This is a genomic window from Streptococcus oralis (assembly GCF_001075875.1).
Lineage (GTDB): Bacteria > Bacillota > Bacilli > Lactobacillales > Streptococcaceae > Streptococcus > Streptococcus oralis_I.
In genome coordinates, this window is sequence record NZ_JUOS01000029.1 from 1 (window position 1) to 50,820 (window position 50,820).

52 protein-coding genes and 4 pseudogenes are annotated in these 50,820 nt (G+C 39.7%); 7 read left to right on the plus strand and 49 right to left on the minus strand.

Features of this window, described 5'->3' with window-relative positions:
- Window positions 1–57: 57 nt before the first annotated feature.
- From ADM33_RS01760 to ADM33_RS01800, 9 genes are all read right to left on the minus strand, one after another.
- Window positions 58–246, minus strand: coding sequence for a DNA-directed RNA polymerase subunit beta (locus tag ADM33_RS01760; protein WP_049502949.1), 189 nt, complete (start codon window positions 244–246; stop codon window positions 58–60).
- Window positions 239–1,525 (minus strand): UDP-N-acetylglucosamine 1-carboxyvinyltransferase, encoded by a 1,287-nt coding sequence (gene murA / locus ADM33_RS01765; protein ID WP_049502922.1) that lies wholly within the window; start codon window positions 1,523–1,525, stop codon window positions 239–241. The genes ADM33_RS01760 and murA overlap by 8 nt, the downstream gene beginning before the upstream one ends.
- A 25-nt stretch (window positions 1,526–1,550) precedes the next feature.
- Window positions 1,551–1,781 carry a DUF1146 family protein gene (locus ADM33_RS01770; protein ID WP_000615324.1) on the minus strand — a complete coding sequence of 77 codons (231 nt, stop codon included), beginning with the start codon at window positions 1,779–1,781 and terminating at the stop codon, window positions 1,551–1,553.
- Window positions 1,782–1,837: 56 nt separating this feature from the next.
- Window positions 1,838–2,875: a SepM family pheromone-processing serine protease gene (locus tag ADM33_RS01775; RefSeq protein ID WP_049502923.1), complete on the minus strand. Its 1,038-nt coding sequence runs from the start codon at window positions 2,873–2,875 to the stop codon at window positions 1,838–1,840.
- Window positions 2,859–3,347 carry a pantetheine-phosphate adenylyltransferase gene (gene coaD, locus ADM33_RS01780; protein WP_049502924.1) on the minus strand — a complete coding sequence of 163 codons (489 nt, stop codon included), beginning with the start codon at window positions 3,345–3,347 and terminating at the stop codon, window positions 2,859–2,861. The genes ADM33_RS01775 and coaD overlap by 17 nt, the downstream gene beginning before the upstream one ends.
- Window positions 3,337–3,876 carry a 16S rRNA (guanine(966)-N(2))-methyltransferase RsmD gene (gene rsmD, locus ADM33_RS01785; protein ID WP_049502925.1) on the minus strand — a complete coding sequence of 180 codons (540 nt, stop codon included), beginning with the start codon at window positions 3,874–3,876 and terminating at the stop codon, window positions 3,337–3,339. The genes coaD and rsmD overlap by 11 nt, the downstream gene beginning before the upstream one ends.
- Window positions 3,877–3,936: 60 nt before the next feature.
- A complete protein-coding gene (gene asnA, locus ADM33_RS01790) occupies window positions 3,937–4,929 on the minus strand; it encodes an aspartate--ammonia ligase (protein WP_000747986.1) in 993 nt (330 codons plus the stop codon).
- Window positions 4,930–5,025: 96 nt separating this feature from the next.
- The gene (locus ADM33_RS01795) at window positions 5,026–5,709 is read right to left on the minus strand and encodes a Bax inhibitor-1/YccA family protein (protein ID WP_049502926.1); all 684 of its coding nucleotides are present in this window, start codon (window positions 5,707–5,709) and stop codon (window positions 5,026–5,028) included.
- A gap of 53 nt (window positions 5,710–5,762) precedes the next feature.
- Entirely contained in the window at window positions 5,763–6,503 is a 741-nt protein-coding gene (locus tag ADM33_RS01800) for a TrmH family RNA methyltransferase (protein WP_049502927.1), read from the minus strand.
- 33 nt (window positions 6,504–6,536) lie between these two features.
- Between ADM33_RS01800 and ADM33_RS01805 the strand changes: the two genes are divergently transcribed.
- Complete coding sequence (locus tag ADM33_RS01805; protein WP_049502928.1) at window positions 6,537–6,815, plus strand: acylphosphatase; 279 nt, start codon at window positions 6,537–6,539, stop codon at window positions 6,813–6,815.
- 77 nt (window positions 6,816–6,892) lie between these two features.
- On the plus strand, window positions 6,893–7,819 hold the full coding sequence (gene yidC / locus ADM33_RS01810) for a membrane protein insertase YidC (RefSeq protein WP_049502929.1): 927 nt from the start codon (window positions 6,893–6,895) through the stop codon (window positions 7,817–7,819).
- 84 nt (window positions 7,820–7,903) lie between these two features.
- Here the strand turns inward: yidC and pflA are convergent, their stop codons facing one another.
- The 14 genes from pflA to ADM33_RS01880 all read right to left on the minus strand — a co-directional run bounded on the left by pflA (window position 7,904) and on the right by ADM33_RS01880 (window position 20,482).
- On the minus strand, window positions 7,904–8,698 hold the full coding sequence (gene pflA / locus ADM33_RS01815) for a pyruvate formate-lyase-activating protein (RefSeq protein WP_049502930.1): 795 nt from the start codon (window positions 8,696–8,698) through the stop codon (window positions 7,904–7,906).
- A gap of 133 nt (window positions 8,699–8,831) precedes the next feature.
- A complete protein-coding gene (locus ADM33_RS01820; protein WP_049502931.1) occupies window positions 8,832–10,085 on the minus strand; it encodes a diaminopimelate decarboxylase in 1,254 nt (417 codons plus the stop codon).
- Between the two features lie 72 nt (window positions 10,086–10,157).
- The gene (gene purR / locus ADM33_RS01825; RefSeq protein ID WP_006146682.1) at window positions 10,158–10,982 is read right to left on the minus strand and encodes a pur operon repressor; all 825 of its coding nucleotides are present in this window, start codon (window positions 10,980–10,982) and stop codon (window positions 10,158–10,160) included.
- A gap of 102 nt (window positions 10,983–11,084) precedes the next feature.
- Complete coding sequence (locus ADM33_RS01830; RefSeq protein ID WP_049502932.1) at window positions 11,085–12,026, minus strand: 3'-5' exoribonuclease YhaM family protein; 942 nt, start codon at window positions 12,024–12,026, stop codon at window positions 11,085–11,087.
- Window positions 12,016–13,272, minus strand: coding sequence for a DNA recombination protein RmuC (gene rmuC, locus ADM33_RS01835; RefSeq protein WP_049502933.1), 1,257 nt, complete (start codon window positions 13,270–13,272; stop codon window positions 12,016–12,018). Before rmuC ends, ADM33_RS01830 begins: the two co-directional genes overlap by 11 nt.
- Window position 13,273: 1 nt before the next feature.
- Window positions 13,274–13,936, minus strand: a complete 663-nt coding sequence (locus ADM33_RS01840) for a thiamine diphosphokinase (RefSeq protein WP_049502934.1) — start codon at window positions 13,934–13,936, stop codon at window positions 13,274–13,276.
- Window positions 13,899–14,555, minus strand: coding sequence for a ribulose-phosphate 3-epimerase (rpe, locus tag ADM33_RS01845; protein WP_049502935.1), 657 nt, complete (start codon window positions 14,553–14,555; stop codon window positions 13,899–13,901). The genes ADM33_RS01840 and rpe overlap by 38 nt, the downstream gene beginning before the upstream one ends.
- Window positions 14,556–14,565: 10 nt before the next feature.
- A complete protein-coding gene (rsgA, locus tag ADM33_RS01850) occupies window positions 14,566–15,444 on the minus strand; it encodes a ribosome small subunit-dependent GTPase A (protein ID WP_049502936.1) in 879 nt (292 codons plus the stop codon).
- A gap of 1 nt (window position 15,445) precedes the next feature.
- A complete protein-coding gene (rsmA, locus tag ADM33_RS01855) occupies window positions 15,446–16,318 on the minus strand; it encodes a 16S rRNA (adenine(1518)-N(6)/adenine(1519)-N(6))-dimethyltransferase RsmA (protein ID WP_049502937.1) in 873 nt (290 codons plus the stop codon).
- A 19-nt stretch (window positions 16,319–16,337) separates the two neighbouring features.
- On the minus strand, window positions 16,338–17,051 hold the full coding sequence (locus tag ADM33_RS01860) for a hypothetical protein (RefSeq protein WP_049502938.1): 714 nt from the start codon (window positions 17,049–17,051) through the stop codon (window positions 16,338–16,340).
- Between the two features lie 191 nt (window positions 17,052–17,242).
- On the minus strand, window positions 17,243–17,578 hold the full coding sequence (locus ADM33_RS01865; RefSeq protein ID WP_049502939.1) for a hypothetical protein: 336 nt from the start codon (window positions 17,576–17,578) through the stop codon (window positions 17,243–17,245).
- Window positions 17,579–17,585: 7 nt separating this feature from the next.
- On the minus strand, window positions 17,586–19,013 hold the full coding sequence (locus tag ADM33_RS01870) for an SseB family protein (RefSeq protein ID WP_049502940.1): 1,428 nt from the start codon (window positions 19,011–19,013) through the stop codon (window positions 17,586–17,588).
- A 132-nt stretch (window positions 19,014–19,145) separates the two neighbouring features.
- On the minus strand, window positions 19,146–19,709 hold the full coding sequence (gene rnmV, locus ADM33_RS01875) for a ribonuclease M5 (RefSeq protein WP_049502941.1): 564 nt from the start codon (window positions 19,707–19,709) through the stop codon (window positions 19,146–19,148).
- Window positions 19,706–20,482 (minus strand): TatD family hydrolase, encoded by a 777-nt coding sequence (locus tag ADM33_RS01880; protein ID WP_049502942.1) that lies wholly within the window; start codon window positions 20,480–20,482, stop codon window positions 19,706–19,708. Before ADM33_RS01880 ends, rnmV begins: the two co-directional genes overlap by 4 nt.
- A gap of 156 nt (window positions 20,483–20,638) precedes the next feature.
- Here ADM33_RS01880 and ADM33_RS01885 point away from each other — a divergent pair, with 156 nt between their 5' ends.
- Both ADM33_RS01885 and ADM33_RS11680 read left to right on the plus strand, forming a co-directional pair.
- Window positions 20,639–22,483: an APC family permease gene (locus tag ADM33_RS01885; protein WP_049502943.1), complete on the plus strand. Its 1,845-nt coding sequence runs from the start codon at window positions 20,639–20,641 to the stop codon at window positions 22,481–22,483.
- Between the two features lie 81 nt (window positions 22,484–22,564).
- The gene (locus ADM33_RS11680; RefSeq protein WP_049502944.1) at window positions 22,565–22,756 is read left to right on the plus strand and encodes a hypothetical protein; all 192 of its coding nucleotides are present in this window, start codon (window positions 22,565–22,567) and stop codon (window positions 22,754–22,756) included.
- 21 nt (window positions 22,757–22,777) lie between these two features.
- Here ADM33_RS11680 and ADM33_RS01895 read toward each other — a convergent pair whose 3' ends face one another.
- From ADM33_RS01895 to ADM33_RS01925, 7 genes are all read right to left on the minus strand, one after another.
- A complete protein-coding gene (locus tag ADM33_RS01895; RefSeq protein WP_049502945.1) occupies window positions 22,778–24,742 on the minus strand; it encodes a peptide ABC transporter substrate-binding protein in 1,965 nt (654 codons plus the stop codon).
- Window positions 24,743–24,885: 143 nt separating this feature from the next.
- Entirely contained in the window at window positions 24,886–25,020 is a 135-nt protein-coding gene (gene rpmH, locus ADM33_RS01900) for a 50S ribosomal protein L34 (RefSeq protein WP_000831905.1), read from the minus strand.
- A gap of 144 nt (window positions 25,021–25,164) precedes the next feature.
- A complete protein-coding gene (locus ADM33_RS01905) occupies window positions 25,165–26,379 on the minus strand; it encodes a pyridoxal phosphate-dependent aminotransferase (protein ID WP_049502946.1) in 1,215 nt (404 codons plus the stop codon).
- Window positions 26,380–26,958: 579 nt separating this feature from the next.
- Window positions 26,959–28,419 (minus strand): glutamate--tRNA ligase, encoded by a 1,461-nt coding sequence (gene gltX, locus ADM33_RS01910; protein WP_049502947.1) that lies wholly within the window; start codon window positions 28,417–28,419, stop codon window positions 26,959–26,961.
- Between the two features lie 130 nt (window positions 28,420–28,549).
- Window positions 28,550–29,899 carry a glucose-6-phosphate isomerase gene (locus tag ADM33_RS01915; RefSeq protein WP_049502948.1) on the minus strand — a complete coding sequence of 450 codons (1,350 nt, stop codon included), beginning with the start codon at window positions 29,897–29,899 and terminating at the stop codon, window positions 28,550–28,552.
- Window positions 29,900–30,142: 243 nt separating this feature from the next.
- Complete coding sequence (locus ADM33_RS01920; RefSeq protein WP_001291561.1) at window positions 30,143–31,360, minus strand: tyrosine-type recombinase/integrase; 1,218 nt, start codon at window positions 31,358–31,360, stop codon at window positions 30,143–30,145.
- 81 nt (window positions 31,361–31,441) lie between these two features.
- Window positions 31,442–31,645, minus strand: coding sequence for an excisionase (locus tag ADM33_RS01925; protein WP_000814511.1), 204 nt, complete (start codon window positions 31,643–31,645; stop codon window positions 31,442–31,444).
- Between ADM33_RS01925 and ADM33_RS11685 the strand changes: the two genes are divergently transcribed.
- Complete coding sequence (locus ADM33_RS11685; protein WP_001845478.1) at window positions 31,629–31,880, plus strand: hypothetical protein; 252 nt, start codon at window positions 31,629–31,631, stop codon at window positions 31,878–31,880. The genes ADM33_RS01925 and ADM33_RS11685 overlap by 17 nt on opposite strands.
- A 225-nt stretch (window positions 31,881–32,105) precedes the next feature.
- On the opposite strand, the gene ADM33_RS01930 is transcribed toward ADM33_RS11685, so the two are convergent.
- A complete protein-coding gene (locus ADM33_RS01930) occupies window positions 32,106–32,336 on the minus strand; it encodes a helix-turn-helix domain-containing protein (protein WP_000857133.1) in 231 nt (76 codons plus the stop codon).
- Window positions 32,333–32,755, minus strand: a complete 423-nt coding sequence (locus tag ADM33_RS01935; RefSeq protein ID WP_000804885.1) for a sigma-70 family RNA polymerase sigma factor — start codon at window positions 32,753–32,755, stop codon at window positions 32,333–32,335. Before ADM33_RS01935 ends, ADM33_RS01930 begins: the two co-directional genes overlap by 4 nt.
- A gap of 504 nt (window positions 32,756–33,259) precedes the next feature.
- Between ADM33_RS01935 and ADM33_RS01940 the strand changes: the two are divergent.
- Window positions 33,260–33,481: pseudogene (locus tag ADM33_RS01940) on the plus strand (helix-turn-helix domain-containing protein); the annotation flags it as partial.
- A 73-nt stretch (window positions 33,482–33,554) separates the two neighbouring features.
- Here ADM33_RS01940 and ADM33_RS01945 read toward each other — a convergent pair.
- The 5 genes and pseudogenes from ADM33_RS01945 to ADM33_RS11825 all read right to left on the minus strand — a co-directional run.
- Window positions 33,555–36,473, minus strand: coding sequence for a Tn3 family transposase (locus ADM33_RS01945; protein WP_001240982.1), 2,919 nt, complete (start codon window positions 36,471–36,473; stop codon window positions 33,555–33,557).
- Between the two features lie 3 nt (window positions 36,474–36,476).
- The gene (locus ADM33_RS01950; RefSeq protein ID WP_000576156.1) at window positions 36,477–37,031 is read right to left on the minus strand and encodes a recombinase family protein; all 555 of its coding nucleotides are present in this window, start codon (window positions 37,029–37,031) and stop codon (window positions 36,477–36,479) included.
- 354 nt (window positions 37,032–37,385) lie between these two features.
- Window positions 37,386–38,123 carry a 23S rRNA (adenine(2058)-N(6))-methyltransferase Erm(B) gene (erm(B), locus tag ADM33_RS01955; protein ID WP_001038790.1) on the minus strand — a complete coding sequence of 246 codons (738 nt, stop codon included), beginning with the start codon at window positions 38,121–38,123 and terminating at the stop codon, window positions 37,386–37,388.
- Between the two features lie 124 nt (window positions 38,124–38,247).
- The gene (locus tag ADM33_RS01960; RefSeq protein ID WP_001814874.1) at window positions 38,248–38,331 is read right to left on the minus strand and encodes a 23S rRNA methyltransferase attenuation leader peptide; all 84 of its coding nucleotides are present in this window, start codon (window positions 38,329–38,331) and stop codon (window positions 38,248–38,250) included.
- Between the two features lie 48 nt (window positions 38,332–38,379).
- A pseudogene (locus ADM33_RS11825) lies at window positions 38,380–38,463 on the minus strand (MLS leader peptide); the annotation flags it as partial.
- A 283-nt stretch (window positions 38,464–38,746) separates the two neighbouring features.
- Here ADM33_RS11825 and ADM33_RS01965 point away from each other — a divergent pair.
- Window positions 38,747–38,884 (plus strand): annotated as a pseudogene (locus tag ADM33_RS01965) (XRE family transcriptional regulator); the annotation flags it as partial.
- Between the two features lie 59 nt (window positions 38,885–38,943).
- On the opposite strand, the gene ADM33_RS10750 reads toward ADM33_RS01965, so the two are convergent.
- From ADM33_RS10750 to ADM33_RS10760, 12 genes and pseudogenes are all read right to left on the minus strand, one after another.
- On the minus strand, window positions 38,944–39,111 hold the full coding sequence (locus ADM33_RS10750; protein ID WP_000336323.1) for a cysteine-rich KTR domain-containing protein: 168 nt from the start codon (window positions 39,109–39,111) through the stop codon (window positions 38,944–38,946).
- Window positions 39,112–39,229: 118 nt separating this feature from the next.
- Complete coding sequence (gene tet(M) / locus ADM33_RS01970; RefSeq protein ID WP_002414694.1) at window positions 39,230–41,149, minus strand: tetracycline resistance ribosomal protection protein Tet(M); 1,920 nt, start codon at window positions 41,147–41,149, stop codon at window positions 39,230–39,232.
- A 15-nt stretch (window positions 41,150–41,164) separates the two neighbouring features.
- Window positions 41,165–41,212, minus strand: a pseudogene (locus tag ADM33_RS11880) (hypothetical protein); the annotation flags it as partial.
- 313 nt (window positions 41,213–41,525) lie between these two features.
- A complete protein-coding gene (locus tag ADM33_RS01975) occupies window positions 41,526–42,461 on the minus strand; it encodes a conjugal transfer protein (RefSeq protein ID WP_001224320.1) in 936 nt (311 codons plus the stop codon).
- Complete coding sequence (locus ADM33_RS01980; protein ID WP_000769868.1) at window positions 42,458–43,459, minus strand: lysozyme family protein; 1,002 nt, start codon at window positions 43,457–43,459, stop codon at window positions 42,458–42,460. Before ADM33_RS01980 ends, ADM33_RS01975 begins: the two co-directional genes overlap by 4 nt.
- On the minus strand, window positions 43,456–45,633 hold the full coding sequence (locus ADM33_RS01985) for a CD3337/EF1877 family mobilome membrane protein (RefSeq protein ID WP_000804748.1): 2,178 nt from the start codon (window positions 45,631–45,633) through the stop codon (window positions 43,456–43,458). The genes ADM33_RS01980 and ADM33_RS01985 overlap by 4 nt, the downstream gene beginning before the upstream one ends.
- Window positions 45,634–45,635: 2 nt before the next feature.
- A complete protein-coding gene (locus tag ADM33_RS01990) occupies window positions 45,636–48,083 on the minus strand; it encodes an ATP-binding protein (protein ID WP_000331160.1) in 2,448 nt (815 codons plus the stop codon).
- Entirely contained in the window at window positions 48,067–48,459 is a 393-nt protein-coding gene (locus tag ADM33_RS01995; RefSeq protein ID WP_000723888.1) for a conjugal transfer protein, read from the minus strand. The genes ADM33_RS01990 and ADM33_RS01995 overlap by 17 nt, the downstream gene beginning before the upstream one ends.
- Before the next feature lie 88 nt (window positions 48,460–48,547).
- Window positions 48,548–49,045, minus strand: a complete 498-nt coding sequence (locus ADM33_RS02000; protein WP_000342539.1) for an antirestriction protein ArdA — start codon at window positions 49,043–49,045, stop codon at window positions 48,548–48,550.
- Between the two features lie 116 nt (window positions 49,046–49,161).
- The gene (locus tag ADM33_RS02005) at window positions 49,162–49,383 is read right to left on the minus strand and encodes a hypothetical protein (RefSeq protein ID WP_001009056.1); all 222 of its coding nucleotides are present in this window, start codon (window positions 49,381–49,383) and stop codon (window positions 49,162–49,164) included.
- 42 nt (window positions 49,384–49,425) lie between these two features.
- Window positions 49,426–50,631: a MobT family relaxase gene (gene mobT, locus ADM33_RS02010; protein WP_000398284.1), complete on the minus strand. Its 1,206-nt coding sequence runs from the start codon at window positions 50,629–50,631 to the stop codon at window positions 49,426–49,428.
- A gap of 22 nt (window positions 50,632–50,653) precedes the next feature.
- Entirely contained in the window at window positions 50,654–50,773 is a 120-nt protein-coding gene (locus ADM33_RS10760) for a conjugal transfer protein (protein ID WP_080982676.1), read from the minus strand.
- Window positions 50,774–50,820 lie beyond the last annotated feature (47 nt).

A 50,820-nucleotide genomic window follows, 5' to 3' on the forward strand; every position in this document is an offset into this window, starting at 1 on the left:
GCGGAGGTGGGACGACGAAATCGAATTCTAACGAATTACCGATTTCTGTCCCACTCTCTATTTTCCTGTAAATTTTGCGATGAGTTCTTGCCATTTTGCTGGTGCTAAAATAGCCCAAGGATCTTGACCTTTTCCTAGAATACCATAGCCAATCATCAAACCAATAGCAAGAGCTAAGACTCCTAGTAGTAATACTACAATTACTAAGATTAAGCGACGTAAGACATATTTGGATTGTTTATTCATCTTCATCAGCTTCTACACTTACCCGTTCAATCTTAGCTCCTAACTGGGCTAATTTTTCATGAAAACGGTAGTAACCTCTATCTAAATGGACAAGCTTTCCTACAACTGTTTCGCCTTCAGCTACCAAGCCTGTCAAAATCAAGGCTGCACTGGCACGTAAGTCTGTCGATAGAACTTCTGCACCTTGGAGAGGCTGTCCTCCGACGATACGGGCTGTATCACGGATGATTTCAGAGTGCAAGCCCATACGACGCATTTCCTCTAAATGTTGAAAACGATTCTCAAATACAGTTTCTACCATAGTTGACTCACCTTGAGCAACGGTCATTAGAGCAGTGAACTGCGCTTGCATATCCGTCGGAAATCCTGGATGTGGAAGTGTCTTAACGTGAACAGCCTTTAATTTTTCACGTTGAGAACGAATACGAATTCCTTCGTCCTCATCGATGACTTCAACACCCATTTCCTGTAATTTAGCAATCAAGGGGCGATTATGTTCCCAGATAGCATCCAGAATCAAGACATCTCCACCTGTAATGGCAGCTGCTACCATGAAGGTCCCTGCTTCAATACGGTCTTGCACAACATTGTGGGTTGCACCGTGTAGTTGCTCAACACCAGTAATGGTAATAGTTTCTGTTCCTGCCCCCTTAACTTTGGCACCCATTTTATTTAGGAGAACAGCCAAGTCGACAATCTCAGGTTCACGCGCAGCATTTTCAATGACTGTAACGCCGTTAGCAAGAGTTGCTGCCATCATCAAGTTTTGAGTAGCACCTACACTTGGAAAGTCCATGTAGATATGTGCACCGTGCAAGCGTTCCGCCTTAGCTTCAATATAACCTGCCGTCTGAGTAATCTCAGCCCCCATTGCTTCGAGTCCTTTAAGGTGGAGGTCTATCGGACGACTACCGATCGTACAACCACCTGGCATCGAAACTTTAGCGTGACCAACCCTAGCCAGGATTGGACCCAAGACTACAATAGAAGCACGCATCTTGCTGACATACTTATAGGGAGCTTCTTCTGTGATATCATCTGTCGCATCCACTTCAACAATGTTTGCATCTTGATCAAAATTAACTTTCGCATTTAATCCACGAACTACTTGGTTCATGGTAAAGACATCCGATAGGATAGGAACATTTTTTAAAACTGTTTTTCCTTCGCTTGCTAAAATAGTTGCTGCAAGCAGTGGTAAAACTGCATTTTTTGCGCCCTCGATGGTAACACTTCCAACCAAACGATTATCGCCACCTTGAACTACAATTTTTTCCATAGAGTATTTTCCTTCACTTACAATTTTAGAATAGCGTTCTAACTGCTTCTTGCCAGAGTTGGTAGAGATTCAAGAAAAAGGAACTAATCAGATATCCTAAACCGATACTACACAATACTACCAAGAGTCGAACCTTCTTCGCATTATCCTTTGTCACCTTCAAAATTTGATCCCATCTGACCAAATCTTTCAAGAGCTGAAAGACTAGGTAGACAAAAAACATATGACTACTAAGGGTAAAAAACAATTGAATCATTTGCCTATTATACCATCTTCTTTTTTTCTAAGCTAGTTTAGGGATTCGCCTACTGTTTAGGGATTGTTTTTCAAATAGTCAATCGCATCTTGAAGCGTTTTGACTGGAACGATTTTCATGTCTGTTTTAATCATTTGAGCTGCTTCTTGAGCTGTGTCATAATTACTCTTGGCATTTGGATTTGCTTTTTTAGCTTCTTCAGTTACTGGATTGTTAGGAGCAAAGAATACAGTTGCTCCTTTCTTAGCTGCGGCCACAACCTTTTTATCAATTCCACCAATATCACCAACATTCCCATCTCTGTCGATACTTCCTGTACCAGCAATGATGCGTCCATTTCGAAGAGTGGGATCTGCAATTTGCGTATAGATGGATAGACTAAACATCATCCCAGCACTAGGACCACCAATGCCTGCAGTTGAAAACTTGATTGGCACATCACTAGATACTTCTGTTCGGTCAATCAAGCCGATTCCGATACCATTTTTCCCATTTTCCAGAGTAATGATTTTTCCTTCGGCAGTCTTGACTTTTCCATCCTCCTCATAGGTAACCTTAACCTGATCACCTAGAGTTTGAGAATTAACGTAGTCAACCATCTCCTTGGAGCTCTCAAAAGTCTTGTCATTCACAGCGGTTACGGTGTCAGCAATATTAAGAACTCCCTTGAAAGTCGAGTTATCTGTTACAGTCAAAACATAGACACCCAGATATTTGAGTTCAATTTCCTTACCCGCCGTCTTCAGGCCTTGATATTTGGCCATATTTTGCGAAGTTTCCATGTAAAACTGGTTGATTCGCATAAATTCTGTATCTGACGAACCACCCGTCATCTCTTTGGCACTATGTATATCCGTAAAAGGTGTTAGCCAGGCATAAAACAAGTCAACCATTCTGGCGTGCTTAACTCCAACCGTCACAAATTGGTAGGAACCTTCCTCTTGGTCAGGTTGGTTATTAACTTGTAAAACCTTTCGAATATCTTCAGAAGTTCCTGGCACCTCGATATAATAAGGCAGGGGCACCGTAAAAGCTATAAAAGTGACAATGAGCCCAATAATGAGATATAAGGGCCATCTAGTTTTTTTCTTCATTGTTTAACTCCTCTAGGACAGCATTTGGTACATACTCACTGATATCTTGACCAAATTTTAATAGTTCTCTCACAGCTGAAGAGCTGATGTGAACATGCTCCGGTCGACTGTGGAGATAGATTGTCTCCATTTCTCCCGCTAATTTATGGTTGTAAAAATCAAAACTAGCTTCATACTGAAGATCCGTAGCATTGCGTAAACCACGCACTAAGATCTCTGCACCTAATCTTCTAGCAACATCAACGACTAATTCATCGTGAGAAGCTATGACTTTGACATTTTTGAGATGTGCTACTGCTTTTTCAACAGTTTTCTTTCGGCTCTCTATCGGTAAAAAGCCCGTTTTGTGTGGATTATAAAAAATTCCTACATACAATTGATCAAAGAGCTTACTTGCACGCTCAATGAGATCCAAATGTCCATTGGTCATCGGATCAAAAGAACCTGTAAATAGCCCAATCTTATCTGACATAAACCGTCACCTTACTAATCCCATATATTTTTTCCTTCCAGATGCCCAAACAAGCGATTTCTTCTGGAAGTTCTACTGATTTATCGGTCTCACATACCACCATGACATCCTCTGAAAAAAGATTTCTCTCTGCCATTTTTTCAATATCTGACACGATTTGTTCTTTTGCATAGGGAGGGTCCAAAAAAACAAGATCAAAGACACCATCCACTTGCTCCAATGCGCGACTGGATTCCATTTTCAATAATTGAAATTTAGAGGTTTCCTTGGTCATCCGAATATTTTCTGCGACTATATTCTGGGCTCGGCGATCCTTCTCAACTAGGACAGCGCTAGACATCCCTCTTGAAACTGCTTCAATGGATAACCCCCCGCTACCAGCATAGAGATCTAGCACACGCCCGCCTTCAAAGTAAGGGCCAATCATATTGAAAATAGCGCCCCTAACCTTGTCTGATGTTGGCCTTGTCGTTTTACCGTCCAGCGTCTTTAAAGGACGCCCACCGTAGATTCCTGATACGATTTTCATAACGTCTATTATACCAAATTCTTATCAAAAAAAGAAAATCGAACCTTACGGCTCGATTGATTAAAGAATATTTTCGTAAGTATCTCTCACTTCTTGCGGCCAAACACTGGTTTGGACTTCACCGATGTGCTTCTTACGAAGCAGGAACATAGCCATACGAGATTGGCCAATTCCTCCACCGATTGTCAATGGGAAGAGTCCATTTAGAAGAGCCTTATGCCATTCTAAGGTTAAACGGTCTTCGTCTCCTGTGATAGCTACTTGACGACGGAGAGTGTCTTCATCGACACGAATGCCCATTGAAGACAATTCAAAGGCTGCACCCAAATTATCATTCCAAACAAGGATGTCCCCATTCAAGCCATGATAGCCATTTTCAGACTCAGTTGTCCAGTCATCATAGTCTGGTGCACGTCCGTCATGAGGTTTTCCATCTGACAATTCTCCACCGATACCAATTAGGAAGACCGCTCCAAATTCCTTACAAATGGCATTCTCACGTTCTTTTGGAGTCAAATCTGGATAACGTTCAACCAACTCTTCTGTATGGATAAAGGTAATCTGTTTTGGCAAGATAGACTCAATATCGTAGCGTGCTTCGACCGCTAACTCTGTCAAACGGATGGCCTTATAAATCTTTTCTACTGTTTCTTTAAGATAGGCTAGATTGCGTTGTCCGTTTGGAATAACTTTTTCCCAGTCCCACTGATCTACATAGACTGAGTGAGTCGCATCTAGCGAATCTTCGTCTGGACGAAGGGCCTTCATGTGAACAAAGAGGCCTTCACCCTCGCCAAAACCAAAACGGGCCAAGGTATGGCGTTTCCACTTAGCAAGGGAATGCACCACTTCATAGGTTTCATCTGGGATTTGCAAAACCTTAACAGAAACTGGATGTTCAATCCCTGAAAGGTTATCCTGCATCCCATCCCCAACCTTACTCAAGATTGGTCCTTGCACTTCTACAACTTCTAATTTATCTTTCAAATACTGGGTAAAGGTATTTTTTACAAAGGAAATTTCTTCCTGTTGATGGATAAAACTTTTCTTCATACATCTCTCCTTTTGAATAATAAGATGATTATACCCTTTTGCCAGTAAAAATAAAAGTAAAAATTAAAAAAAGAGCTCATTTGAGCTCTAAAAGTATTAATCGTCACTTCCAAAGATACGCAAGAAGCTGAGGAAGAGGTTAATAAAGTCAAGATAGAGGCTAAGCGCCAATGAAATTGCCCAACCTGTAGCGACTTGACCATTTGATTCTTCATAAACATAGCGAATCTTTTGGTTATCCCAAGCAATCAAACCTGCAAAAACAAGAACCATGACAATACTGATAATGTAATCGAATAGACCACTGTTTAAGAATACATTAACAATCATAGCCAAGATGAGACCTACCAAGGCTCCAATCAAAGCACGTCCGATACCACTCAAGTCCTTTTTAATCACAACTCCAATAATAGCCATGACAAAGAAGAGAGCTGCACTGGAAATAAAGGCCGTTAGAACCGTTCCTGGTAGATAGAGCGACACGATGAAACTCAGTGAAAAACCGTTCACTACTGAATAGATGAGAAACATCGGAAGAGCTGCTGGGCTATTTTTATAAGCCATATTACTGGCTGCAATGACAAGAGCAACTTCAACTACTCCTGTTACGATTAGCCATATGCGGGCGTTAAACATCAACTGAACAAGAAGGTCTTGGAAGGTTGTTAACATTAAGGCTGAAACAAGTGCAGATAAGGCGATCCCAATCCCTACAAAAGCATAGACTTTTGCATAAAATTGATTCAAGCCAGAACGTTCTTGAATAATTGTTTGATTCATATCTTTTTCTCCTTATGAAATCTTTTTACTGATTATAACAAAAATAAACTATTTTAACTCAAATAAAACATGAGTATGCCTGCAGCAATGGCAACGTTGAGACTTTCCGCTTGCCCTTTCATGCTGATGTGGACCAATTGATCTGCCTGGTCTGTCATGAATTGACTAATGCCTTGACCTTCATTCCCCATGACCAAGGCAAAATCTTCTAGCTGAACAAGCTCACGATAATCTTTAGATTTTTGGGACAAAGTAGTTGCTAGAATTGGTAAATTGCCCTTTTTAGCCTCTTCAACGAATGTTTCAACAGACATGCGATAAATCGGCAAATGAAAATGGCTGCCCTGCATGGATCGGAGAGTCTTCAAGCTATAAATATCTGCTGACTTGCTTGAAACAATGACTCCTGAAAAACCTGCCGCATCTGCCGTCCGAATCATGGTCCCCACATTTCCAGGATCCTGCACATCTTCTAAAAAGAGATACTTCCCTTGGCTCAAATCTGGCAACTGGTCCTCTTCCTTTTGAACAATAGCAACGATACCCTGAGGCGTTTGGGAATCTGCTAAATCAAGCAGAATTTCTTCGGTTACAAAAACAGTTTGAGGATAGTCTACCAGTTTATCTCCATACTCTGCAAGGGCAAAAATTTTCTCAATCTTTGCACCAGCTTGAACAGCTTCTTCAAACAAGTGCCAGCCCTCAATCAAGTAAGAGGTTTTCCGATATTTTTTTTGATGTAATTTTTTGGCATTTTTCACCACAGAATTGGCTTTAGAGGTTATAATAGTCATAGAAATATTATAACACAATCAAGGAGGTTTGGTATGCAAAAGGTTAAAATGATCGCCCAAGGTCGCGTCCAAGGAGTGGGCTTCCGCTGGGGTGTCTATACCCTAGCTCTAGAACTAGGTGGCATTACGGGTCGTGTCTGGAATAACGATGACGGAACCGTTGAGATTCTGGCCCAGGCAGAGTCTTCTGCCATTATGGCCAAGTTTATCCAAGAAATCCGAAAAGGCCCTACCCCATTCTCTAAAGTAACCTACCTAGATGTGCAAATGAGTAACTTTCCATCTTATTCAGACTTCAAAGTCGCAAATTAGGTCTCTAGAACTATTGTATATTTCCCAAAAAAACAGTAGAATAGAAAGGTATAATTTTTAAAGAAGGAATAAAAACAGTGAAATCAATTAAACGAATCGCTCTCTCGGCTATGGGATTGGCTATGCTATTAGTCTTAACAGGTTGTGTCCAGGTTGATAAATCAACAGGACTCCCAATTGGTCCCGTTTGGGATTTCTTGGGTGCTCCAATGGGAGAAGCTATCAAATACTTCGCCAATGATCAAGGCCTCGGTTTCGGTGTTGGGATCATCATCGTAACCATTATCGTTCGCTTGATTATCCTCCCACTTGGTATCTACCAATCATGGAAGGCAACGCTTCACTCTGAAAAGATGAATGCTCTCAAGCACGTCCTTGAACCACATCAGACTCGCCTGAAAGAAGCAACAACTCAAGAAGAAAAACTAGAAGCGCAACAAGCTCTCTTTGCTGCCCAAAAAGAGCACGGCATCAGCATGTTTGGAGGCGTGGGATGTTTCCCTATCCTCATTCAAATGCCTTTCTTCTCTGCTATCTACTTTGCTGCCCAACATACTGAAGGAGTCGCCCAAGCAAGCTACCTAGGAATTCCTCTAGGCTCACCTAGTATGATTTTGGTTGCCTTTGCTGGTATCCTTTACTATCTTCAATCACTCCTTTCTCTTCATGGAGTTGAGGATGAAACTCAAAGAGAACAAATCAAGAAGATGCTCTATATGAGTCCTCTCATGATTGTCGTGTTCTCTGTCTTCTCACCAGCCAGCGTTACACTTTACTGGGTTGTCGGTGGTTTCATGATGATCCTTCAACAATTCATCATCAACTACATGGTTCGTCCACATCTTCGTAAAAAAGTACGCGAAGAATTTGCTAAGAACCCACCAAAAGCAAGTAAAACTTCAGCTACTCGTAAAGATGTAACCCCTGAACCAGTCTCTGCTATCACAACTTCTAACAAGAAGAAAAACAAAAAACGCAATTCTGGCAAACAACATTCTAGATAAAAAATAAAAGGCTTAGCTTAAATGCTGAGCCTTTTCTATAGTCGAAAAGAGGCTGAGAAAAAATTCCCAACCTCTTCTTTCATTTTATCCATGTACACGTTTCATGTAATCTTGATAGCTTTCTGTATCCATTAGTTCCTTAGCATTCTTGACGCGATCTGCTGTTGGAGGTTTAACTCCTTCAAGGGAATATGGAATCCCAAGTTCACGCCATTTGAACTCACCCATAGTGTGATAAGGCAAGATTTCAAACTTATCAACATTTTTGAGAGTTTTTACAAACTTACCAAGTTCAATCAAATCTTCATCGCGGTCTGTCAAACCAGGTACGAGAACATGACGAATCCAAACTGGTTTACCGATTTCTGACAAGTATTGAGCACATGCCAAGATATTTTTGTTGGTTTGACTAGTCACAATCTTGTGTTGTGCTTCGTTGATTTCCTTGATATCAAGGAGTACCAAGTCTGTAACAGCCATCAATTTGTTGAATTTTTCTAGATAGCGTGGTTTATTACGGAATGGAAGAGCACAAGTATCCAAGGTACAGTGGATACCTTTTTCTTTTGCCTTAGTAAAGAGGGCAATCAAAAAGTCAATCTGAAGTAGCGCTTCTCCACCACTGACTGTAATACCACCTTTTGTCCCCCAGAAGCCACGATAACGGAGAGCTTCTTCTAGAACATCGTCCACTGTTCGTACACGAGATTTATTTGTTTCCATAGCCCAAGTATCTGGGTTATGGCAATATTGGCAACGCATCTGACAGCCTTGCAAAAAGACAATAAAACGAATCCCAGGGCCATCTACCGCCCCAAAACTCTCTGTCGAATGCACCATTCCTGTCACTTGTCCATAGTCAATTATTTCCTCAGACATATCGTTACCTTCCTTGAAAACGTTTTATAGTCTTTATTATACCATGACTGAAAAGAAAAACCACAGATTTTGCCTATTTTTTAGAAAACAATCTGTTTTTCACTTTCAACTTTCATGATTTTCAAAATATTTATTAATCCTTGTCAAAATCAAAGCCATAGAGAGTCGCAAAATAGTCCTCTGGTCGCTCTGCTCGGCGGATCAAGCGTGCTCCACCATCCTCTGTGTAGAGAATTTCTGCCGAACGAAGCTTGGCATTGTACTGGTAACCCATAGAGAAGCCATGCGCACCTGTATCATGAATGACTAACAAATCACCAATTTCTGTTTGAGGTAGTTCACGATTAACTGCAAACTTGTCGTTGTTTTCACAAAGAGAACCAACAACATCAACCACTTCAGTCTGACCATCAGGATGCATCATATTAGTAATGTGGTGATAAGCACCATACATAGCTGGTCTCATCAGATTGACAGCTGAGGCATCTACTCCTAGATATGTACGGTAGGTTTTCTTTTTATGAGTTACTTTTGTGACTAAAATTCCATGAGGTGCCAACATAAAGCGCCCTAGTTCTGTAAAGATCTTAACCTGACCAAGTCCTGCTGGTGTGAGGACTTCTTCATAAACCTGACGAACTCCCTCACCAATCAAGGCGATATCATTAGGTTCTTGATCTGGGCGATAGTTAACTCCGATACCTCCAGAAAGATTGATAAAGTCCAGTGAAATACCTAACTTTTCCTTGATTTCTACTGCCAATTCAAAAAGCTGACGTGCTAATTCTGGATAGTAGAGATGGGTCACTGTATTGGAAGCTAGGAAGGAATGAATCCCAAAAGTTTTAGCTCCCTTTTCTTTCAAGATGGCAAAGGCTTCAAAAAGCTGTTCCTTAATCATCCCAAACTTAGCTTCACCAGGATTATCCATAATGTCCGTACCCAGTTCAAATACTCCACCAGGATTGTAACGGCAAGAGATGATTTCGGGAATACCTGCTGCACGTTCCAAATGCTCGATATCTTCAAAGGCATCTAAATTAATCGTCGCACCTAATTCACGAGCATAGGCATATTCTCTATCTGGGGTGTTATTAGATGAGAACATCATATCGGAGCCGGCAAATCCTAGTTTATGACTCATTAAGAGTTCGACATAACTAGAACAATCCACTCCACATCCTTCTTCTTGTAAGATTTTCAAGATGGCTGGAGTTGGCGTTGCCTTAACTGCGAAGTATTCTTTAAAGCCCTTATTCCAAGAAAAGGCTTTGTTTACTGCTCGTGCTTTCTCGCGAATCCCTTTTTCATCGTAGAGGTGAAAAGGGGTTGGAAACTCCCCAACAATCTTTTCTAAGGCTTCACGTTTAATAAATGGTGTTTTCATAGGACTCCTTCATATTCATTATCAAAGAAAGGCTGGGACGAAAGTTCCAACCTTTGTATTTCAAGTCAATTCTTATTTTTCTGTATCGAAGATATTTCCAACTTCAACAGCAATTTGTTGGTTCTTCACATCAATGTTCGTGACTCTCAAGAGTGACTTGTAGTCGAACTGTTGTTCACGGTCTTCCTGTGCATTATCAGCAAAGACGGCTACTCCAGCCAACTCTGAATCAAACTCAGACAAGAGGCTAATCATCCCGTTAATGGTTCCTCCACCCTTCAAGAAGTCATCGACGATCAAGACACGGCTTCCTGCTTTGAGGCTACGTTTTGAAAGGAACATCTTTTCGATACGGTCACTAGAACCTGAAACATAGTTGACACTAACAGTTGAACCTTCAGTGATTTTCAAGTCGCGACGGACAATGACAAATGGAACATTGAGAACATTTGCTACCGCGTTCGCAAGCGGAACCCCTTTGGTCGCAACAGTCATAACGGCATCAATCTTCTGATCCATAAAGCTCTTAGCAATAATGCGACCGATATTTTTCAAAATAGCTGGAGTGCTCAATAGGTCAGACAAATAAATGTAGCCACCTGGAAGAATGCGGTCACTCTCTGAAAGTTTATCACGAAGCTCTTCGATAATCGTTTTAGACTCAAGGGGAGAGATCGATGGTGTAAAAATAACACCACCACCAGCACCTGTCACCGTTTGAATATGCCCGATTTCAATTTCTTCGAAGGCCCGTTTAATGATGACGATGTCTTCAGAAATAGACGATTTGGCAGATTCATACTTTTCCGCAAAAGTGTTGAGACTGGTTAATTTGTATGGATTGTTAATCAAGTAATTGGAAATGACAACCATCCGATCACTTCTTCTTAATTTCATTATATTTTTACCATTCTTTTTTATTTAGTCTTTTTCTCATTATATCACACTAAAGCAAAAAAACGAACTTTATTGCCTAAATAAAGTTCATTTTTTTAGTTTCTAGTCTAATTTCGGCTTGTAGAAGGAACGATTGTCCATAGCAAAGACTTTATTGGTCATTTCTCCCTCATCAACAAGGGCCAGAGCTGTTGTCATCATCATCATGCTGGCATCCAAATTATCAATCATATGAATAATTTCTGCTTCCATCACTCGAGGACGAACTGGACTACCATACTCAAGGAGACCATGATGACTGAGAATGACATGGCGAAGAAGTACAACCTCTTCTCTGGTGTCATCAATGCCAAGTTCCATTACTGCTTTGGTAATCTCACTATCAATCAGAGCAATATGACCGATAAGATTTCCTCTTACTGTGTACTCTGTCTGGTCAGGACCTGTCAACTCAATAACCTTGGCCAGGTCGTGCAGCATAATCCCCGCGTAGAGCAAGCTCTTATTGAGTTGAGGATAAACATCTGCAATTGCTTCTGCCAAACGAACCATAGTGGCAGTATGATAAGCAAGCCCTGTTTCAAAGGCATGATGGTTGGTCTTAGCAGCTGGATAAGAGTAGAATTCCTTGTCATACTTGGTGTAGAGATTTCGAACAATTCGCTGCCAAATTGGATTTTCAATTTTAAAAATCATCTGCGCCATATACTCACGAATCTCTTTGGCATCTACTGGAGATTTAACCTTGAAGTCCGCTGGGTCATTTGGTTCGCCAGGTTGTGGTAAGCGAAGGGTGATTTGATTAACCTGAGGCGTATTGTTGTACACTTCACGACGACCTTGCATATGAACTACTTTCCCTGCTGTAAAGGTTTCAACATTGTGGGGTTGAGCATCCCAGAGTTTCCCTTCGATTTCTCCACTATCATCTTGGAAGGTGAAGGCTAGGTAGTTTTTCCCAGCACGTGTCTGTCTCAGGTCAGCTGACTTGATCAGGTAAAAGCCTTCAAAAAGCTCATCTTTCTTCATGTGACTAATCTTCATATTCTTCCTCATCTTCTTGGAATTGGAGCAAATCAAGCGCAGGCTCACCTTCTGATAACTCAATGTGACGAAGCGTTCGCTCGATAGCTGTAGTACGACGGTTTAATAAATCATCAATATTGCCAGAGGCATGTTGGAGATGTTTTTGTGCCTTGACCAGAATCCCTCCAAACTTGCCAAATTCTGTTTTGACACTAGCTAGGGTTTTACTGATATGGTCAGCACTCTTTTGGATATTGAGAGTCTTGAAGCCAACCGATAGGGAGTTAAGAAGAGCCGACAAGGTACTTGGACCTGCAACGATAATTTGCTCCTCCCGTCTCAAATCATCAAAGAAAATCGGATTTCGAACAATTTCCGAATAGAGTCCTTCTGTCGGAACAAACAAGACTCCAAAATTGGTTGTCCGAGGTGGCGCCAGGTACTTACTCTTAATATCCTTAGCAAAACGCTTGACGCTTGCTAGGAGAGACTTACGACAGCGCTCAATCTCGTCCTTGTCACCTGCTTCATAGGCTTCTTCCAGACGGTAATAATCTGCCAGTGGAAACTTAGAATCAATCGGTAGATAGACATATTCCTGATCACCTTGTCCAGGTAACTTGATGGCGTATTCCACACGTTCACTAGAGTTTTCAACTGTTGCAAATTCTCGTTCATACTGGGCAGGTGTCATGATATCTTCAATGATCTGTCCTAGTTGTAGTTCTCCTAGAATTCCTCGCGTTTTAGTTCCAGAAAGAACTTTATTTAGCGCACCAACATCACGCGCCACCGTCTGCATTTCGCCAAGGCCACGATTGACAGATTCCAGTTGCTTGGAAACTGTCTCAAAAGAGGCCTGAAGGCGTGTCTGCAAGGTCTTTTCTAGCTTTTCCTCAACCGTTTGGCGCATCTGTTCCAAGCGTTGCTCATTGGATTCCTGCAAGGCTTGGAGGCGTTGGTCAGTCTTATCTCTTGTTTGGAGAAGATTCTCATTCATCTCCTGCCTAAGTTGAGTCAAGCCTTGGTGCAACTCAATTCGCACCTCCTGCAAACGGTCGCTAACAGCCACTTCTAGATTTTTTTGGTCAAGCTGACTAGCTTGTCTGGCCTGTTCAAAGCGGTAATCCAACTGGTCTGACAAATGATCTGCCTGATCCTCCAAACTCTTGGTCAGATATTTCTCCTGCTTGTCCTGCCTTTGCCAAATAAGAAAGAGGCCGGCTAGATTAGCAACTAATAAAACAACAAGTAAACTTTCCATCCTACCTCCTGTCTTTGCTATGCAAGACAACCACATAGCCATCTGGGCAAGTCACCAAAACTTCCCTATCTATATATTCGTTAGAAGCATAAACTTTCTTAAAGAAAAAATTTTCCTCTGTCAACTCATACTTGGCACCAAGAATGGTCAACTGACTATCCCGAACCGGCATAAAGGCCAGATAATCATAGTTCGAACGTGGTTCAAGTTGACTGGTCCCTTCTGGACAATAAGTAATCAAGTTTTGCCCATCCTCAATCTCTATTTGACGCATATAGGGCGCCAATTTAAGATTGCTAGGCAGAAAGACATTGGCCAGCATATGGTCGATGCGACCACCTAGGGCGCCAAAAATGGTCACCTGAGCCTGAGGATTTTTTTCAAAAATCGTTAACAGTGCTAGTTCCAGATCGGTATCATCCTTCTCTGGCTGAGCTTGGACAAAATGCTGGGCATGTTCTTGAATCAACTGACGTTCTTCTACAGTCACAGAATCAAAATCTCCAACTGCTAAAGCAAGAGGAAGTTCTTCTTCCAATACCCAGAGTGAGCCTCGATCCACACCGACAAAACAGTCAAAATCTGTCCGGTAGTGACCGCGATCTCCCCCTGCAAAAACTGCAACTTTAGTCCAGTTGTTTTCGGAGAGCTTGCACTCGTTCATTGACATCTCCCTTAAAGACATAAGATCCCGCTACAAAAACTGTAGCGCCAGCTTCTTTGGCTTGAGCAATGGTTTGGTCATCAATACCACCATCGACTTCGATTTCAAAGTTCAAGCCTTTTTCTTCGCGAAGGGCAACCAACTCACGAACCTTATCCATGGTTTCAGGCAAAAAAGCTTGCCCGCCAAATCCAGGATTAACCGTCATGACCAAAACTTGATCAACTAAGTGAAGGACATGTTTAATCGCCTCAACAGGAGTACCAGGGTTAATGACAACCGAAGGTTTAACACCGAGAGAACGAATCTTTTGAAGAGCGCCATGGATATGAGGTGTTGCCTCGACATGGATGCTGATGATATCTGCCCCTGCACGCGCGAAATCCTCTAAATGATGTTCTGGGTTAGAGACCATCAAGTGACAGTCAAAGACCATCTTACTATGAGGTCGAAGACTTTCGACTACACCTGCACCAAAGCTGATTTGAGGTACAAAGTGACCATCCATGATATCGATATGGGCGTATTCTGCCCCAGTTGCTTCTAGGCGTTTAATTTCACGTTCAAAGTTGGCATAATCTGCTGCCAGAATTGACGGAGCAATCTTGTATTGAGACATAGGTTTCTCCTTATTTTGGAATTTTTTTGCTGACTTTTTTATAGGTTTCTCTGCGATTTTCAATCTCACTGAGGAATTGCAGATAGTTGTCGAAACGGAAGTTTGCAATGATGCCCTCTTCTACTGCTGGTTTCACTGCACAAGATGGCTCATGAGTATGCGTACAAGTACGGAACTTACAGTCGCGACTGACACTAGCAATCTCTGGAAAAGCCTGGTTCAGCTCTTCAGCACTTGATACTTCATAATCTAGCGACGAAAAACCTGGTGTATCTGCTATTTTGCCTCCATTGAGGTTGTAAAAACTAACAGCTCGAGTAGTATGGCGACCACGACCCAGACTGTCTGAGATTTCTCCTGTTTCGAGATTGAGGTCAGGTGCAATTTTATTAAGAAGGGTTGACTTACCAACACCCGTCTGCCCCATAAAGACTGTCACTTTGTCTGTCAACAAGGGCAAGAGTTCCTCCTTACTAGTCACAAAGTCGTAACCAATAGCACGATAGATTTTCTCGTAAAAATCCAGTTCTTCACTATCCTCTAGTAAGTCCATTTTGGAAATATAGACGATAGGATGAATGCCCTTGTGTTCTAAGAGAACCAAGAAGCGATCCAACAAGTTGCTATTAAAGTCAGGTTCTTTAACGGACATAATGACAACGGCTTGGTCAATATTGACAATGGGTGGACGAACCAGACTATTTTTTCGTTCATGAATTTCCAATATATAGCCTTCTGAGTTCTCCTCTGCAGAAAATTCTACCCAATCTCCAACATAGGGTGTATGGCCTTTTTTACGAAAATTCCCACGCGCGCGCGTTTGATAAACTTGACCATCACTTTCCACATAGTAGAAACCGGCCAATGCTTTAATGATTTGTCCCTGCATCTTAAAGTCCTTGTCCTTTAAGTGCATCTGCTAAACTAGCAAATTCTTCTAAGCCAAGAGCTTCACCACGTACACTTGGTGACAAGCCTGCCTGGTCCAAAGCCTTGGTCAGCTTATCCTTGATTTCCTCAGTTTTCCCAAAGTAACCAGTCAAGTTGTTCCACAAGGTCTTGCGACGATGAGTGAAACTAGCCTTGGAAACCTTAAAGAAGAAGTTCTCATCTTCGACCGCAACCGCCGGTTCTGGACGACGCACCATTTTCAGGATAGCTGAGTCCACGTTGGGCGCTGGCACAAAGACCGTACGAGGCACGATAAAGGCAACCTTGGCCGTCATATAATACTGAACTGCAATTGACAAGCTACCATAAGCCTTGGTATTTGGTTGTGCAGAGATACGATCTGCTACTTCTTTCTGCATCATGACGACAAACTCACTAAAAGGAATCCCACTTTCAATCAAGTGCATGAGAATAGGGGTCGTGATGTAGTAAGGTAAGTTGGCTACTACCTTTATGGGTAGATCAGGATTTTTGAAATTCTGAATATGCTGGACCAAATCAACCTTGAGAATGTCCTCGTTGACTACAGTAACATTGTCAAAATCACGTAGGGTATCTGCCAAAATCGGTACCAAACGGTGGTCAATCTCAAAGGCCATGACTTCAGCTGCACGCTCAGCCAAAAATTCAGTCAAAGCACCAATCCCTGGACCAATTTCAATAACATTGACCTGATCATCAATCTCAGCCGTATCCACAATTTTTTGAAGGATATTAGTATCCGTCAAAAAATTTTGCCCAAAGGACTTTTTAAAGGTAAAACCGTGACGCTCCAGCACTGCCTTGGTCACGCTATAATCTGCAATTCTCATTTATTCTCTTTTCTATTTATTAGCTAAAAATAATATATAAAACCCACATCATTCCTAGTGCCAACAAAATCCAAAACACTAAAAGAACACGAGGCTTGTTCCCTTTTGAATCAGATCCAGTCATATCAAGCACTTTCTTATCTTCTTGGGGATTCATTTTCTTCAGTTCATCCTGATAGGCATCCGAATCTAGAATATTGTCTTCTGGCAATAATTCTGAAGCATAATAATCAGGAAAGCCCATAGCAAGGCCTATTAAGTTCTTATCCGTTAGAGAAAAATCCAAATCTTTTGGCTGGTTTTCCTGAACAGCTCGGATATTTTTTAACAGTTTAGCAGCGGCTACAGATACTTGGTCCATAAAAACTACATCCAAAACATCAAATCCAAGCACATCACCATCTTTTACGTTTACAAGAATATAACGAACAAAGGCATCATAGAGTTGCAAGGCCTGCGGGGCATTCTCTTCTAAAAAAGACCGATTTTGGAGGGCGTTTTGCTGGAATTTTTCAATAGGAAGTAAGATATCTACATTCTGCTCTTGGTAAAACTTTTCTGCTTGCTCTTCATCTTCTTCGAGTTTTTCTGCTATTTCCCAGAGTGAAATAGGAGCTTTTAAATCTTCTTCATCCCAAAACAATTGCCAAAAATAGGGTATTGTGTAAATTCCCTCTGTTAAAATACGGGCTTCATCTCCGTTTTTTAAGTAAATATAACTTCTATTTGCCATATCATTTCCTTTCAAAATTTTTGAAAAAGGTTAGTGGTTCAAGTAGGATGTAGATAAAACTATAAAGTTTCCAATTTTTCATGCCCAATCAAAACTTAGACTTCATTTAAAAAAGATGTTTCATAAAAGCACCAAGGGACGATAACACTACCTGACCAGTTTAACCTTGGTCAGGTCATCATCTGCAATTCTCATTTATTCTCTTTACTAATGTAGTATGCTTCTGGGGTGTAATGATAGAGCAAAACAAATAAGGGAGTCTCAGTAATTCCTTCTAACATTTCTTTTAATACCTCATCTTGATGGATAATCTCTCCTGTTTTAGTGAAATAAACACCTTGTTCCCCATTTCGATTTCGAAGTTCCCAGGCCACATTATTTCCTTGGATAGACGGCAAATAACGTTCCTTTTCTAAAAAATCAAAAAAGTCTTTCACCGCCATATCTTCAGGAACATCAAATTCCATCTCATGAGACAGGACATCATCCCCCATACAGACAGAATCTCTATCAACTCGTATTTTCATTCTTTGTTTAACCGTCAGCTCTGCCTTCTAGTTCCTCACTGAGCTTTTGCATGTCTTTAAAAGCTGTTAGACTAACATAAGCACCCGCTTCATAGTATTCCGTTGGATTAATGGCATAATCAAAAACTTCAATCATGCCTCCTGCTTCTTCAATCATGCCATTCCATTTTTCATCAAAGACCATTCGCAGACGTTTCCAATCAGTAAATACTGGAACAGAGTTTCGCCCATCTTTTCCTTCTTTAACTGGTATGTTGAAACTAGAATCTTTTTCCAAGACAAAGGAGCTTCCTTCCTGACTCGCGTCCTTAAATTCCGAAGCAGCATCTAAAGGAATTAGGAACTTTGCTTTTGGCATAGCTTCTGAAAAGAACTTATAATAGAGCTTATAAATTACTTCTTCATCTTCTGTCGTCGGGCTATCCAATTGTCCCATCAACAACATCCATCTTACCAGGTCAGGATTCATGACAGGCACTTGTATTTCTGGCAAATTAGAATAATCTGGTTTTTGAACCAAAGCCGAGGCACTGATGCTGACTTCCTTGGAATTAAAGATTGCTCCCAAGGCACCATTTAAGTAAAAGGCTGCCCCAAGAAAATTCTCAATCCCTTTTTTATCTTCCGTATTTTCAATCAGTTTCACGACTGAGTTTGGTCGGCTGTCAATGGTTTCCTTGAATTGGCGATACCAAGATGGCGTCAAAAGCATGATCATGGGATCTGTACACAGATAGCCCTCTTCTCCTCTGTCATAGGTCGTTGAGAAAAGATAGGGTTCGCCTGTTTTTTCCGAATACACTGCATAAACTGAATCTGCTGCTAACAACTTGTCCTTGACGATTTCCGCGAGACGTTCCAACTTACGAGTGTTGGATTGATAGCTTTCTTCACTTTCAGTTTCCTGATTTTGACGGCATTTCCATAAAAAGAGACGTAAAATCTCTACGCTGTCATCAAGGCTAGCTGCCAAATAGTCTTCATTTGTTAACTGACCCTCTTGAATGGCTACAAAAGCACGATAAAGAGCATCTGAGTAGCTAGATAATTTTTGCTCTTCCTCAACACCTGAACTAAAGAGCACACTTCCTTTTTTCAATTTATCCAAAGAAGGAAGCCTATCAACCACTAGATGCGCGAGAACTTCATCAGTAAGACTATCGGCATCTTTGTTTTGACTGCTGAGCTTTTTAACCTCTACAGAGCCGAGAGCTTCCATTCCTTGGTCAGGATTGCAAAATTGCAACTGTTCGCCAACCTTGAGACTACCTTCTAAACTCCCAACAATCAATAATTGATTCGTTTCCTTCATTGGGAACAAATCTAAAACTCCAATACATGCATTGTTTTTAGATTCTTCTCTTTCATTCTGTGCTTCAGTTATTTCAGTTGCCTCTGCAGTTTCCGTCTTTTTTAAAAAATCAAAGATTCCCATAACTTTTCCTCATTAACTCCACACAAGCCTAATCCCGTGGAGCACTTTTCTAATGCTTGCTATCAAGCCTGATTAAACCGTATATGATTACTTCTATTGTATCATATTCCCCCTACATTTTGGGACGGTTTCTCAATTCTCATACGATTTCATGGCATCTTCGACTTCAGCTAGACTGATTCCAAATAATTCTAAACGCTTGAGAAGTTGTTTACCATTGGAATAACCGATACGAAGATTCTCTCCTAGATATTCTCTGCGTTTTCGGCTATCTGCGCCTGCTAGAAAACCAAGGCGAATCAAGTCACTACGGCTAATATCAAAGTCACTTTCTACTTCAAATTGCTCTGTTACTTGAGTCAGTGCAGTTTTCAAGTCTTCATAACTAGCATGTTCGATTCCTAGGGAACGTCCCTTGGTCTTGGACTTGGGAACAGCTTCATCACGTTTGAGAAAAGCGTGTTGAACTGTCGGAATAGCTGTCATAATCATCCGACGAATCCGCTCTCCATTAAAATCAGGGTCTGTAAAGACAATCACCCCATGACGTTCATGTAAACGTTGGATTCGTTCAAGATCTTCTTCATTGATAGCCGATCCACGAGTCTCATAGGTCTCAACATCAAAATAACGTTTAAGATTGGCCGTATCATCGCGTCCTTCGACTACGATGACTTGGGAAATTTTCTCTTTCATGATTTACGTTCCAATCCAAAGATTCGTTCTGCATTAGCACTTGTCGCAACAGCTAATTCTTCTGTTGTCATGCCACGCAAGTCTGCAATAAAGTCTACTACATAGCGCGTGTAAGCTGTCTTGTTTTCACGACCACGCTTGGGTACTGGGGCTAAATAAGGCGCATCCGTTTCTACCAAAATCTTATCCAAAGGCAACTCTTTGGCTACTTCCTGAATATCTGTCGCCTTCTTGAAGGTCACCACTCCAGAAAAGGAAATTGTCATACCAAGATCTACAAACTTCTCCGCCCAATTCAAAGAACCTGAGAAGGAGTGCATAATCCCACCACGAGGACCAACTCCCTCGCTCTTGATAATCTCATAGGTGTCTTCTAGCGCATCACGGGTGTGAACTACAAAAGGTAAGTCCAGTTCCTTAGATAGCTGAATCTGACGACGGAAAACTTGTTCCTGCACTTCTTTAGGGGCTGTCATCCAGTGGTAGTCCAGTCCAATCTCACCCAAGGCAATCACTTTGGGGTGTTTTAGTTTTTCTAGCAAGTAAGACTCCACTTCCTCTGTATAGGTTCCTGCTTCCGTTGGATGCCAGCCAATCGTCGCATAGAGTTGGTCATACTTGTCCACTAGTTCAAGAGCACGCTCAATAGTCGGTTTGTCAAAACCAACAATATTCATCCGAGTTACACCCATTTCAGCCGCTAAGGCAAGTTCTTCTTCTTCGCGTCCCAAAAATTCTTCCACATTCAAGTGGGTATGAGTATCAAAAATCATTTATATTTCCTCGTTTTTTCTACCTTCTATTATACCAAAAAAACTAGTCTCATCCTTATAGGAAAAAATATTTTGAAATCACTCATTTTTTCTTGACGACTTTTTTTCATAGCAGTATAATAACTCTTGTTGAAATTTTTCAGAAAAGGAAAGAAAATGTTTACAAAACTTAAATATACCTTTATTGGCCGTCCCCTTAGGTCCTTAACTGAAGGCGAGGGAGGACTACTTGGAAAAACGCAGGCACTCGCAATGCTATCAAGCGATGCTCTATCATCTATTGCGTACGGGCCTGAGCAGGTCGTCCTCGTCTTGGCCAGTCTTTCTCCCCTTGCTATCTGGTGGAGTCTTCCTATCGGCATTTTTGTCCTCTTACTATTAGCTAGCCTGACCATTTCTTATAGACAAATCATTCACGCCTACCCTCAAGGTGGAGGTGCCTATATGGTAACTCGAGAAAATCTATCTCCTGAGCTAGGTTTGATTGCTGGAGGAAGCCTGCTTGTTGACTATATGCTAACAGTTGCCGTATCCGTGGCTGCAGGAGCTGATGCTATCACAGCAGCACTGCCTACCCTCCACCCCTATAACCTCCACATCTCCATTTTTCTAGTATGTTTGCTCATGCTTTTAAATCTGCGAGGACTAAAGGAATCCGCAAGCTCTCTGATGATCCCTGTCTATCTCTTTATCTTTAGTACGGTCTTCCTCTTATTGTTTGGTATCTTCCAGCTATTAACAGGTTCTCTCAGCTATCATGCAACTTCTGCAATTGGTCAAACTGTCCCAAGTCTCTCAATTGTCCTAATTTTAAGAGCCTTTACCAGCGGTTCGGCCTCACTAACAGGGGTTGAAGCCATCTCAAATGCTGTCCCATTTTTCAAGACTCCTAAAGAGAAAAACGCAGCCCAGACGCTTACTATCATGTCTCTAATTCTTGGATTTCTATTTGCAGGGATTACCTTCTTAAATTACTGGATGGGAATTACACCTCAACACGGAGAAACAATCCTCTCACAAATGGCTAAAGGAATTTTAGGGGATTCAGTTCTCGGTCAGACTGTTTATTATCTCTTCCAATTCTCAACAGCCCTAATCCTAGCCGTTGCTGCAAATACTGGTTTTTCTGCCTTTCCGATGTTGGCTTACAATATGGCTAAAAACAAATACATGCCCCATCTCTTTATGGAAAAGGGAGATCGCCTGGGTTATTCAAACGGTATTCTAACCTTGGCCTTTGGTGCTATAATCCTTCTGCTCATTTTCAACGGAAATACAGAACGTTTGATTCCTCTTTATACTATCGGAGTTTTCGTCCCCTTTGCACTTTCTCAAACAGGTATGATTCGCCACTGGAAAAAAGAAAAAGGCTCTCATTTCTTAAAATCTGCCTTTGCTAACATCCTCGGCGCTATCATTTGTTACGCTATCGTCCTTATTCTACTCCTCTTCAGGCTTGGAGATATCTGGCCATTCTTCCCAATTATCCTGGTCCTAACCTTCCTATTTTTGTCCATCCACAGTCATTACCAAAAAGTGGCCAAACAACTTCGACTTTATGAAGGAATTCAAAAGAAAACCTACGACGGCAATGTCGTCCTTGTCTTAGTGGGAAATGTTACTCGAGTCAGCGTTGGTGCTATTAACTACGCTCAAAGCATTGGAGATGAAGTTTTGGCCATGCACATTTCCACCAAGGAAACTGAGGAAAAAGACCAAGAAATCCTCCAAGAATTTGCCGATTACTTCCCAAATATTACTCTTAAAAACATTAATACCAGCTATCGCGATATTATCACACCTACAGTTCGATATGTTCGAAAAATCTCTCAAGAAGCCAAGAAAAAGAACTATACGGTTACAGTTCTAGTACCCCAATTTATCCCTAACAAACCTTGGCAAAATATCCTCCACAATCAAATGAGCCTCAAATTAAAATACGCTCTCAGATGGCACGAAGATGTCGTCGTTGCTAGCTACTCTTATCATTTGAAAGAATAAAGAAAAGGCATTACCAGAACCAATAAGCACCTGGTAATGCCTTTTTTCTGAATCTAGTCCCTAAAATTAGACTTATACTCAATGAAAATCAAAGAGCAAACTAGGAAACTAGCCGCAGGCTGCTCAAAACACTGCTTTGAGGTTGTAGATGAAACTGACGAAGTCAACTCAAAACACTGTTTTGAGGTTGTGGATAGAACTGACGAAGTCAGTAACCATACCTACGGCAAGGCGACGTTGACGCAGTTTGAAGAGATTTTCGAAGAGTATTAAAATTTTATTGATAACCTTCTTCTATCGAACGTGGTTAGCCAAATCTTCTTGGGCTTTTTTATTTGACTCAGCTTTTTCTTTTTGCCATTTTTCATAAAGTTCTTGGTACTGTTTAGCCGTCACAGGTTCCTTTTGCAATTCAACATATTTGTAGTTGTCTGCATCTCCTTTGTGTCCAACAAATGAGAAGGCCGCTGTAAATGGAACAGTCTTACGGAAGATAGGATTAGCTCCTCCACTTTGAACTGGTAGGAAGAGAGCACTATCTGTCAACCAAGCTTGAACTTCGGCAAATTTTTCATAACGTGTTTGCGTATTTTCATTCTCTTTATCTGCTGCATCCAACAACTCCTTGTAGGTAGCTAGACCAAGTTTTTCTTTGACTTCATTGTCTTTTCCTGGAGTCAAGCCAAGATTTTTCAACTGAGAACCAGAGTCTGGATCCAAAAGGTCAAGATAGGTTTTCGGATCTGAAAAATCTCCGCTCCATCCTGAGATATCGATGTCATAGTCCTTTTGATCGGCGGTATCCGCAAAGAAGGTGGCATTGTCTTTCTCATCTGGTGACAATTGAATGATATCAATAACCACATTATCTGAACCAAGCGTTGCTTCAACGGTCTGTTTGAAGGAGCTTGCCTGCTGAACGTCCAACTTAGCAGTTTGGTCTACCAACATATCCAAGTGGATAGGGAAGGTCACGCCTTCTGCTTGCAAACTATCTTTAGCCTTGGCAAATTCAGCCTTGGCTTTTTCAGGATCCAAGAAAGCAGCTTGAGCATCGTTCAGATTGATATTAGACCACTCTGTACCATAGTTGACCATCTTTTCATTGACCGCATCTCCAAAGTTTTTTCCACCGATTTGAACAAAGTTACTTGGTGTGACTGTATTTCGAAGGATTCGATCAGCCCCATCTTCTCCATTTGTCTGGGCAGCATAGGCATGACGGTCAAAGGCAAAGTTAATAGCCTGACGGAAATCTTTATTTTGCATAGCTAGACGAGAATCCGTCTTTTCTTTGTCCGTCTGTTTCATGGTTTGCTTGTAGCTTTGACGATTGACATTGAAGAGGTAGTAGAAGGTTATAGCGTTTTGAGGGGTATAGGTAATCTTATCTTCATTCCCTTTTTTCAACTGATCAAACACAGAGCTTGTTGGGAAGATACGCCCGTCTGTATAGTTGCCTTCCAAGAATCCTCTAGCCAAACTATCTTGGTCTGAACCGTCATAGAAGGAAAGTTTTACTTTCTCAATCTTCACATTGTCCTTGTCCCAATAATTAGGATTTTTTTCAAACTCAATTAAAGATTTTGAAGTGAATGATTTGAACAAGTAAGGCCCATTTGACAGGATACTAGATGGAGTTACACTTCCAAATTCGTCCCCCTTAGATTTCAAAAAGGCTTCATTGACTGGACTCAAAATTCCACCTGTTGTCTTAGAATTCCAGTAGGACTCTGGCTTGTTTAAGGTATATTGGAGAGTATAGTCATCGACTGCCTTGATACCAACAGCCTCAAAGTCTGATGATTGCCCCTCAACATAGTCCGCCAAACCTTTGATAGAGTCTTGCACCAAGTACAAGTTTTCTGCCTTTTTATCCGCAGCATACTTGAGGCCTGTCACAAAGTCGTGAGCTGTTACTTCAGCATATTCTTCTCCTTCAGAGGTATACCACTTAACACCTTGGCGAATTTTGTAAGTATAAGTCAAGCCATCTTTTGATACTGTCCATGATTCAGCCATGGAAGGAACCAGATTGCCATACTTATCATTTTCCAACAGTCCATCAATCAAGTTTGTTGTAATGCTGGATGTCGAGCCACGTGTCGAAGTAATGTAGTCTAGTGTATCTGGATTGCTAGCAAATACATAAGAATAGGTTTTATCAGATGCATTTGACTGTGTCGAGCTACAAGCTACCATCAAGAAGCTAGCGCTCAAAATTCCAGCCCCTAGTAAGAGAGCTTTTAATTTTTTCATAAATATTCTCCATTTATATAGTATATGAAATATTATACACTATTATAGAAAAAATAGAAAGCTTATACAAACTATTATTTTAGAGCAAAACAAAAGCCAGTAGACTCGAGTTCCTACTGACTTCTTTGTTGAATTCGTTTGGATTATGCAGCCAAAACTTTGCGTCCTTTACGACGACGAGCTGCCAATACGCGACGACCGTTTTTAGTTGACATACGGTTACGGAATCCGTGTTTACGCGCACGACGTAGTTTACTTGGTTGATAAGTACGTTTCACGATGAATACCTCCTCATAGATTTTGTATTCGTTTAGCCGGCTATAAAGTGATCAGTTACTAAACATACTTTACTATTCTATCTGATTCTTTTGCATTTGTCAATAGCTCTGACAAATGTTTCCAGCTTTTTTGCTATGAAAGCCTTATCTACGATACTGTTTCAAGAAACGGGTCATCTTTTCTTGGATTTGGGCTAACTCATCTACACGTGGTAGATAAACGATACGGAAGTGATCTGGTTCTCTCCAGTTAAATCCTCGTCCATGAACCAAAAGCACCTTTTCTTGCTTCAAGAAATCAAGGACAAACTGCTCATCATCATCGATACGGTACATATTGCGGTCAATTTTAGGGAAGATATAGAGACCCGCTTTAGGTTTAACCGCGGACAAACCTGGAATATCTTGAATGGCATTATAAATAAAGTTTCTTTGTTCATAGATACGACCACCCGGCAAGAGTAATTCGTCGACCGACTGGTGACCACCTAGTGAAGTTTGAACAACCTGTTGAGCCAAGACGTTGGAACAAAGGCGCATGTTTGAAAGCATGTTGAGACCTTCAATATAGCCCTTTACATGATGTTTAGGCCCAGACAAGACCATCCAACCTACACGGAAACCAGCGATACGGTGAGATTTAGACAGACCATTCATGCTGACACAGAAAAGGTCTGGAGCCAAACTTGCTACTGGCGTGTGGACATTGCCGTCCATAACCATACGGTCGTAAATTTCATCCGCAAAGATAATTAAGTCATTTTGACGAGCAATCTCAATAATATCTAACAAGAGTTCCTTAGGATAGAGGGCTCCTGTTGGATTATTTGGATTGATTAAAACGATAGCCTTAGTATTTGAACTAATCTTAGACTTAATGTCATCTAGGTCTGGATACCATTCAGCTTCTTCATCACAGACGTAGTGAACGGCATTTCCTCCAGCCAAGCTAACTGCAGCTGTCCAGAGAGGATAGTCAGGCATAGGAACCAAGACTTCATCGCCATTGTCCAAGAGACCTTGCATGGACATAACGATTAGCTCACTAACCCCATTTCCAAGATAGATATCATCGATACCTACATTTGGGAAGTTTTTCAGTTGGCAATATTGCATAATTGCTTTACGGGCTGAAAAGATACCTTTTGAGTCCGAGTAACCTTCACTATCACGCGCATTCATAATCAAATCATGGATGACCTCATCTGGTGCTGTAAAGCCAAACTCAGCTGGGTTTCCTGTATTCAAGCGAAGGATTTTTTCTCCATTTGCTCGCATACGCATGGCCTCCTCAAGAACTGGTCCACGGATGTCATAAGCCACATGCTCTAATTTGATTGATTTGTTAAATTCTTTCATTTGAGTTCCTCAATTCATCAGGATAGTTAATATTATACCACTTGATAGAAAAATCGTAAATCGCCCAGTACTATTCCACAAAAAACCTTGCTTAACGCAAGGTAAACAGAGCAAGGTCGATTTCTTTCTATTTTTGGGAGAAGAAAGAGAAAAATATGCACCTCTAGTAAGATATACATCTAAATCTAAAGTCTCGCATATAAACTTCGAATCGAAAACGAAGGCATCGTTATGGATGATAGTTGCATGAACTCATGAATTTCTTCCTGTGTCCAGCAAAACGCAAAGAAAAAATAAGTCGACTCAACAAACAACATAGACGATGTCTGGGCTAATTCGAGTCTGTTTGTAAAGAATTTTACCATATCACTGACTTCTTTCCCTGCCCTGTCACTTAGTATTATACACTAAAACTTTTGCATTTTCAAATAAGTACATGTAAAAAGAACTCTTTTTAAAGCGCCACCTAAACATTTAATTGAACATGATTCTACTTTGGCAACAAAAAAGAGAGAACCTTGTGATTCTCTCTGAACTAAGTCCTACAATTACTATAATTAAAAGTAGTCGAAACTTAGCTTATTTTGCAATCTCTGCCAACATTTTTTCAATATGTTGGATTGATTTTTCGCGGCCAAGCAAGTAGATGGTTTCTGGTAGTTCTGGCCCATGCATCTCACCTGAAACAGCGATACGGATTGGCATGAAGAGGTTCTTCCCTTTGATACCTGTTTCTTTTTGAACTGCTTTGATTTGCGGGAAGATGTTTTCCACCACAAACTCGTCGTCTGACATAGACTCAAGTTTTGCCTTAAAGGCCTCAAGTACAGTCGGAACAGTTTCACCAGCCATCACTTCTCGTTCAGCTTCTGTCAATTCTGGGAAGTCTGAGAAGAAAAGGTCTGTCAATGGAACGATTTCGTCAACTGACTTCATTTGTGGTTTGTAGAGTTCCACCAATTTTTTAGCCTTGTCTGTCAAACGTCCTGCTTCTTCAAGGAATGGTTTTGCCATTTCAAAAATAGTCTCGAGGTCTGCATTCTTGATATAGTCATTGCTCATCCAATCAAGTTTCTTCTGGTCGAAGGCTGCTGGAGACTTACTAAGACGGTTTTCATCAAAGAGCTTGATGAGTTCTTGACGAGAGAAGATTTCATCTTCCCCGCCAGGGTTCCAGCCAAGAAGAGCGATAAAGTTAAAGACTGCTTCTGGAAGGTAGCCCTTTTTACGGTAATCTTCGATGAACTGAAGGGTGTTGGTGTCACGTTTAGATAACTTCTTACCAGTTTCAGAGTTGATAATCAAAGTCATGTGACCGAACTCTGGAGCTTCCCAACCAAGTGCTTCATAAACCATAAGCTGTTTTGGTGTATTAGCAATATGGTCATCTCCACGGATAACGTGAGAGATTTGCATATCGTGGTCATCAATGACAACAGCAAAGTTGTATGTTGGGTAACCATCTTTCTTTTGGATAACCCAGTCCCCACCGATATTACCACCTTCAAACTCGATATCACCTTTGACCATATCATGCCACTTATAGATACCAGACTCATTCACTGCTAAACGCACAGTTGGGATAACACCTGCGGCTTCACGTTCTGCAACATAAGCTGCTTTTTCTTCCTCGCTCATGCCAAGGTATTCGTTAATGTAACGAGGTGTTTCACCTGCGGCTTCTTGGCGTTCGCGTTCAGCTGCCAACTCTTCTTCTGTAACGTAAGATTTGTAGGCTTTCCCTTCAGCCAAGAGTTGGTCGATGTATTTTTGATAAAGTTCCAAACGCTCAGACTGGCGGTAGTTTTCATGAGTTTCCGGACTTTCATCCCAATCCATACCCAACCAACGAAGGTTTTCAAGCTGTGAACGTTCTCCATCTTCGACATGGCGCTTACGGTCAGTATCTTCGATACGGATAATAAAAGTTCCACCATGATGACGTGCGTAAAGGTAGTTAAACAATGCTGTACGGGCATTTCCGATGTGTAGTAGTCCTGTTGGACTTGGTGCGTAACGTACGCGGATATCTTTTGACATAGCTTCTCCTATAAAGTCTCTAGGCGTCTGCCTTTTTCCTCTCTATATTATATCACAAGTCTTGCCAGAGTCCAATTTCTCTTTTCTAGAAAAAGCAAAAAGAGTGGTAAAACCACTCTTTTCAGCTCTATTATAGACGAGCATTAAGTTCTTTGCTCAATTCTTCAAATCCTGGTTTACCAAGAAGGGCAAACATGTTGCGTTTGTAAGCTTCAACACCCGGTTGGTCAAATGGGTTAATGGCATTCAAGTAACCTGAAAGGGCGATAGCCAATTCGAAGAAGTAGATTGTGTAACCAAGAGTGAAGGCATCTTGCTCAGGAAGAGTTACGTACATGTTTGGTACGTCACCATCAGTGTGGGCAAGAAGAACACCGTCAGTCGCTTTTTTGTTTACGAAGTCAACGTCTTTTCCTTGGAGGTAGCCAAGTCCATCAAGATCTGCTTCCAAAGTAGGGATAATCACGTTCTTACGTGGTTTGTCAACACGGACAACTGTTTCAAACATGATACGAGTTCCTTCTTGGATAAATTGACCCAATGAGTGCAAGTCTGTTGAGAAGTTAGCTGAAGTTGGGTAGATACCTTTTTGGTCTTTTCCTTCTGATTCACCAGCCAATTGTTTCCACCATTCTGAGAAGTATTGAAGTGATGGCTCGTAGTTTACCAAGATTTCAGTAGCATATCCTTTACGGTAAAGGATGTTACGAACTGCAGCGTATTGGTAAGCTTCGTTTTCTGAAAGTTTGTCTGATGTGTAATCTTTACGAGCAGCATTAGCACCTTCCATAAGGGCTTTGATATCTGCACCTGATGCAGCGATTGGAAGCAATCCAACTGCTGTCAATACTGAGAAGCGTCCACCGATATCATCTGGAACTACAAAAGTTTCCCAACCGTTAGCATCTGCTTCAACCTTAACTGCACCTTTTTGGCGGTCAGTTGTTGCATAGATACGTTTGTTAGCTTCTTCTTGACCGTATTTCTTCACCAAGAGTTCTTTGAAGACACGGAAAGCGATGGCTGGTTCAGTTGTTGTACCTGATTTAGAAATCACGTTTACTGAGAAGTCTTTATCTGAAACATACTCTACCAAGTCAGCAAGGTAAGTTGATGAGATTGAGTTCCCAGCGTAAAGGATTTGTGGTGCTTTGCGTTCTTCTTTGGTTTGCAAGTTTGCAAAATGGTGGTTCAAGAAGTCAATGGCTGCTTTAGCTCCAAGGTATGATCCACCGATACCGATAACAACCAAAACATCGCTGTCTGATTTGATTTGCTCAGCAGCTTTCAAGATGCGGTCAAATTCTTCGCGGTCGTAGTTTTCAGGAAGGTCCAACCAACCCAAGAAGTCGCTACCAGCACCAGTTCCTTTACGGATCAATTCGTCTGCTGCTGTAACTTGTGCTTGCATGTACTCCACTTCATGTGGTGCAACAAATTTGTCTAATACTTTTGAATAATCAAATTTAATATGTGACATAGTATTCCTCCAAAATTTCTTCCTTTCTATCATAACGCTTACTAACAATTTTTTCAAGTTTTTATTTTTAAACAAAGTATAAATTTCTAATTATCTTTTTATATTTTCTTAAATGCTCGTAAAGCCTTATTCTATGTGCTTTCGAGTATTTTTACTGTAGGAAGATACTTCACGTTTCTTTGCATATTTCCTCATGTCTTAGCTGTCAGAAGTGGTAAATAAGTAGTAAATTCATTTGTACTACTAAGCAACAAGACGCTCCTGTTGCTTCTCTTTATTCAAGCGTTTCATTTCTGCCATTGCAGAATCGAATGTTGCATGTGCGTAATAGTTCAGCGTCATGGCTATATTAGCATGTCCCATAATGTACTGTAATGCCTTTGGATTCATTCCTGCATTTGCATAGTTGGTACAGAATGTATGTCGCAAACTATGTGGAGTGATGTGTGGCAATTTATCCTCGTTATACTTATTGTATTTCTTAACAAGACCTTTCATCATGCCGTTGTAATCACTTGCCACTTTTGGATAGTTCTTTCTATTAAGAAAGAGGAAATCACTATATCCATCAATCTCAACACGCTTATCATTCTTTCGATTCGCTAACACTCGCTTAAATGCTTGATAGGCTTCTTCAACCATAGGAACTTGACGTTCGCCACTTTTGGTCTTTGGTGTTTCAATGTAGTACCCAATTTCAGTATCTCTCAATAGCTGATGGTCTATATTGACAAGACGATTCTCAAAATCTAAATCTGGAAGTGTCAAACCACCAAACTCTGAAATACGAAGACCTGTTTTTAAGAGTATCAGAATTTCATCATAATTTTTGCTGTAGGTTTTATCAGCTTTTGCAAAGGCTAACAGTTTTTCTTCCTGTTCTTCTGTTAGTACGGTCTTAGGGACAGTATCATCATCAAGAACTGCTTTCAGTTGAAAGTCAAATGGATTCTTCCGAACACAATCATCTTGTATAGCAATATAGAATGAAGCCTTTAAAGAACGTTTGTAGTTATTGATGGTTTGATAAGCATAACCATTTTCACTCATTCTAATAGCCCATTCTTTAGCGTCTGATGGCTTAATACTGTCAATACTTCTTACACCTAACTTGTCTTTCTTCAAAATATCCATAAGATATTTGCGTCCAGTTTCAGTGTTTTTTCTAACCTTTGGTCTTTGAGCGTTCTGTTTTGCGTAAAGCTGGCAGAGTGTCATTTTCTTTCCTACAACATCAATACCATCATGAATGTCTTTCTGTAACTCTGCGATTTTCTCTCTAAGTGAGATACAATCACGCTTTCCTGCTGGTACTCGGTCTGTAGCCACAAGTTTCCACGAGTAAACAAATTGCGGTTCTCCAAATGAATCTATATATTTGTATAAGTATCTTCCGTCTTTTCGTTGGCTCTCTCCAGTCTTTAAGATTCGACCTTTATTGTCACGTCTTTTTTCTGACATGGCATTTGCTCCTTTCCTTTATGGAAAGAGCCTTGATACGACTTAATACTATTTTATCATATACAAGACCCTTTGGCGACGCTAGATTGCGTCCAATGTATCTATAATTTTTTCAAATTGTTTTCGTTTAATCTGAATACGATTGCCATTCATAATCAGCCAATTTGCATTTTTATTTTCCTCTGCCAAGCGTCGTAGCTTGTTTTCGCCAATACGAAAATATTTTGACGCTTCTTCAATGGTTAGGGTATAACGTTCCCAAATAGGAATGTCAGTCTGCTTCATAAAATCCTCCTTTCCAAATCACTTATTTGGATTTCATAAAAGTTGTTTTACCAGCAATCGAACAGCTTTAGCAAAGCTCACGGGAGTTCCACCCCTGCATGGTTCTCATGTAGCCATACTCATTGCCTGCGACGGTTTTATCACGCTCGGACTATTGACTGTATGGGAGTATCATTATCACGATAAGAATGTCGTTGCAGGCAATCCTGCTAAAGATTGCTTCTCGGATCACTAACATGAATCGCTCGCTATCTTTATAAGATAGGTCATGGCGGTTAGTTCCGTTGGCTCTTTTCTTATCGAAACGTATTCGATTACTTTTATTCAGTTTTCAAAGAACAATGGCTCGTTAGCCTATCAAAACACATTGAAAGCTCAATATGCTTTGGTGGAATAACAAACCTCCCTGTTCGGGAAGCGTGGAATGGTTTAGCACGCTTCCACGAAAGGAGAGAGGATATTACTTAATTTCAAATGACAAAATCTTTGTAATCAGTCTGGTTTCCATTCTTCCACGTAAGACTTCATCAACGACCATACTTTGATTGCCATATTCATCTTTCATAAGTCGTAGGGAACGCTTCGTTATGTACCCTCTGTAATGATGTAGAATCTGGTTAATCGCTTCGGTATCGCCATCTGTTGCCTTTACAATGAGAGGAAAGGGAATCATAGGATATTGTGTTTTCATTCTTCAAATTCCTCCATAAACTTTTTAATTAAGGCTAGTCCACTGGTTCTATGCCGATAGACAGTAGAACGGTTCAATTTCAACAGGTCTGCAATTTCTGAATCGCTCATGTCCATAAAGTAAAACAGCAGTAGAATTTCACGTTTCTTGTCTGGCAACTCACGTAATGCTTCACTCAACAAATCATTTTCAACGCCTACTGATAACCCATTGAGTGTAAAAATCTGAAAGTCAGTTGAATAGTTATCTGTTGTCGCAAACTGGCTAACAAGATAATCGCCAACATCCGAAAAGGACACCTCACGCTTTGCAATCCTTGAAAGATAAAGCATATAATTCTTTCGCTCGTCTTCCATAGCACGTTTACAGATATAGTCAAACTGATTTTCTATTGTGGTCTGAAAAGAAGATGGTTTCATGTTTCTCACCCCCTTTCTGTCTAGGAAAGGAAGTGAGCCTTGCTCGTTTATCTCCTTTCACTCTTAGTCCCAATGTGAAAGGGGGATTTGTTGCATTACTGATAAATAAACTTTGTAAAAAAGTTCTGAATAGCCAAAAAAGCATATAAACAGATTTATTTCTCTGTTTACATGCTTCTGTTATTCTATCTATATGATTTATAAAACCACATTGGTGGACGTACTTATCTATTGCAGATAGACGACTTTTTTTGACAAGAACCCAATGTAAGGAAATTTATTGTATATGATGTACTTCATGGCGACGTTGACCTCCAACAAACCGCCATTTGGAAGTAATATACAATATTTTAAAAGCGTAAATAGCACTACCATATAACGGTTTTTTTTATTGGCGTTTAGTAGTGCTTTTTATTAAATATAAACCTATAAACCATATAACACGTTTTTCTATACCTGTTTTTAATTCAGTAGGAACAATAAAATGTATAGAGGTGGTCTACTATGCGTAAAAAAGAAGATAAATATGATTTTAGAGCCTTTGGTTTAGCCATTAAAGAAGCTCGATTGAAACGAGGTTTAACTCGTGAACAAGTGGGAGCATTGATTGAAATTGACCCACGGTACTTAACTAATATTGAAAATAAAGGGCAACACCCCAGCATACAAGTTCTTTATGACCTTGTATCGTTACTTCATGTTTCCGTTGATGAATTTTTCTTACCTGGGGTCCCGAGCGCTTAGTGGGAATTTGTATCGATAAGGGGTACAAATTCCCACTAAACCAATGTTTCAAGGCCTATTTATTTTTTATATTCAATTCTCTTAAGTGTTTAGGAATAGATAACAAGTCAAATTTATACTCTCCAAGAAAAGTGATATGCTCCCAATTAATAGGAGATACATGCTTCATATACTTAGTTACTTCGGGATCTATTTTGACGAGATAATTATAAGCTGCTTGTAAGTAGACGGCGTTCCATATACTTATTGCATTTATTAACACATTAAGCGCACTAGCACTTTGAAGTTGTCGGCGAATATCGCGCTCCATAAATTTTCCGCGTCGCCCAAAAAATAGTTCTCTAGCTAAAGCATTAATCGCTTCTGTCTTATTTAGTCCATGAGTGATCCTTCGCCGTAGCTCACTATCTGTAATATAATCTATCATAAAAATGCTCTTTTCAATGCGACCTAGTTCTCTCAGTGCAAGAGCTACTCTATTCTTACGTGCGTATGAGCCTAGCTTTCCTAATAGTAAAGAACTAGATACTTTTCCTGTTTGAATCGAATAGGCGATTCGTTTAATTTCATCATAGTTTTCTTCAATAATTTTTACATTGATTTTTCCGCTTATATCTTCTGATAAGTTAGGGTAGTAGGAAGGTGATTTGATAGAAAATAATTGTGATTTTTTTATATTTCTGATGCGAGGTTCAAAATCAAAGCCTAGTAATGCGGTCATTCCAAACACCTGATCAGAATACCCATTTGTATCAGTAAAATGTTCCTCAATATCTAGATCTGTTTCATGATAAAGTAGGCCATCAAGGGTATGAGTAGCTTCCCTTGTATTAGTTGAAGCAACCTCGATATGATGAGTCGTATGCCTATCATTTATTGATCGAATCATTGTAGCTCCTTTTTCCATACTTTTGTAATGTGGATTAACATCGGATTTTAGAGCTGAGACGCCCACTGGGACGCGCATTCCGTCTGAAGCAGTGGTTTTTCCTTCACCCCAAAAGTCTGCAACAGGAAGCTTTAACTGATAATTAACCAAAACAGATTGAGCACGAGTCAGAGCTTCTTTATAAAAGCGCCATTGTTTGGCATTGGCTAACTGAGAATAAGAAATTCCAGGAGTTGATTGGGCCATTTTTTCAAGACCAATATTCATCCCTAAACCCAGCAAAGCAGCAAAAATAATTTTTCTTTCTTGTTCACTCGGCGGTTTCCCTGTAGAATCATGACTAAATTCTTGTGAAAAGTTGGTCCAACTGTCCACCTCAATTAAAAGATCACTAAGCCTTATCTTAGGAATTATTGAATAAAGTTTTTTTCTATATATTTCTGCTTCGCTAGGTGTAACTTTTTCCAACTTTTTAAGGTTTGCTCTTGAAATTCTCTTATCAACTGTCGAATAAAATTGAAGCTGTAAATCTAAAATTATTTCCCGATCCTTTAAATAGTCCTCAAACGTGTCTGGAATAGTTTCTGAATCAATACAAGCAGATAAATCAACTAAGTAATCATCAATATTTCGATGGATCATACTTCCTTCAACTGAAATATCTCCTGATCGAATATTGTTCTTTAGCTCGGTGAAAGCTACTAACTCATAGTAAGACCGATCTATTTTCCCCTCTTCTGGCCGAACAAGGCTTTTCCATTTTTTACTCACAAAATCAGTAGAAGTATCTGCCGGTATTTTTCTTTTACCACTATTGTGTAAATCAGTTAGTTGAGTTAGGGCCATGAGGACTGGATTTGCTGCCGGAGTTGCTTTGAACGAAAGGGTCCTCAATAACATTGGCGTGTATCTTCGGAGGTAATTAGCTTTATTTCGAACCATTTCTAAATAGCCATGATTTTTATTACCTGTAATTTTTTTAGCTTCTTCTCCATCTTGTACTAAATCTTCCCAAGGCATGATTCGTTCAATTTCGTCAAAAGGATTACTATCATTATCTTTTGCAAAGTGAAGAGCATCAATTAAAGAAGCATAATGTTCCAATTTTTTAGTAGCCAATTTTCCTTTTTCTTTTAACTGTTCTTGTGAATCACGTGTCCCTTTGCGTTTAATACTTGCTAAAATGCGGTCATTAATCTCAATCAGTTGATCGATCAGATATTGATGATGATTGACTAAAAAAGCAATAAGTAAAGAGTATCTTTTTTCAAGCTCAAAACGGGAGAAGTCATATGCATCATAATTTTCCCCTAGTCTAGCTAGCTGAAGAAACCTGTTCCGATTAATATGGGAGACATTAATTGTCCCGAGTCCCATGGAAGCAATCACTTCCACTTTTTTACAAATACTCATAAAGCTTTCTGGATTTGCCTTACCTGGAATGTCTTTTAGCCAAGCGAGTTTAGTTATTTTCGTCTCTTCATAAATTTGAAACAAACTCTCTAGTTTTTCAATTTGTATATCTGTTAATGAACAGAGTAATATTGAAAATAAGTTGTTTTCTGCTTTATCTCGACAGCGGCTTATAATGTCTTCAAGTGTAGCTATAGATGGAAAAATAATTCTTTTTCGAGTTAAGAAATCAATTGTTTTTTTCATTAGATAGATAGAGTCATCATTTTCTAAAGCTAGTTCAATTAAATATTCTATTAACTGTTTTTGTGTATTAGCACTACCGAATCGATGATAGTTGAATACTTCTAAGATCTCGTTGAAGTGATTTGCACGTGTATTTCTATGATCATATGAATTTAAATCAATTGCATCAAGATGGAGCTGTCGACTCACATAAGAAGTTAGTCTGGTTGATTTAATCGGCCAATTACTTAAAGAACACCCAGGATACCGGGCCAAACAAAGTTGTATCGCAAATCCTAGTTTATTGACCTTTCCACGGTGTTGATTAATAACCTCCAGATCATAATCAGAAAAACTAAAATACGCTTTAAAATCCTCTTCTGATAAGTGGTCTACAGAAAGAAGTTGTTCACGCTGTGAAGTAGTTAAAATTCTTTTCATAGCCATATCTTAAGCATTCCTTTTATTGAGGTAACGGTAAAAGGTTGTTTTGCTTAATTTAGAGGCATCAAGAATTTGACGAATAGAATACTCTTTGCTGTCATACATTTTTAAAGCTAAATCAATTGATAGCTTACCTTTACTTGGACGGCCCCCTTTTTTTCCTCGGACTCTGGCTGCCTTAAGACCAGAGTTAGTTCGTTCAATAATAATATCCCGTTCCAGTTCTGCTAAACTAGCCATAACTCGGAAAAAGAATCTTCCCATAGACGTTGAAGTATCTACGTTATCTTGAATAGATATAAAATTGACACTAAGTTCTTCAAATAATTCAGAAAGTTCAATCAAATGTTTAGTTGATCGTGAAATTCGATCTAACTTGTAAATGACAACAGAATCTCCTTCACGTAGTAGGTTGATCATTTCTTCTAATTGCGGTCGGTCTTTTTTCGCACCAGTTACTTTTTCTTGAAATAATTTATCAATTCCATAATGAGTAAGTGCATCAATTTGTAAACTAAGATTTTGATCATCCGTACTCACTCGAGCATAGCCAAAAATCATAAAAAAACCTCCTTAATTTTATAATTTAAATGTACCATAACTCATTAAGTATAACTATATAGGAACTATGAAAAAGGAACGGATTTTGGTACTTGATTTACTTAAAAAACATTTAGAAAAAGCAGGAAAATGAAAAGGTACCATAAACGGTCGTTTATGGTACCATTCAAATTTATCCTTATTGTACAAAATAACAGCGAAATTTTTAAATCTATTCCTTATCGATACAAATTCCCCGTAGGCGCTAGGGACCTCTTTAGCTCCTTGGAAGCTGTCAGTAGTATACCTAATAATTTATCTACATTCCCTTTAGTAACGTGTAACTTTCCAAATTTACAAAAGCGACTCATAGAATTATTTCCTCCCGTTAAATAATAGATAACTATTAAAAATAGACAATACTTGCTCATAAGTAACGGTACTTAAATTGTTTACTTTGGCGTGTTTCATTGCTTGATGAAACTGATTTTTAGTAAACAGTTGACGATATTCTCGATTGACCCATTTTGAAACAAAGTACGTATATAGCTTCCAATATTTATCTGGAACATCTGTGGTATGGCGGGTAAGTTTTATTAAGACACTGTTTACTTTTGGTTTAGGATGAAAGCATTCCGCTGGCAGCTTAAGCAATTGCTGAATCGAGACTTGAGTGTGCAAGAGCAACCCTAGTGTTCGGTGAATATCCAAGGTACGCTTGTAGAATCCTTCTTCAACAATCAGATAGATGTCAGACGCATGGCTTTCAAAAACCACTTTTTTAATAATTTGTGTGCTTAAATGGTAAGGAATATTCCCAACAATTTTATACCTCTGTTTGTTAGGGAATTGAAACTGTAGAATATCTTGGTGAATTAAAGTGACACGAATGTTCAGTTTTAATTTTTCTGACGATAAGTTGAATAGATGACTGTCTAATTCAATAGACGTTACCTGTTTACTTATTTTAGCCAGTTTCGTCGTTAAATGCCCTTTACCTGTTCCAATTTCGTAAACGGTATCGGTTTCTTTTAAATTCAATTGTTTTATTATTTGGTTGAGTACTTTTTCACTCGTTAAAAAGTTTTGAGAATATTTTATATTTTTGTTCATGTAATCACTCCTGAAGTGATTACATCTATAAATAAATACAGAAGTTAAACGATTTGTTTGTAATTTTAGTTATCTGTTTAAAAAGTCATAAGATTAGTCACTGGTAGGAATTAATCTAACGTATTTATTTATCTGCGTAATCACTGTTTTTAGTCTGTTTCAAAACAGTAGATGTTTTATCTACATTACGCATTTGGAATACCAACATGACGAATCCCTCCTTCTTAATTACAAATTTTTAGCATCTAATTTAACTTCAATTCCTATTATACAAAATTTTAAGATAATGCACAATCAACACACTCTTAAGTTTGCTTCTAAGTCTTATTTCCATAACTTTAGGGTTAACCATACGCAAGACCAATCACTCTCGGACAATACTCATGATTTTAATGATAAAATCCATGTTAAACCCATAGATAAGAAATACACCTGCAATAACCGTTACCTGTTTGTGCCAATTTAAAAATGCACCACTTTTTTATAATTAAAACGGTTGAAAACTGTACCACTAATAACTCACAATAGAGAGATGTCACCGTCAAGTTAAATGTACAAAATAACAGCGAAATTTTTAAATCTATTTCTTATCGATACAAATTCCTCGTAGGCGCTCGGGACCCCTACCTGCTAATAACTTGGTAAAAAGCACCCGACGATTACAGATAGAGAAATACATGGATAGCTTTACAGACAAAGAACTATCCTTAATGGAATCTTTAGCCAGCGGTATCAACGAAGCAAGAAACATCGAAGACTAATTAAAAGAATCCATACATAACGGAAAGAGCCGATAAAATGAGATTGTATTAATCTCATTTTATCGGCTCTGCGTCTTTGCGTCTGGCTCTGTAATCACAGTTACTTTGAACTGCTTTATTTCAATTAAATTTTCTTGTCTGCATTTCGGACAATAGAGGGGGAATTTTTTTAATTCAGTATCTTCCCTTATCTTTAATCGTGTTTTATTTCCACATACAGGACACAATATCCACTTGTAGTTTATAATAACTATCTCCTCCTTTACACTTTAATTCAAATCTTTATTAAAAAATATTTCATCTTATTTAACAAGAAACCATATTTATATAACAACATAAAATACACTAAGTTATTTTATTGAACATATATCGTACTTTATCTATCCGACTATTTGGACGACGGGGCTGGCAAACAGGTTCACCGGTAGTAACATGGTACCCTTTTAACTCTGTTAAACAAACACTACGTCCATTTGTAAAGAAAGTTAAATCACTACGATATTCTTGAATACACCGAGCAGGGATTTCTCCACTAAGAATGACCTCATTATTTTTCAATTGAGTGTCTACGATGTTCGCACAATATTTAGGAGCATCGTTGTATGCTCGTGAAAGATATTCCTGTGGCGCATAAATTTTAAAACTAAGATATGGCTCTAACAATTCTGTTCCAGCTTTTTTTAAGACTTGTTCCAATACAATAGGAGCAAGCATCCGAAAATCTGCTGGGGTACTAACAGGGCTATAGTATAAGCCATACTTAAAACAGATTTTACAGTCCGTCACATTCCAACCATACAATCCTTGTTCACAGCCATAGCGTATCCCCTCCATAACTGCATTTTGAAACGATTGATTTAAGTATCCAAGAGAAACCGAGCTCTCATACTGTACTCCGCTCCCTAATGGAAGCGGTGCTACAGATAGACCAATGGAAGCCCAGAAAGGATTCGGTGGAACTTCGATGTGAATGGTATACTCTGCTTTTTTTAACGGTCTTTCCATATAAATGACTGTAGGCTCTTTTATTTCTATCTCCACATGATACTTTTCTTGCAGCAGAGCACAAGTCACTTCCATTTGTACTTTCCCTAAGAAAGAAAGTATGATTTCATGTGTCGCAGAATCCACATAATATCGCAGAAGCGGGTCACTGTCGGAGATTTCTAAAAGTGCATCAAGTAACATTTCCCTTTGTTGAGGTTTGCTCGGTTCAACAGTCGTTTGCAGCAGAGGGAGGGGATTTTCAATTCTCTCTCTCTGTGGCAATAGCTTTGTATCTCCAAGAACACTATTTAACTTCAAAAACTCATTCTGCAAAATAACAATTTCCCCGGAATAAGCCTTATCGATTTTACATAATTCACCATTTATTGAAGTATACATTTCTGTAATTTTTATTTTTTCCTTTTCCGATATTCTAACCGAATCTCGCAAATGCAGTACGCCACTATAAAGACGTATATATGCAAGACGCTGTCTTTTTTCCGAATACTCAATTTTGAAAACTTTTCCGCAAAGTTCAGACTGACCTCGATGTGTTGATGAATAAAATTTATTCGTAATCACTTCTATAAGGTTATCAATCCCTATATTGTTTTTTGCACTTCCGTGATAAACAGGGAACAGGGAACAATTATGAAATCTTATGCTTTCCTCTTGTTCGAGTTCTAATGCTTCCAATAATTTCCCAGACGTATATTTCTCCAAAAGGTAATCATTTCCTTCTATTACCATATCCCATTGTTCAGATTCGGTAAAGTTCATTACACGCATATTAGGATGCAGTTCTACCTTCTGTTTGATTACAATTTCCGCAGAAAGTTTCTCTTTAATATCCTGATAAACCGTTGATAAATCAATTCCATTTTGGTCAATCTTATTGATAAAAAAGATTGTGGGAATACCTATTTTCCTAAGTGCATGAAACAATATACGAGTTTGTGCTTGTACGCCATCTTTTGCAGAAATCAGTAGAATTGCCCCATCTAATACTGATAATGAACGATATACTTCTGCTAAAAAATCCATATGTCCTGGCGTGTCTATGATGTTTATCTTAGTATTTTTCCACTGAAAAGAGGTTATCGCCGTCTGAATTGTAATTCCTCTCTGACGTTCTAAAAGCGTATTATCCGTTTTCGTTGTACCTCTGTCCACGCTTCCTAATTCTGTAATCGCTCCACTATTATATAATAAGCTTTCTGTTAAGGTAGTTTTTCCCGCATCAACATGAGCTAAAACTCCAATATTAATAATTTTCATGTGATTTTCCTCCATTCAAAAGCCCAAAAGGGCATAAAAATCCCAGTGATAAATACTCTTATCACTGGGATTTTTATGCATAACCATAGGCATACAAAGCATACAGATATTCTCCGGATACTTTAGAATCACATGATAAAGGTATTCTTAAACTGGGTACAAAAAACTAAGCCCTCCTAAAAAAGGACATCCAATTATTTGTTCCCACTATCAAATTGACAGTTTATTTAAGAATACCTTGCCGCATATTTATTAACTCCTTTTAAATAGATACTTAAATAATAGCACGTAAGAGCATATTTGTAAAGGAATCTCCAATTTTTTATCAAAGAAAGTACGTGATTACAAAATAGCTGTAATAATGTACCAATATTTGTTATTCTATAATCTTCCAATTACTCCCGTTCTTTTCAAGTACCAAATCAAATTGAGATACCTGCGTTGCTTTGGTCTGCTGGTCGATATACTCCACTGTCAGCGATACCGTGACTTGATTATCCTTACGATTGTGAATAGGATTTACCAGTTCTTGAAAGATGTACTCTTTTCCGATTGGTTTTAATATCCCGTCATTCACATAGTAGGAAAGTTCACTGGCTGTCGCTGTAGGATAGAGCTTGAAGAACGTCGTTAAAAACTCATTGATTTCATTGGTTGTAATGGAATCAACCGTCCCCTCACTTTCAATGGCTTTTGGTTTATAACTTGATTTCTTAGGTATGTTGGTAATGGTCGGATTCTTAACCAGTACCATATTTCCAGAACCATCTACATAGACACTCACTATATAAGCAGAGTGGACGGTCTTTGTATTTTCTCCCTCTGTAATGAGCTGGTCTACACTGTAGGTTACATTAAACTCATTGTCGCCAGTTGGCTCTACCGTCCATATCTGAAATCCTCTTACAGAAGACGATACAGGAATATCTTTGCGTACTGTATCAACATTGAGAGCTTGAAGTTCATCTGTCAGATAGCCTTTTAGACTTTCCATTCGATTATCAATGGACTTATCGGATTGCTCCCATGAATAGTAGACTTTCGCAAAGTTCTCTACAAAATTTTCTACATGATGAGTATCAACGTATTCCTTTTCTATGATAGTTGTTTCGTGAATAGTATGAGTATCTATAGCTGTAAAGTGCTTGAATATCGCAAAGCTGAAACTAAGCCCTAAAAGTACCCACAAGGCAATCACAACCTTTTTATGAGGATTGACCTTATAGTAGACACGAGGTTTCTTTTCCTTTGGTATCTGTTTTTCTTTATTCTGATTTTTTCTAAATTTCATCATTAAATCTTCCTTTCTCATTGTTTGATTCGTCCTGCTCCCACTAAATGCTGTTGCCAGTAGGGGCTTGTTAAGTCGGCATAACCGATTGGGTCGCCTGCATGAAACATACGGTTATTGCCAAGGTATATCCCAACATGAGTAATATAAGAGCCAGCGTTATAGGTAGAATGAAAGAAAACCAAATCGCCAGCTTGTGCTTCCGATAGTGGGATATGCTGGGTCACATCATATTGCTGTTGTGCGGTTCGTGGTAAGTTAATTCCAGCTTTTCCATACGTCCATTGTGTCAGTCCGCTACAATCAAAAGAAGTAGTCGGGGAAGCTCCACCGTAAACGTATCGCCAGCCCTCATATTTCAGTGCTTCGTCCATGATGGCTTGTACCGTATCATCATCAAACTCTGTTGTGACAAGATACTGCGTTACCAGTTGCACATAAAACATATTGCCATAGTTGTATCGCCAGCCCCCATTGATAGGTATGGCTATGGGATTGGGGTAAGACACTTTTTCGCCACCTGAATACTCTTTTGAGAAACTTTGAGCCAGTTCAAAGGTATATTTATTTCCACGATTAGCCACATACCCTAAGAAACCACCACCATAATTGTAGGACTGGATAACCGATTCTAAATCTACACTGAGCCTTTCGCTACTGGCTAATAATTCACTGAAATACTTCACACCTTGCTTAATGGATTCTTCTGTACTCAATGAATTAGGTGGAAGACCGAGGGATTCCGAGGACTGCATAACATCTTCCGCAGTACCGCCCGATTCCACCTGTATAATCGCAAGAAGTATGTTGACATATTCTTCAACGCCATATTCTTTGGCATATTTTTCTACCATAGGCTTATGAGCCAGCACTTCTGCGGAAACATTCACACCTCCATAATGAATATTGGAAATTCCGCTGTCCTGTTCATCTGAAAATAAAATGGCAACAAACAGAAGCAGTGAGAAGACCATCAAGAATAATCCAGAACCACCAATCACTAAAGTTTTCAACTTCATGGTTTCTTACCGACTTTCTTAATGGTGGCGGTTTTGATTGGTGGTCTACTTCTTGTATTTTGTAGTGGTACTCTTTGAACAGTAGACGGACGTTCTTTTGTGATTGGACGTTGTGAAGTTCTATCTGCTGTAGTGGTTGAAGTTGCTGGCTTTTGAACGGTTTTTTCTTGAACGGTATTGCCTTGGCGTTCCACTTTTGGACTTGAAAAATCGGACTTAACTGCTGGACGCTCTTGTTTGGCTTGTTGAGATTCCTTATATGAAGTCTGAATATTAGACTGTTTTGAGGTCTGTTCATCATGATATTGTTCTTGTCTTGTAGTCGGTCTTTCATGAACAGAAGAAGCAGGCTGTTTTTTCTGTTTGACCTGTTCCATTTCAGAGCGACGCTTCGCAATGGTTTTTCGCCTTTGTTCCTGCTGTTCCTTGCGTCCACTGGCTCTGTCCGCTTTGGTTTGAGAAATACTACTGGTTAAATCACGGACATTCTCTTTTACTTTGGATTTTCCTTGATATACTGCATATCTTGCATTGGTCGGCAAATCTTTAACCTGTTCTTTCAAACCACTAGCAGTGTCTACCATTCTGTCTTTGGTATCAGCTACTGTACCGATGGTTTGACCGATACGTTTTCCAAGTGTTGATTTTTCCTTTCCGTCTGGTCGGGAGTGATCTGCTTGTGTCCTTGCAGAACTCCCCGAACCCGACTGTCCTTTTTTACCTGTAACAATGGCAGACCCAGCCCCTAGAGTAGTCATGGAACGTCCAAGTTTCCGCTGTAGACGGTGCATGTGAGCGTGCATAAGCATACGAGGTTTTCTCATCACACGACTTCCCACACTTTGAGAATCGTTACTCTGTAGAGAAAACATACTCATTAAATCGCCCAGCTTGAAGTAGATTCCTGCAAAGGTCACAATCTGTAGAAAAGCAATCAAAAAGAACGGATAACCAGCCGATAAGGTATAGAGCATGGTTGAAATACTAAATGCTGTCGTAATAATCAATGTGATTCCAGCTCGTGTCAAAATGGTATTAAAGAGCTTTGTTATGGCTCGTTTTGACATACCATCAAATGATGGAATCATGCTTAAAATAAAGCTCACAGGCAGAAACATAGCATAGATGATAAAAAGTACCTGCGAGAAAATCATGATTCCTGTTAATAGGAATACAAATATGGAAATCCCAATATTGAAGACAAATAGGAAGAAGACTGTACCTAAACGGTTAATGGTCTTTGTAATGGTTAGATTGGTATTGCTTCTGTCTTCAATTTCTTCCGCAACAATTTTTTCTCTGTCTTCGCCATTGTTGGAATCTGGGCTGGTGGAGAGCAGGCTTTCCACACGGTCAATACCGATACTTTCAATGTCTGAACTGTTGTATTGAAGCAGTAGCCACGGTTGCTGAACCTGTATGGAAAACAGGCTATCTCTGATTAAGTCCACGCTGTCCTTGCCTTGACTATCGGAATGGGGCATGACAATCTTCGTGCCAAGTGATAAACTGGCATTACTGATGTCTGATGAAAAGTCATTGATTTTTTTAATGTAGTCGGGAGCGTAGGCAATAAAGGAAGCCGATAGGATAAACACCAGCACAAAATTCATAATGGCATGAATTGCCTTTGTGGTTTCTCTCTTTATCAGTCCCGTATAGGCAACATAAACCCCAAGAACCAAAATCAAGAGTAAGAGGAATCCAACATAGAAACCCTCTGTTGAAAATCCGTTTGCACTCACACCAGCTAAGGTCTGCATATTCTTACCAATGGAATCTGCTGTAGCGGAAATGAAGTCTAAGGAATAGGCTTCCTGTACTAAGTAACCTGTCGCATTGGAAACATACAAACTGATTGTCCAAATAAAATTGGTAATGGCATATAGTCCATACATGACCTGTTTTCCAATCCCGTCCGACCAGTTCCACGGAAGCCAGCCCCAGCTATTATCCACATAAAAATCCAGTTGATAGTTTTCAAGTGGGTATCGGCTGTATTCATTTGCCACATTGACCGTATCATCTACCAAGCCCGCAGCTTGAACCACCGTTCCCAGCATGGCTAAAAGAAAAATGGCAATCACAAGTGTGAAAGCCACTGTCATTGCCACTTTACCTAGACGTTTCAGCGTCCAGTTTGATTTTATTCTGTTTACTATTGATGGTTTCACATTTACACCTCTTTTCGCACAGGTGGTCTGGTATCAAAGGCATGGAGCAGTTCTTCAAATACAGGGTGGAACTGTATCACACCGACACGACCATATAAATCACTGATAAGGCATTGCCCGTTTTCCAAATCACGCAATCGCTTCTGATTGTTTTCGTCCTCTGGGTCTACACCAAAAAAGGCTAAGGTCTTTTTAATCTCGTTAAGGTCAGTGGAACGAAATGCAAATTTTAAGCCGAGGTTATTTTTCAGTTTTTCATCTAAGAGGTCGTCTGTATTTTGGGTCACGAAATATACCCCAGCGTTCATAGCACGACCAGCCCGAACCAGCTTCATAGATAGTGTTTTTCCTTGTGCTACCTGTAAAAAGCTCCATGCTTCGTCTAAATCTACAATCTTGAAAATGCTTCGGTCTGTATGGATAAAGTCTAAAGCAAAGGTACTAATGACAATCAGCATAGCAACGGATAAAAGCTCCATAGTGGTATATTCCTCAAAGGAAGTTTCCTTGTCGGGAAGTACCAAGTCCGCAACCTGTATAATGTTCAGTTGTTTTTCTAAGCTGATAGACTGCTCCACATAACCATTACTGAATAATAAATGTGCAAAGTCATAGTCTGTAAAACTTTCGATATGGTCGGCTATACTGGTACTTAGTGGCGTATTCTCAACCCGTAATTCCTCAATCACTTTCATCAACCCTCGTACTTCACTATTGGTTACTGCACGAATGGCTTTTCTAAGGATTGGGAAGCGTTCCCCATCACGAGAGGAAATCCCCGTAAGGAATGTCAGAATATCAATAGCCAGTGATTCAGAATCTTTGGGATTTTTCATAATCACATAAGGGTCAAGTAAGCCTTTGTTTTTCTCATCAGAAGTCAGAGTGACGATATTGATTTCATGGGAAATCTCTGGCAAGGTTTCTTTCCATCTGCCACGTTCTGCTTTTGGGTCTACAATCACTGCTTGTGCCCCATAAAGCACCGCATAATAGACGATAAGGTTATTCGCAAAGGATTTACCACCACCCAGCGAACCAACAAAAGCCGACGCTAACGCATTGGTTACTGAACCCTTAACCCCTTGACTGGCAAGAGCAGGTTTCAGATAGACATTGCGTCCAGTATCTAAGCTGTAGCCAACATAAATTCCCTCATTTTCCCCCAGCATTTGAGTAGCACCAAAACCTAAACCAGCGAGGAAATCAGAGGTCACGTATTGAATATAATCATTCATATAACGCTTGCTGGCAGGTAAAAATTCTTCATGTAAGCCGAGCATATCCCCAAATGGTCGTACCAGTTTTACGCTTAAATCGTCATAAAAATCTTTCACTTCATTACAACGACGTTTGAGTTCGTCAAGATCATTTGCTGATACCCTTACCACATAAGACAGCTTGTACATAGATTCCTTGCTTTGGTCTAAATTGGTTTCCAGCTCATTCACACTTTCCAGAGCTTCCGCCACATTGGAGCTGGTTTCATTATCACTTTGCCAAGCGTGGTTATCCAAGTCTTTCAGTTCTTTCTTTTTATTGCGGACAGTAGATAGGGCTTTACGATTCGCTACAATTTCCACATTCATTGACGTATCAATCGGGAATGTAAATTGCTGTTGCTGGTAGTAGAAGATTTCAGAGGACGGGAAGTCCAGTTCTCCGACAATGCTGTTAATGGTAAAGTAAGCTACATAGACGGTTTCATCTTCCTGCTGGATTTTCAAATATCGCTGTTTTTCTTCCACCAAACAGCGAGTAGGCTTAATCAAGTCATAGTATTTAATCAGCGTTTCATTATCCAGCTTTTTCTTTGATAGATGGTACTCATACTCTTCATAGGCAGTGCCTGTCTGTCCGTAAAGGTGTTCAATCAGATAGCCGAAGTCGTCCTTATCTAACCTGCGGATTTTGAAACGACGAGAGATTTTATTTTCTAAGAGCTTTTCCATCTTCTGAAAACGCAGGATTTCATCATTACTCATACTAACAAAATCGCCCATCAGCTTATGGTTCACATCATAGACAAAATCAGACAAAGCATTTTTTGCTTCAACGGTAAGACTTTTCATAGAAAACTCCTGATCGTTGAGAAGCAACTTAAAGCCGATAAAGAAACGGTAGTTCACTTGATTTTCGCCAATCATGGATATTAAAGCGTCTGTCTGTTGGTCGATTTTGTCATAGGCAACCGCTTTGAGCTTGCCAGTGACTTCATTTTTGGAACGCTCTTGTGCAGAACGTATGCTGGATTCTGTACTGATTTGTAAAGCATGAATTTTGCCATCACGATTTTGTGCGATAAGCTGTCTGAAAGAATCATGCACTTGTATTTTCTGTTCTGGACTTAGAAATGAGTAATTGTAAGGAACAAGCTCATAGTAAGCATAACATTCCCCGTCTTTATTCCAGACGAGATTGTTTTCAATGTATTTAATTGGATATGCCATAAAATTCACTCCTAACTGCTGTAATGGCTTCTTGTGGCTGGTTTCTGCCAAGCGTTACTTTTTTTCCTGCATAGGTCAGCTTTGGTCGCAGTGCATAAGCAATGACAGACTTCAAAAATCCATAAGGCTTTTTACCATCAAAAGTTTTTGTAGACATAAACCATGTGAAAGCCACAGGAATCCCAAAGTATTTGAGAAATGCTCCCTCTATCATGGAAAGAGGGGGCAAGTTGCCAAGTATCATCACTGCAAAGAGTGACACGACAAACCATGTCATTTGCGTAAAGGTTATGGGAAACGGAAGTCTAAAATCATTGATAGAATACAGTACCTTTTCCACAGACCAGATACTGGTATAGCTTCGTATTTTCTTCATGTAATCAATCCTTTCATAAAAAATAGGGGTAGCTGATTGAGCCACCCCGTAAAATAGAAAATCTGCCAGTAGTAATGTACCGACAGATTTAATAGACGATTTCAAAAATCCCATGATTGGTTGAGATAAACGTTCCTGAAAGGTCTAAATCCCGACCATAGGCTTGATAATCAATATAGTTTTGAAGACTAGCTGGTACTTCGCCTAAAGCACCCGTTTCTTCAATGTAGTAGCGTGCCACGTCATACATATCATCACAATCGGAATGAATGATAATATCCTCTTGATGTTCGCTTAGTTCTTCAATGCTTGAAAAATGAGTGAGCAGAGCAGATAGCTCCGATTGTAATTCTTCGGGTAATTCCGATACCATTTCCCATAGTCGATTGAGTTCGCCAATGGAAGTGTATTCGTCAACCGTAAAGGGTAACTCGTAGTCATGAATGGCGTATTCCTCATATTCATCATTCAAGCCGATTTTCTCTTTGACTTCCTCAAAGTCAATGGGAAAGGTAAACCACGCACCGACCAATTCGCCCTCATTGTATTTGCCTAAATTCGCAATATAGACTTGCATATCGTCCATATATTCACGTCCTTTCTTTGTAGAGATTCAAAAATCCCTACCGCACTTCGTTTGGTGTACCATTCCTTTGCGGAACATAAGAAAACCACTTATATTCCACAAAAGAACGGTTTTATTTAAGCACCAATAATGCGATTGAATAGCTCTAGTAAAATGTCTTTTACTCCAGCAGCGTTGAAGACTAAGCCAACCGCAATAATCGCAATAATTAAAAAGCCAATCAGTTTGCTAAACTCACGCTTGAAGCCAAGATACAAGCCAATCACAACGATTGCTAAAAGCACCAGTGATTGAGCGTTTGATAGAAACCAGTTATAAAGGTTTTGTCCAAAATTCATAAAAATGTTCTCCTCTCTATATTCAATGAATTTGTATTTGAGTTATTTTTTTGTTGTTATCACGTCCTGTTCTTTTACTGACTGTTGCTTCAAAATCTGCTTGTGTCGGTCTGTCAGTTTCGCATGGTCGAGAATGTCTTTTACAACCTGCGTCTGGTTGATTTCATCAAGTTTAATCGCAACCTTTAAGGTCGGGGCAACTTGATGAGATAGCCAGTTCAGCGTCCTTTGGAAGGAGTAAGGCTCTGGTTTTGTGGTTAGTTTTAATCGTTCACGATTGTTCCCAATAAACCAAGCCCATTCTTCATTCAGTTTCCAATCAGAACGAGGTTTGGAATCGTCTTTATCTACAAAACGGATATACCGATTGATAATTTTAAAGGCGGTATGCTCTGGATTGTCATAGACGAGTAAATCACGGACTGCATAATAGGCACGCTCATTTTTCAATCGAATCTCAAAACGGTTTTTTACTTCTGCGTCTTCAATGGGAATATCATTTTTCTTGTACTGCTCGTAGTCCTTTTCATAGATACAGAAATAAACTTCACTTTGTAATGAACCGATATAGAGGGTGTTTCCCATACATTCCTTTTCCTCTTTGCGTACCAGTTCGCCACTGCGATAGCTTTTAAAACTGCGGAAGACGGAGATACATTCTTCCTGTTGGCACTTTTCAGTGAGTACAGGGATATTCAAAATCCCTGTCTTATCGTTAATGGCAAGGTCAAGGCGTTTCATCACACCGCCAGCCACCAAAACGTCCATAAAGAACTCATACCAGCTTCTTTGTTGTGCCAGAAGATAGCTTTCAAATTGTCTGCACCCACGACCTTTCAATTCCACCAGAACTCCTTTGTCCAGTTCATGGGAGCAAAGGACGAATATGTCGCCTAAAGCATAATGCTCTGAATAAGAATAGAAACCATAGTCCTCATGAAGAAAATAGGACAGTTTCAGTTGTAAGATGTTTTCGACCACCTGCTGTACGTCTGTTGTCGGAAAGCGAATCCTTACATAATCAAACAGCATTTCAAGGGGAGCGTCGGGATTGAAGCGTTCCAGAGCTTCCCAAAGGGACTGCTGTAAATCCTCTGATGGCTTGACTTTTCCTGTTTCAATATCGCTTAGATACTGCCTTGTAATACCAGTCGCAACAGCTAAACGGTTTTGAGATAGTCCATAAGCCAAGCGTTTTTCTTTTAAATGCTGTAACCAAGTTTGTTCATTCAGTAAAAATCCCTCCAATCAAAAAGGCGTATGTCAACTTTTAAAGCCCATTTGACATACGCTGAAATTTTGTAAATCCCTTGTAACCAAAGGATTTTCTAATGTTTTTTTGACTGTTTCCTGTCGATTTGTACCCCCCTGTTAGATATAGTGGGAAAATCTTAAAAAAAGCCCTTTAAAATAAGGCTTTTTAGATACTTATTTATT

Bases quoted from the DNA above. Each gene is read 5' to 3' on its own strand.
- ADM33_RS01760 (WP_049502949.1), bottom strand. From the start codon at position 246: ATGAATAAACAATCCAAATATGTCTTACGTCGCTTAATCTTAGTAATT.
- murA (WP_049502922.1), bottom strand. From the start codon at position 1,525: ATGGAAAAAATTGTAGTTCAAGGTGGCGATAATCGTTTGGTTGGAAGT.
- ADM33_RS01770 (WP_000615324.1), bottom strand. From the start codon at position 1,781: ATGATTCAATTGTTTTTTACCCTTAGTAGTCATATGTTTTTTGTCTAC.
- ADM33_RS01775 (WP_049502923.1), bottom strand. From the start codon at position 2,875: ATGAAGAAAAAAACTAGATGGCCCTTATATCTCATTATTGGGCTCATT.
- coaD (WP_049502924.1), bottom strand. From the start codon at position 3,347: ATGTCAGATAAGATTGGGCTATTTACAGGTTCTTTTGATCCGATGACC.
- rsmD (WP_049502925.1), bottom strand. From the start codon at position 3,876: ATGAAAATCGTATCAGGAATCTACGGTGGGCGTCCTTTAAAGACGCTG.
- asnA (WP_000747986.1), bottom strand. From the start codon at position 4,929: ATGAAGAAAAGTTTTATCCATCAACAGGAAGAAATTTCCTTTGTAAAA.
- ADM33_RS01795 (WP_049502926.1), bottom strand. From the start codon at position 5,709: ATGAATCAAACAATTATTCAAGAACGTTCTGGCTTGAATCAATTTTAT.
- ADM33_RS01800 (WP_049502927.1), bottom strand. From the start codon at position 6,503: ATGACTATTATAACCTCTAAAGCCAATTCTGTGGTGAAAAATGCCAAA.
- ADM33_RS01805 (WP_049502928.1), top strand. From the start codon at position 6,537: ATGCAAAAGGTTAAAATGATCGCCCAAGGTCGCGTCCAAGGAGTGGGC.
- pflA (WP_049502930.1), bottom strand. From the start codon at position 8,698: ATGTCTGAGGAAATAATTGACTATGGACAAGTGACAGGAATGGTGCAT.
- ADM33_RS01820 (WP_049502931.1), bottom strand. From the start codon at position 10,085: ATGAAAACACCATTTATTAAACGTGAAGCCTTAGAAAAGATTGTTGGG.
- purR (WP_006146682.1), bottom strand. From the start codon at position 10,982: ATGAAATTAAGAAGAAGTGATCGGATGGTTGTCATTTCCAATTACTTG.
- ADM33_RS01830 (WP_049502932.1), bottom strand. From the start codon at position 12,026: ATGAAGATTAGTCACATGAAGAAAGATGAGCTTTTTGAAGGCTTTTAC.
- rmuC (WP_049502933.1), bottom strand. From the start codon at position 13,272: ATGGAAAGTTTACTTGTTGTTTTATTAGTTGCTAATCTAGCCGGCCTC.
- ADM33_RS01840 (WP_049502934.1), bottom strand. From the start codon at position 13,936: ATGAACGAGTGCAAGCTCTCCGAAAACAACTGGACTAAAGTTGCAGTT.
- rpe (WP_049502935.1), bottom strand. From the start codon at position 14,555: ATGTCTCAATACAAGATTGCTCCGTCAATTCTGGCAGCAGATTATGCC.
- rsgA (WP_049502936.1), bottom strand. From the start codon at position 15,444: ATGCAGGGACAAATCATTAAAGCATTGGCCGGTTTCTACTATGTGGAA.
- rsmA (WP_049502937.1), bottom strand. From the start codon at position 16,318: ATGAGAATTGCAGATTATAGCGTGACCAAGGCAGTGCTGGAGCGTCAC.
- ADM33_RS01860 (WP_049502938.1), bottom strand. From the start codon at position 17,051: ATGGCAAATAGAAGTTATATTTACTTAAAAAACGGAGATGAAGCCCGT.
- ADM33_RS01865 (WP_049502939.1), bottom strand. From the start codon at position 17,578: ATGAAAATACGAGTTGATAGAGATTCTGTCTGTATGGGGGATGATGTC.
- ADM33_RS01870 (WP_049502940.1), bottom strand. From the start codon at position 19,013: ATGGGAATCTTTGATTTTTTAAAAAAGACGGAAACTGCAGAGGCAACT.
- rnmV (WP_049502941.1), bottom strand. From the start codon at position 19,709: ATGAAAGAGAAAATTTCCCAAGTCATCGTAGTCGAAGGACGCGATGAT.
- ADM33_RS01880 (WP_049502942.1), bottom strand. From the start codon at position 20,482: ATGATTTTTGATACTCATACCCACTTGAATGTGGAAGAATTTTTGGGA.
- ADM33_RS01885 (WP_049502943.1), top strand. From the start codon at position 20,639: ATGTTTACAAAACTTAAATATACCTTTATTGGCCGTCCCCTTAGGTCC.
- ADM33_RS11680 (WP_049502944.1), top strand. From the start codon at position 22,565: ATGAAAATCAAAGAGCAAACTAGGAAACTAGCCGCAGGCTGCTCAAAA.
- ADM33_RS01895 (WP_049502945.1), bottom strand. From the start codon at position 24,742: ATGAAAAAATTAAAAGCTCTCTTACTAGGGGCTGGAATTTTGAGCGCT.
- ADM33_RS01905 (WP_049502946.1), bottom strand. From the start codon at position 26,379: ATGAAAGAATTTAACAAATCAATCAAATTAGAGCATGTGGCTTATGAC.
- gltX (WP_049502947.1), bottom strand. From the start codon at position 28,419: ATGTCAAAAGATATCCGCGTACGTTACGCACCAAGTCCAACAGGACTA.
- ADM33_RS01915 (WP_049502948.1), bottom strand. From the start codon at position 29,899: ATGTCACATATTAAATTTGATTATTCAAAAGTATTAGACAAATTTGTT.
- ADM33_RS01920 (WP_001291561.1), bottom strand. From the start codon at position 31,360: ATGTCAGAAAAAAGACGTGACAATAAAGGTCGAATCTTAAAGACTGGA.
- ADM33_RS11685 (WP_001845478.1), top strand. From the start codon at position 31,629: ATGTCAGTCTGCTTCATAAAATCCTCCTTTCCAAATCACTTATTTGGA.
- ADM33_RS01925 (WP_000814511.1), bottom strand. From the start codon at position 31,645: ATGAAGCAGACTGACATTCCTATTTGGGAACGTTATACCCTAACCATT.
- ADM33_RS01930 (WP_000857133.1), bottom strand. From the start codon at position 32,336: ATGAAAACACAATATCCTATGATTCCCTTTCCTCTCATTGTAAAGGCA.
- ADM33_RS01935 (WP_000804885.1), bottom strand. From the start codon at position 32,755: ATGAAACCATCTTCTTTTCAGACCACAATAGAAAATCAGTTTGACTAT.
- ADM33_RS01945 (WP_001240982.1), bottom strand. From the start codon at position 36,473: ATGGCTATGAAAAGAATTTTAACTACTTCACAGCGTGAACAACTTCTT.
- ADM33_RS01950 (WP_000576156.1), bottom strand. From the start codon at position 37,031: ATGATTTTTGGCTATGCTCGAGTGAGTACGGATGATCAAAATCTTAGT.
- ADM33_RS01960 (WP_001814874.1), bottom strand. From the start codon at position 38,331: ATGTTGGTATTCCAAATGCGTAATGTAGATAAAACATCTACTGTTTTG.
- ADM33_RS01975 (WP_001224320.1), bottom strand. From the start codon at position 42,461: ATGAGAAAGGAAGATTTAATGATGAAATTTAGAAAAAATCAGAATAAA.
- ADM33_RS01980 (WP_000769868.1), bottom strand. From the start codon at position 43,459: ATGAAGTTGAAAACTTTAGTGATTGGTGGTTCTGGATTATTCTTGATG.
- ADM33_RS01990 (WP_000331160.1), bottom strand. From the start codon at position 48,083: ATGGCATATCCAATTAAATACATTGAAAACAATCTCGTCTGGAATAAA.
- ADM33_RS01995 (WP_000723888.1), bottom strand. From the start codon at position 48,459: ATGAAGAAAATACGAAGCTATACCAGTATCTGGTCTGTGGAAAAGGTA.
- ADM33_RS02000 (WP_000342539.1), bottom strand. From the start codon at position 49,045: ATGGACGATATGCAAGTCTATATTGCGAATTTAGGCAAATACAATGAG.
- ADM33_RS02005 (WP_001009056.1), bottom strand. From the start codon at position 49,383: ATGAATTTTGGACAAAACCTTTATAACTGGTTTCTATCAAACGCTCAA.